Annotated in this window: 32 protein-coding genes and 3 pseudogenes (1 of these 35 running past the window's edge); 20 read left to right on the top strand and 15 right to left on the bottom strand. The window is 66.7% G+C overall.

Features of this window, described 5'->3' with window-relative positions:
- On the top strand, positions 1–894 hold the final stretch of the coding sequence (locus IE311_RS31495) for a ricin-type beta-trefoil lectin domain protein (RefSeq protein ID WP_189835267.1). 3351 nt of this gene lie to the left of the window's left edge; only the last 894 of its 4245 coding nucleotides appear in the window; its start codon lies beyond the left edge, outside the window; the stop codon is at positions 892–894.
- 93 nt (positions 895–987) lie between these two features.
- Here the strand turns inward: IE311_RS31495 and IE311_RS31490 are convergent, their stop codons facing one another.
- The gene (locus tag IE311_RS31490; protein ID WP_189835266.1) at positions 988–1254 is read right to left on the bottom strand and encodes a hypothetical protein; all 267 of its coding nucleotides are present in this window, start codon (positions 1252–1254) and stop codon (positions 988–990) included.
- A 195-nt stretch (positions 1255–1449) separates the two neighbouring features.
- On the opposite strand from IE311_RS31490, the gene IE311_RS37255 reads away from it, so the two are divergent.
- On the top strand, positions 1450–1893 hold the full coding sequence (locus IE311_RS37255) for a hypothetical protein (RefSeq protein ID WP_308439844.1): 444 nt from the start codon (positions 1450–1452) through the stop codon (positions 1891–1893).
- A gap of 1269 nt (positions 1894–3162) precedes the next feature.
- On the opposite strand, the gene IE311_RS31480 is transcribed toward IE311_RS37255, so the two are convergent.
- Positions 3163–3546 carry an effector-associated constant component EACC1 gene (locus IE311_RS31480; protein ID WP_189835265.1) on the bottom strand — a complete coding sequence of 128 codons (384 nt, stop codon included), beginning with the start codon at positions 3544–3546 and terminating at the stop codon, positions 3163–3165.
- A gap of 2 nt (positions 3547–3548) precedes the next feature.
- Positions 3549–5201 (bottom strand): caspase family protein, encoded by a 1653-nt coding sequence (locus tag IE311_RS31475; RefSeq protein WP_189835264.1) that lies wholly within the window; start codon positions 5199–5201, stop codon positions 3549–3551.
- A 360-nt stretch (positions 5202–5561) separates the two neighbouring features.
- On the opposite strand from IE311_RS31475, the gene IE311_RS31470 reads away from it, so the two are divergent.
- The 3 genes from IE311_RS31470 to IE311_RS31460 all read left to right on the top strand — a co-directional run bounded on the left by IE311_RS31470 (position 5562) and on the right by IE311_RS31460 (position 6859).
- Entirely contained in the window at positions 5562–5948 is a 387-nt protein-coding gene (locus tag IE311_RS31470) for a hypothetical protein (protein WP_189835263.1), read from the top strand.
- Positions 5945–6388 (top strand): hypothetical protein, encoded by a 444-nt coding sequence (locus tag IE311_RS31465; RefSeq protein WP_189835262.1) that lies wholly within the window; start codon positions 5945–5947, stop codon positions 6386–6388. The genes IE311_RS31470 and IE311_RS31465 overlap by 4 nt, the downstream gene beginning before the upstream one ends.
- Positions 6389–6670: 282 nt before the next feature.
- Entirely contained in the window at positions 6671–6859 is a 189-nt protein-coding gene (locus tag IE311_RS31460; RefSeq protein WP_189835261.1) for a hypothetical protein, read from the top strand.
- A gap of 171 nt (positions 6860–7030) precedes the next feature.
- Here the strand turns inward: IE311_RS31460 and IE311_RS31455 are convergent, their stop codons facing one another.
- A complete protein-coding gene (locus IE311_RS31455) occupies positions 7031–7801 on the bottom strand; it encodes a transposase (protein ID WP_189835260.1) in 771 nt (256 codons plus the stop codon).
- Positions 7802–7984: 183 nt separating this feature from the next.
- On the opposite strand from IE311_RS31455, the gene IE311_RS31450 reads away from it, so the two are divergent.
- Together IE311_RS31450 and IE311_RS31445 are read left to right on the top strand one after the other, a co-directional pair.
- A complete protein-coding gene (locus IE311_RS31450; protein ID WP_189835259.1) occupies positions 7985–9457 on the top strand; it encodes an NF041680 family putative transposase in 1473 nt (490 codons plus the stop codon).
- Positions 9458–9562: 105 nt separating this feature from the next.
- Entirely contained in the window at positions 9563–9949 is a 387-nt protein-coding gene (locus tag IE311_RS31445; protein ID WP_189835258.1) for a hypothetical protein, read from the top strand.
- Between the two features lie 514 nt (positions 9950–10463).
- Here IE311_RS31445 and IE311_RS36960 read toward each other — a convergent pair.
- Positions 10464–10619: pseudogene (locus IE311_RS36960) on the bottom strand (IS5/IS1182 family transposase); the annotation flags it as partial.
- Between the two features lie 190 nt (positions 10620–10809).
- Here IE311_RS36960 and IE311_RS31440 point away from each other — a divergent pair.
- On the top strand, positions 10810–14457 hold the full coding sequence (locus IE311_RS31440) for a tetratricopeptide repeat protein (protein WP_189835257.1): 3648 nt from the start codon (positions 10810–10812) through the stop codon (positions 14455–14457).
- Between the two features lie 771 nt (positions 14458–15228).
- Here IE311_RS31440 and IE311_RS31435 read toward each other — a convergent pair.
- Positions 15229–16068, bottom strand: coding sequence for a hypothetical protein (locus IE311_RS31435; RefSeq protein WP_189835256.1), 840 nt, complete (start codon positions 16066–16068; stop codon positions 15229–15231).
- Entirely contained in the window at positions 16065–20699 is a 4635-nt protein-coding gene (locus IE311_RS31430) for an AAA domain-containing protein (RefSeq protein ID WP_229902284.1), read from the bottom strand. Before IE311_RS31430 ends, IE311_RS31435 begins: the two co-directional genes overlap by 4 nt.
- A gap of 540 nt (positions 20700–21239) precedes the next feature.
- Here IE311_RS31430 and IE311_RS31425 point away from each other — a divergent pair.
- A complete protein-coding gene (locus tag IE311_RS31425; RefSeq protein ID WP_189835255.1) occupies positions 21240–22370 on the top strand; it encodes a hypothetical protein in 1131 nt (376 codons plus the stop codon).
- A 195-nt stretch (positions 22371–22565) separates the two neighbouring features.
- Positions 22566–23382: pseudogene (locus tag IE311_RS31420) on the top strand (IS5 family transposase).
- Positions 23383–23403: 21 nt separating this feature from the next.
- On the opposite strand, the gene IE311_RS31415 reads toward IE311_RS31420, so the two are convergent.
- The 4 genes from IE311_RS31415 to IE311_RS31400 all read right to left on the bottom strand — a co-directional run bounded on the left by IE311_RS31415 (position 23404) and on the right by IE311_RS31400 (position 34567).
- On the bottom strand, positions 23404–23727 hold the full coding sequence (locus tag IE311_RS31415; RefSeq protein WP_189835254.1) for a hypothetical protein: 324 nt from the start codon (positions 23725–23727) through the stop codon (positions 23404–23406).
- A gap of 8 nt (positions 23728–23735) precedes the next feature.
- A protein-coding gene (locus tag IE311_RS31410; protein WP_189835281.1) for an IS5 family transposase occupies positions 23736–24562 on the bottom strand; the annotation gives its coding sequence in 2 pieces (ribosomal slippage) (positions 23736–24223 and positions 24223–24562; 828 coding nt in all).
- Between the two features lie 365 nt (positions 24563–24927).
- The gene (locus tag IE311_RS31405; protein WP_189835253.1) at positions 24928–25767 is read right to left on the bottom strand and encodes a tetratricopeptide repeat protein; all 840 of its coding nucleotides are present in this window, start codon (positions 25765–25767) and stop codon (positions 24928–24930) included.
- A gap of 250 nt (positions 25768–26017) precedes the next feature.
- Positions 26018–34567 (bottom strand): ricin-type beta-trefoil lectin domain protein, encoded by an 8550-nt coding sequence (locus tag IE311_RS31400; protein WP_189835252.1) that lies wholly within the window; start codon positions 34565–34567, stop codon positions 26018–26020.
- Between the two features lie 444 nt (positions 34568–35011).
- Here IE311_RS31400 and IE311_RS37145 point away from each other — a divergent pair, with 444 nt between their 5' ends.
- From IE311_RS37145 to IE311_RS31370, 6 genes and pseudogenes are all read left to right on the top strand, one after another.
- A complete protein-coding gene (locus IE311_RS37145; protein WP_189835251.1) occupies positions 35012–39346 on the top strand; it encodes a LamG domain-containing protein in 4335 nt (1444 codons plus the stop codon).
- Between the two features lie 213 nt (positions 39347–39559).
- The gene (locus IE311_RS31390; RefSeq protein WP_189835250.1) at positions 39560–39796 is read left to right on the top strand and encodes a hypothetical protein; all 237 of its coding nucleotides are present in this window, start codon (positions 39560–39562) and stop codon (positions 39794–39796) included.
- A gap of 136 nt (positions 39797–39932) precedes the next feature.
- On the top strand, positions 39933–40784 hold the full coding sequence (locus IE311_RS31385; protein ID WP_189835280.1) for an IS5 family transposase: 852 nt from the start codon (positions 39933–39935) through the stop codon (positions 40782–40784).
- 79 nt (positions 40785–40863) lie between these two features.
- A pseudogene (locus IE311_RS31380) lies at positions 40864–41031 on the top strand (pirin family protein); the annotation flags it as partial.
- Positions 41032–41370: 339 nt separating this feature from the next.
- On the top strand, positions 41371–42606 hold the full coding sequence (locus IE311_RS31375; RefSeq protein WP_189835249.1) for a hypothetical protein: 1236 nt from the start codon (positions 41371–41373) through the stop codon (positions 42604–42606).
- A 198-nt stretch (positions 42607–42804) separates the two neighbouring features.
- Positions 42805–46350, top strand: coding sequence for a hypothetical protein (locus tag IE311_RS31370; protein ID WP_189835248.1), 3546 nt, complete (start codon positions 42805–42807; stop codon positions 46348–46350).
- 1121 nt (positions 46351–47471) lie between these two features.
- Here the strand turns inward: IE311_RS31370 and IE311_RS31365 are convergent.
- From IE311_RS31365 to IE311_RS31355, 3 genes are all read right to left on the bottom strand, one after another.
- The gene (locus tag IE311_RS31365; RefSeq protein ID WP_189835247.1) at positions 47472–49394 is read right to left on the bottom strand and encodes an ATP-binding SpoIIE family protein phosphatase; all 1923 of its coding nucleotides are present in this window, start codon (positions 49392–49394) and stop codon (positions 47472–47474) included.
- Between the two features lie 511 nt (positions 49395–49905).
- A complete protein-coding gene (locus tag IE311_RS31360; protein ID WP_189835246.1) occupies positions 49906–51492 on the bottom strand; it encodes a sodium:solute symporter family transporter in 1587 nt (528 codons plus the stop codon).
- A complete protein-coding gene (locus tag IE311_RS31355; protein ID WP_189835245.1) occupies positions 51489–51656 on the bottom strand; it encodes a hypothetical protein in 168 nt (55 codons plus the stop codon). The genes IE311_RS31360 and IE311_RS31355 overlap by 4 nt, the downstream gene beginning before the upstream one ends.
- A gap of 577 nt (positions 51657–52233) precedes the next feature.
- On the opposite strand from IE311_RS31355, the gene IE311_RS31350 reads away from it, so the two are divergent.
- Positions 52234–53934, top strand: a complete 1701-nt coding sequence (locus tag IE311_RS31350) for a class I adenylate-forming enzyme family protein (RefSeq protein ID WP_189835244.1) — start codon at positions 52234–52236, stop codon at positions 53932–53934.
- A 416-nt stretch (positions 53935–54350) separates the two neighbouring features.
- Entirely contained in the window at positions 54351–55181 is an 831-nt protein-coding gene (locus IE311_RS31345; protein ID WP_189835243.1) for an esterase/lipase family protein, read from the top strand.
- A gap of 571 nt (positions 55182–55752) precedes the next feature.
- Here the strand turns inward: IE311_RS31345 and IE311_RS31340 are convergent.
- Positions 55753–55908 (bottom strand): hypothetical protein, encoded by a 156-nt coding sequence (locus tag IE311_RS31340; protein WP_189835242.1) that lies wholly within the window; start codon positions 55906–55908, stop codon positions 55753–55755.
- A gap of 106 nt (positions 55909–56014) precedes the next feature.
- Between IE311_RS31340 and IE311_RS31335 the strand changes: the two genes are divergently transcribed.
- Positions 56015–56521 (top strand): MarR family winged helix-turn-helix transcriptional regulator, encoded by a 507-nt coding sequence (locus IE311_RS31335; protein WP_189835241.1) that lies wholly within the window; start codon positions 56015–56017, stop codon positions 56519–56521.
- Entirely contained in the window at positions 56518–57507 is a 990-nt protein-coding gene (locus IE311_RS31330) for a zinc-binding dehydrogenase (protein ID WP_229902283.1), read from the top strand. The genes IE311_RS31335 and IE311_RS31330 overlap by 4 nt, the downstream gene beginning before the upstream one ends.
- Positions 57508–57671 lie beyond the last annotated feature (164 nt).

The raw sequence follows: 57671 nt of genomic DNA, 5'->3' as shown, positions 1-57671 counted from the left end.
ACCAAGTCGGTGGTGACCGGCCCGGCGAAGCCCGTCGACACCCGGCAGTCCTTCACCATCAGCACGTGGGTCCGGATGCAGACCGTCGGAGGCGTGGTCGTCAGTCAGGACAACGTCCGCGCCAGCGCGTTCATGATCTGGGCGGACGCGGCCAGCTGGCGGTTCGGTCTCGGCCGTGCCGACGACGACACCTGGCCCTACGACTACACGACGACGGTCAATCCGGCCAGCACCTTCAGGCCGGGTGTGTGGACCCAGCTCACCGCGACGTACAACGCCACGACGGGGGCGATGAGCCTCTACGTGAACGGCACGCTCGCCGGCAGCGGCCACCACTCCGCGGCGAGCAGCCCGGCACCGAGCGGCACACTGGTCCTGGGCCGGTACAAGTCCCAGGGCCAGCCGAACAGCTGGCTCACGGGCGCGGTCGCCGGACTGGCCGTTTACCAGAACCACACGCCCCAGGCGACCGCACAGGACCTGCCGATCCGCTACGCGGCCTCCCCCGACTGGTGCCAGGACGCGCCGGAGGGCATCGTGTCGAACGGCACCAGGCCCCAGCTGTGGACCTGCAACGGCACGGACGCGCAGAAGTTCAGCGTCAACGCCAACGGCACTCTGACCCAGAAGGGCCAGTGCGTGGCGGCGAGCGGAAACGGCACGGCCGAGGGCACGGACCTGCTCTTCTGGCAGTGCCTCGGCGAGGGTGGCCAGCAGTGGCAGCCCCGCGCCGACGGCAGCATCTACAACCCGCAGTCCGGCCGGTGTCTGGACCTGTACCAGGCCAACCGTACGTGGGGTACGCAGTTCAAGCTGTGGAGCTGCAACGGCTCCGTCGCGCAGCGCTGGAGCATCCCGACGCTGCTGACCCCGGCGCTGCCGGTCGTTCCGTAGAGCTCACCCGGAGCACTGCACGTCCGTCTCAGTACCTGCACCGCACCGAGGGCCCGCGGCCGAGCCGCGGGCCCTCGGCGCGTGGGCGGTGGATCACTGCGCTGCCCGACGGCTTGTCGTGCACGGGGGCGCGCCCCAGCGCGAGACGCTCAGCGGGGAGTAGAGGAGGAAGAAGGCCGCGCCCCAGAGGGCGGCGGTGGTGCGCCAGATCACACCGGCGTCACGCGCCGCGTTCGTGTTCTCCGCCGCCGCGGCCCTGTCCTCGGCGCTGGTGGTCCAGCCCGCGTCGGCCACCGACGGCGCCACCAGCGTGTGGGGACCCACTGGCGCGCAGGACAGCTCGACGTTCAAGGTCTCCACCAGCTCGGTGCTGTGCCCGGCGGGGATGTCCGTGCAGTCCGCCCGGCTGCATCACCGGAGGCTTCCTTGTGATTTGCACCTGTGTAGCACTTCCTGTCCCCGACTGAAAGGAAGAAATGGCTCGTCCCCCTGCGCTGAAACTCGCTGAGGTCCTGGCGGAGATCCGCATGAGTCCGTCGGCGTTTTACCGTCTGCGTGCCCGCAACCAGCTCCTCGAATGATCAAGCTGCCGAACGGCGAACTCCGCTGCCGCGGGAGAGGCCGAAGCGTCGCAAGCCGTTCGAGGTCCGATGGACGGTCAACGGTCGTGAGCGGTCGGAGTCCTTCATTACCAAGGGGCTGGCCGAGAGCCGTCGCGCGAAGCTCATGACGGCTGCGCGCGACGGTGAGGCGTTCGACGAGCAGACTGGTCTGCCGGCCTCCGAGATCCGCGCCATGAGGCAGCGGACCACCTGGTACGACCTGGCTCATGCCTACATCGATGAGCGATGGGACCGAACGCCTGGCAACACCCGTCGTACCCTCGCTGATGCACTCGCCACCATCACGCCCGCGCTGGTGAGGCGCGAAGCGCGCTACTCGGAGCCGAGGGTTCTGCGGCGCGCGCTGTATTCATGGGCATTCCCGTCAGTGAGCTGATGGAACCAGACGTCGTGCGCAGGGCGTTGGACGCGCTCGGCCGGAAGATCGACGGAGAGTCCGCCGCGGCGAAGACCGCCCTGCGGAAGCGATCGGCCTTCAGCGAGGTCCTCGGAACTGCCGTCGACGAGGGATACTTCGCGGAGATTCCGCTCGCAAGGGTCAAGTGGCAGGCTCCTGGAGTGAGCGAGGAAGTGGACCCGGCCTGCGTGCCGAACCCGACCCAGGGTTTCGCAACGCGTCCGGCGGCTACGTCGATGCAGCGGCCTACGGCAAGACGTGGGAGCGGCCCGTATGAAGGTCCTGGCTCCCCATGAGAAGCCGACGTTCCTCGCCAAGAGGCCCTATGATCTCCGGCACGCCGGGATCTCGTTCTGGCTGCACTCCGGCGTGGATCCCGCCGAACGCGCGCGCCGGGCCGGCCGGAGCATCCAAGTGCTCCAACCGGCTCATCGAGGAGTCGATGCAGGAGTGGAGCCGGCGCAGCGAGGACAGCAGCCCCAGGGGCTGAGCCGCAATCTGGCCCGTGTATGGCCCGGAACTGCTGGTCAGGACTGGGATACGGGTGGGATGAACTGGAAGAAGAGGGGTATTTCGATGCCTCCCCCACGGGAAGGCTCGAGCGCTCCAAGAAGGCGCCTGACCCGGGGAAAACCCCAGGTCAGGAGCCTTCCTTCGTGCCGCTAGAAGAAGCCGAGCTTCTTCGGCGAGTAGCTGACCAGCAGATTCTTCGTCTGCTGGTGGTACGCGCCTCGCGCGGCCGCTGACCAGCGGAAACGGCCACGACTCGGCCAAGCTGCAGGCGGCTGGTCCGCGTATGGCCCGGATCTTGGTCAGCCTCGTCCCGACGCTGTGTCCGATAGGTCGCGCGACCTGCCCCTGGTGGATCGTTTCGGTCGTTGTGACGGGGTGATCTCTCGGATGAGGAATGGGCTGGGCTGGAACTGCATCTGGCGCGGGGCGGGGTGGGCGGTGGTAGCCCCCTTGCGGCCAGCTATCCGCCCGGCCCGCAGTCTCGCGGCGCCGGGCGGCTGTGCTTTGAACGGTCGGCGGCCGTGAGTATCGGTGAGAGAGTGGGGCCGGTCTCACGCACGCGTGGGGACGCGGGACCGGCCGTGGGCGCCCGTCCTCCAGGGGGTCCGTGACGACTGTACGGCGGCGCGGAGTGGGGTGTGCAGGTCCGGGGCCGCTGTCAGAGGTCTATTGGCCGCCAGGATGAGGTACGTCAGCTCACCGAGGATCCCTCAGCCGCCCGGCGAGCGTGAGGCATCAAGAGCCGTCCCCTGACGATGCCGTGTCCTGGGGATAGGCCGCTTTCAGGACGTCAGCGAGGCGCCGGATTTCTGCCGGGTCCTCCGTTCCCGACACGGCGATCTTTGCCGTACCCAACTTGATTTCGACCGCCGCTGATGCCTCGCCACGCGATTTGAACCAGGTGGAGATGACTTGGACGAATCCAGGAAGTGCCAGCGTCCCGGAGATCGCGAGGGTCAGTACATCGAGACCGTCCCCGAGAGTGCCGGCCGCCGGTTCGGTGTTCCTCAGCTGGAACCTTCCCATCGTGCGCGTGCTGGGATCGCGTACGAGGAACCTCTTGAGGTCCTCAAGCTGTCGCCCTCCGTCGGCCTGACGGATCTCGATGGTTTCAGTCATTATTACCCCCATCTATTGGCCATGATTTCTACTTTGTCACCGTCGCCGCCGATCTGGCGTCCGGGTGTGGGAATTCCGCGAGCCTTTGCGACGCGCTCAATATAGCGGAACAGCGTATCGGCGTTGATCACTGGCGGGCCTTGAGGAATGCCGTTGCGCAGCGCGTCGACGAGGTGTCCGGTGAAGGTGGTGAAACGCTCGCCGGCGGGTGCGAGCGCTGGTGTAGTGGCGTTCGCCGACGTCAAGACGTAGGTGCCGTCTATGGCGGCTGCGCTAGCGAGGTCTTCGGGTTGCCCGAGGATGTCCAGTGCGGCGCCGCTGTAGCAGCTGTCGAGGATCACGATTCTTTTGCCGATCTGGCTGTCGGCGATTTGATTCCGTAGCTCGTTGAAATTGAGTGCGGACCATGAACGTGCCTTTGAGGATCGGACAAGACCAAGCAGAAGCCTCCCGCGGGCGTCGGTCCAGCCGTGCCCGGCGAAGTAGACGAGCAGGGCGCCGCCTGTCGGGTCGGCGGCCTCGGACGCCAGATCGATGGCTTCGTGCACTTCTGAATCGGATTCCGGGTTCTTCACTGCGAAGACGTTTTCGCTGGGGATCCCCATGCTGCTGATCATGATCTCTTGAAGGGAATCAATGTTGTTTGCGATGGACGGCACAGGGGGCAATTTCTGGTAGTCGGAAACGCCGATCAATACCGCTGCACCCTTCTGCCAGCAGGGAAGAGCCAGATGCGTTGAATCACCTCTAGCTTGAGTGCCCTTCGTGACGTTCTGCGTAAGCGGCACGTATAGGGTGCCGCCGTTGCGTCGCAGCATTTCGAGTTGCTCTTGTGCCCGCCAGATCTGCATTTCTCCGGCGGCTTCTGCTGTGTTGTCGGGTGCGTCTGAGCCTGCGGGGCCAAGGAGGCTGGCGCTGACTGGTTCGTGCTCATACGACATGTATGCGAGGGTGTTTGATGGATGCGCGTACAGATTGCTGTCAGCGACTCCTCTGCCGATGTATCTACCGCTGGTCAGGTTGGCGTACTGGGCCGCGTTGGTTTCGACGATTTTGCAGGTGAGGTCGAGGTAGTCGTGGATGGTGTCTGCGTCGCGGTACTGGAGGACGCTGCGGGTGATCTCGCGTTTCCACTCGCCGGCGGAGGTGGTGCTGCCGTTGCCGGTGTTGATGGCGGGTTCGTAGGACAGCAGGTCGGGCAGGGCGGTGACGAATGGTGGGCGCAAGTCCAGTTGTGAGGCGAGCTTCTTGGAGCTGAGGTATGCCTTGCCGGGGTCGCTGGGGGTGACGGGCTTGTTGTCCCAGAGGTCGATCATGTGCTTGAGGACGCGGATGAAGGGCTTGCCTGCCCATCCCGCCATGTCGGGTATGGCGTAGCAGGCGGCGAGGGTGAGCCGGATGGTGTCGTTCTCGTCTATGGGGCGGTGGTCGGCGACGGCGGTGGTGTAGCCGTAGCCGGCGCCGAAGGGAGTGTGGTTGCCGATGCGAGGGAGGGCGCGCAGGAGGGCCTCAGCGTCGGTTCTGCGTTTGGTGTCGAAGTAGTGCTGCACGTAGCCCCAGAGGGGCCACTGGCCCTTCTCGTGCCAGGAGCTTCCCAAAAGCATGAGAAGGAGCCGCTGATCGCTGGTGATTTCCGCGTCGCGCAGTGCGTTCAAGGGGACCTCTTCTAGGGTGCCGTGCGGGTGGCTTCCCGGCCCGTATCCGGGGTGCGGGCACTCTATCGATACGCCCCAAGTCCGGTGATCGAACTTTACGGAACAGGCAAGTCGTCCTCAGCCCACCACGCACCGCAGGATGCGGGACCCCGCCCCGCGCTCCCGCATTTTCCCTTCGACCCCAGCCCGAGGCGGCAGGAGGGTCGAGGTAGCTTGCCTGTTCCGTAAAGTTAAAGATCTCGATCACGAAGCTCTTCGCGCCTGGCCGCGCTGCGCAGCGGGGGAGTGGTGGGAGTCGTCCGGATGCGCTGCGCCAGCCGCAGCCGGACAGTGGAGACATCCGCACCATCGGGAGCCGCCATGTACAAGGGCTTGCAGCCTCCCAGTACCGACCTCGACGACGTCAGCGACGACACCGAGCTCAGCCAGTACGGCGACGTCATCTACTTCAAGGACGCTCCACACGCCGGATCCGGCGTGTGGTGGGGCCTGAGCCTCTGGACTGACCACCTCAGCGTCGACGAACTCGCCCGCCGCGTACGCAGAAGGCGAGCGAACGGAGCTGACCGGGCTCGCTACACCACCGCCGGCGCTCTACGCGAGGCCCAGTTCTGCATCTACCACAGCCGGGACGAGGGCCACGTCACCGTCATGCGCAAAGCCGCCGCCGTACCCTGGACGCAGGAAGACCGCGACGCGTTCAACGCCGCCTTTACTGAACCCGAACCGGCAGGAGGCACCCCGTGAACTACATCGCCCGGTGGCTCCTCAAGCCGCACACAACTATCACCACCCTCGACGCCTGGGACGCCGGCCCCGCCGCCGCCCTGCTCAAACACGACGATGACCGGACCGAACTCCTCTGGAAGGTCTGGGACCTGCCCGAAAACGAGGTCTGGCTCCGCACCCCCCTCCCCGACCACCTCGCCCGCGACCTCAAGAAGAACCCCGACCTCCTCATCCCCGAAGTGCTGAACCAGACGCCAAGCGCCGAGGGCATCATCGAGGTCTACTCCACACACTCCCGGGCCGTCATCATCACCCTCCCATACGCGTCCGGCAGAACCGCCTCACCTGAGGTCGAGATCGCCACGCATGTTGCGGAGTACGCCACCCAGTACCCCGCCATCGCTCTCCACATGGCCCAGCTCGCCGCCGCATCACCGCTGTTCCGACGCACCTTCTGACGGTGACGCAGGTCACGCGTCGATCGAGGTTGTACCGGGAACACCTCGGCCCCAACCGGTCGTTGGGGCGTGTGGTTCCCGCTGGTGTTCGAAGGGGACCGGTCTCCTGAAGTCTGAGGCACCGGTACAGGTTCGTATTCGGGCGATGACACAGCAGCCAAGCCGTACTGAGCGTGAAGGCCAGCAGCGCCCAGATAGACCACCTGTCATCAACGGCAGGGTGGTCAGGCTGGGCTGCCACCGTGGCATCGGTCTGACCCCCTGTTTGTGGGGAGGAACCCGGTGCAGATCAACAAGCTCCTGGCCGTCATCGTCGTCGTCCTACTCGCTGTCATCGTCGCGTTCGTCGCGGAGCGCATGGTGTCGCGGTATGGCGCCCCGAAGCGCGTCGCCCTGCCGACCAGCGGCGCGGCTTTCCTGGGTGCGGCGGGACTGGGGATGGTCATCCTCGGCTACCTGACGCCCAGCTGAGCGGGCTGGGTGCGGTGCGACAGCTGGGTCCCACCGCACCCAGGCCACCAGGACGAACGTCTACGTCCGGCCGTGTGAGCACTGCCCCGACCCCCGCGCCGTCCTTGACGCCTAAAGGGTGTTGCAGAAGGTCGGCTTCGAGCAGGCCTGAATAGCGCTTGGCCTGCTGGTTCACCGGGTCATGGCGAGGTTGTGCATGGCGGCGACGGCCTGGACGGCGTGGTGGAGGCCGTCGCCTCGTTGGCGGCAGTCGCGCAGGATCTTCCAGTTCTTCATCCGGGCGAAGGTGTGCTCGACGCGGGCTCGCACCCTTCGGTGCTCGGCGTTGTCCTCCTCCTGCCCGCGCAGGAGGGGACGGCCGGCTCTCTTGCGGTGCGGGACGATCAGGCCGGTGCCGAGGTAGGCGCCGTCCGCGATGACCGTCGTGCCCGCCGCCAGGGCGGGCAGGTCCGACTCGCGCCAGACATGTGCGTCGGCCTTGTTGCCTGGCGCCGGCCGGGCCGCCGCGATGACCAGGCGTGTGTCGGCATCGATGATGACCTGCACGTTCGCCGAGAACCGGTAGTTGCGGGACGAGGCGCCGACCTTCCGGTCGCGGACCGGGATCAAAGTGCCGTCCACGATCCACAACCGTTCGGTGTCCGCCACCGGCCGCGGAGCCCGCTCGAGCGCCAGCAGCGGGCGCAGCCGCTGGATGACCCGGCACACCGTGGCCGGCGAGATGCCGAACAGCGGCGCCAGCTGCCGCATGGTGAGGTTCGTGCGGTAGTACACGGCCACCAGCAGCACCCGGTCCGGCAGCGGCAGACACCACGGACGGGCACCACCGGGCCCGTTCCCGCCCCGTTCGCGCACCGCCTTCACCAGCTTCGCGAACCGATCCATCCGCAAGCCCGTGAACGTCTCCACCCACACCGGCTCAGCCTGCAACACCCCACCCATACAGGCAAAATGCCCAGAACTGAGCCTTCTGCAACACCCTTTAGCTTGATCTTTAACATGCGCCGTCGAACGGTGCGTCGTACTTGATCACCCGGTCCGGTATCCGCCGTACATGGAGGCGGCCTTCGTCTGAACATGTGCTCCGACCAAGGAACACACACGTCCAGCACGAAGGCCGTGAGGATGAGTCTGCTGCATCACGATGCCCTGCGAGAGCCGCTGGCGGAACTGTCACGCTTCCGGGGCGAGTTCTACTCCTGCCTGACCGCTCGTTCGGACGCTCTGTTCGAGCTGGCGGACGCGGTTCTGTGTGGGGACGGGCCGGTGAGGTCGCTGGTCGAGCTATCGCTGATGGGCGAACACCGCCGTGGTCACGGCAGTCTCTACGCCGCCCTCGCCCAGGGCCGCATCGATGCCGACCGGATGCGACAAGCCCTGGCCTCGGTGACGTTGCCACGAGCCGCCGACGGCCGGCTGGTCCTGGCCGTCGACGTCACGTGCTGGCTACGGCCGGACGCCCACACCTCACCGCAGCGGATCCTGTGTCACACCTATGGCCGCGGCAAGGACCAGCACATCCCCGTTCCCGGCTGGCCCTACTCGATCATCTGCGCTCTGGAGCCCGGCCGCAGCTCGTGGACCGCACCGCTGGACGCGGTGCGTCTGGCACCGGGGGACGACACCGCCAATGTCACCGCCCAGCAGTTGCGCGACCTGGTCGAGCGGCTGATCACCGCAGGTCAGTGGCAGGCGGGCGACCCTGATGTCCTCGTCATCGCGGATGCCGGATATGACGCGCCCCGCCTCGCCTTCCTGCTGCGGGACCTGCCGGTGCAGGTGCTGGCCCGGATGCGCTCGGACCGTGTCCTGCGCCGGCCGGCCCCGACGCGGCACCCTCACACCAGGGGTCGTCCGCCCCGGCACGGCGGCGAATTCGTCTTCGGGCACCCCGACACCTGGGGCAACCCGGACACCGAAACCGTCACCGCGACCCGCCTTTACGGCACCGCCCTGGCCCGGGCCTGGGACCGCCTCCACCCCAAGCTCACCCACCGCTCGTCCTGGGCCGCGGCCGACGGCACCCTCCCCATCGTCGAGGGCACCGTGATCCGTCTGGACATCGAGCATCTGCCCAGCGGAGCCACCCCGAAGCCGGCCTGGCTGTGGTGGTCGGGCACCGACGCCACCGAAGCCGACACCGACCGGCTTTGGCAGGCGTATCTGCGGCGCTTCGACATCGAGCACACCTTCCGCCTGTTCAAGCAGACCCTCGGCTGGACCCGCCCGAAGATCCGCACCCCCGAGGCAGCTGACCGCTGGACCTGGCTGATCCTCGCCACCTACACCCAACTCCGTCTCGCCCGGCCGCTGGCAGCCGACCGCCGCCGCCCATGGGAGAGGCCCGTCTCCTCAGACAGGCTGACCCCGGCACGTGTCCGCCGCGACTTTCGGCACATCCGCCCGACAGCCGCCTGCCCAGCCAGAGCACCGAAACCCTCCCGCCCCGGCCCAGGCAGGCCACCAGGCCGCAAGAACATCCGACCCACCCCACGACACGACGTCCACACCCCTCGCAAGACGGGCACCACCACGTCCCGGAACAAGAAGTCGACCACCCCACGGCCCCGCCGCACAGACCAAAGGGCAAGTCAGTAATCCGGACGTTGAGGCACACACCGCACTCGTTGCATCTAGCCCCTCTAGACGAATGAATCTAGCGGGGATAGACTTTCCGTCATATCCCAACGGAAGGCGTCGAGTATGGATCTGCCTAAGATTGTGGCCCACCGGACCGAGGGCGGGTGGATGCTCGAAGCAGAGGGCCTCGCCCCCGCCTACGTTCGCCGCCTGAGCGAAGCGGCAGATTGCGGATATGCGCTGATGAAAGCCGCCAACGTGCCCGGGGCCGATAACGGCATCCAGCTCACGGTCGACCTTGGCGACGAGCTCAACCAGCGTGTCAAGGCTGCAACCCAGGCGACGGTTGACGCCTACAAGGCGCAACTTCAGGCAGCAAGAGAACTCCGGCGAACGGCGTCAGCCCTCAAGAGCCAGGGCATGACCGGCCGGGACATCGCTCACGTCCTACATATCTCGCCTCAACGCGTCTCTCAACTACTCGCTCAGTCCGTCACCGTCGAAGGTTAAAGATCAAGTTAGGCCGGGTTGTGGCCCTGCTGGCTCGCCTCTCGGACAAGCAACGTGATCGGATGCTGCATGCTCTGGACGGTCCGTCCCGGCGGGAGCCTTCGGTGAGTGCCCCACGGTTCGTGCCCCTGCTGACCAGAGCGGGTTCGTCCTCGGTTGTCGTCCGTACATGCATCGTGGATACCTGAGATGTACCCCAAAGAAGTCTCACCGGTTCGCTGGCGGGCTTCTTCTTCGTCCTTCGTCGGCTCGCTCGGGTGCAGCTGGATCAGAGTCTTGCCGCGGTGCGAGGCTCGGGGTGAGGTTGGGGGACGAAGGCGGTCCTTCATGTCATGCCAGCGCGGATACGAGCGTAGAGGTAGTGGTCGAGCGGGTGGGGGCGTCTTGAGGGTGAGATCGGGGAAAGGGGTGCTGGAACTTCCCAGCGATGAAGGCATGGGCGGCGGCGTACCACCGGTCGACTATGGCGGCCTGCTGCTCGATTGCGTAGGAGGACCACGGCTTGGCCGCGTCGCCCGCACCGCAGGTGAGCCAGGGCGAGCAGGGCCTGTCTCGAGGCGGGGAGAAGACGCCAGCGCGTCCCGATCCCCTGCTGTCTGGCCTTCAGCCGCCCGGTCAGGAGCCGCAGGATGCGATGGGGCACATCGACCGAGGATGGGTGTACGAGCACGCGAAGCTCCGGGCGGGCACGGGTGATCTTGGTCGAGATCCGTCTATCAGGAGCTTCGCCATTGCGCAGGCATGTCCAGCTCGCGGTCAACACCGCCAGTTTGGCAAAGGTTCAATGTCAGACCTCGGTTATAGGGTCCGTACGGTGAGGTGCCTGGGCGTGTGACCCTGCGCTGTGTCGGGGAGGACACATGGCTCTGTTGACTTCGGCGCTGCTAGCGAAGGCAGCCATGCCGTGGGCTGGCAAGCTCGCGCTGAGCGGGTTCACGAAGGTTTTTCGCAGGCCCAAGGTGGCGCGTGCCGCGGCCAAGCGGGCGACTGAGGCCGGGATTCCAGTGAGGGCGAAGTCGCTGCGAGTCTGGCTGGCGCGTAAGGACACTGGCGAACAGCTGCGTACATGTACTGAGGCATCACTCGACCAGGCGGCTGGACGCCTCGCTTACATGATGCCTGGCGGTAGCGCTGAGGAACGCCGTCGTAATGCGCTGCAGGTGCTGTGGATGGTGATGGAGGAGTCGGTGCGTGCTGCCGATCCCTCGCAGGCGGCCCTTCTCGTCGGTACCTGGGGGCTGCAGACCACGAAGGAGGAGGGACAGAAGACCCGGGACCAGATCCAGGAACTCCGTCAGGATGTGCGAGGCCGCGACGGTCTTGAGCAGGCCGTGAGTACGCTCAGTTCCTGGGCAGCCGAGGAAGCCCGCCACCTCGCCTCGTCGTGGCCAGGAGTGATCAAGTGCATGGGCATTTTGCACACCCTGGGGCGGCAGCGCGGAGATGTCCTGCGGCAGTGGGCGGATACCCATCCGGCCTGGCTTGAGGACGCCCCAGCCGGCGCCTACGCCTGGCTAGGACATCTTGCGGCCGACTATGACGTTGCTGGTGCGGCCCGGCATTTCTTCGATATGTGTTTGCGAGAAGGGGGGCATCCCCGGGACTACTACACGGTGCTGGCGGCGCTCCACCCGGAGGACGGGACGGAGGAGGATGCACGCGCCTACCTTGCTACACACGGGGAGGGGAGCTCGTCCCCTCTCCTGGCAGCGTTCCGTGGTTTTCTCGACGGCGCGTGGGAGCAGGGCTTGGTAGACCTCAGACGGTGGGAATCACACGATGCGCGATCAGCGGCCATCAAGACCCACTTTGAGGCCAAGGCGCTGCTCAACCTCCAGCGATTGGAGGAGGCACTGGCAGTACTTCGAGGGGCCGACGAGTCCGCCAGCGGTATCGGATTGACCCTGGCCGCCACGCTCTTGGAGCACGCCCGCAGCAGCCGGACCACGAATAGGCTCGGTGCCGGCCAGGAGGCCCTGGCCGTGGCCCTCCGCGCTAGGAACAACCGTCGGAGCTGGTCGGGCGACAGCACCGAAGCAGCTGTGCTGGCCGTACAGGCGGCGGTGGTGAGCGAGGACTTGGCCCTGGCGTGGAAGCTTGCCCGGCCGGTGCCGGAAGGGGAAGCCGAACCGCATGAGGCCGAAGACCCCCGCATGGGCATGCAGACCGCCCTGGTTGCCGCGATGACGGGACGGTGGCGGGAGGCCGAGGAACTGGTGCAGTGCATGCCACATGGGTTCGCGCGTGCGCATGCCTCGGCGGTTCTCGCGGAATCGAGGGAGGGACGCGGCACGAACACCGCGGAGGTTCAGCGGTTGTGGCAGGAGGCATGGGAAGTCGCTGGCACGGAGAGCGAACAGTTCACGGCTGCGGCTGGCCTGGCCTCCAGCGGTGCGGACCTACCCGACCTAAGCCACCTCGAACCCCTCTTCGGCGAGCGCGTTGGGGAACTCGAACTTCTCGCCCGGGCCCTGCACGCTGAGGGGAGCGATCCGCTCAGCCTGCTGCGTGCCAACGTCACCAGGAGCCCGGCCATCGTGGTCGCACTTGCCGAGCGCTACCACCGTGCCGGCGATATCGCTCTGGCTGCCGAGACTCTCAGAGACGGTTCCGCCGAGTGGAACGACGCGCGGCTGATGGCCATGGCTGCGGGCCTGTTCCTGGAAGCCAAGGACCACCGGCAGGCTGGTGAGTGCGCACAGGAAGCACTGCGGATGGCCGGACCGCGCTGGGCCGGGCAGGGACGCATGTACGCGCTCCTCGTTGAGGCCGAAGCCGCCGACGGGCGCTACGACCGCGCTACGGATGCGGCCCTGCGCCTTCTCGAACTCGACCCCTTGGACATCGACGCCCGCTGGGCCCTGGTCAAGTGCTACGCGCTCCGCGGCCTGCTTGACCTGGCGTGGCAGGCTCTCACCACCGGCGGGCAGGGGCAGCCCCTCGACCCGCGCAGCTCGGACGAGACAGCCCTGTGGGTCATGCTCGGGGCACGCTCCAGCGTCGACCCGCACTTCACCGGGCGGGCCCTCACACTGACGCAGCGCTGGCGCGATGACAGTGACCTAGTCGGAAAGGTCCTGGCCAACCTGCATTGGCGTGCCGTCCAGCCTGCGCTGTCCCTCTCCGAACATGACGGAGAGCAGCTCCGCACCGCCACCGCCGCGTACCTGGAGCGCTTCCCCGAAAGCACTGTCTTTCGGGCCGTCCAGATCGGACCTGAGGACGATCCCCTCAAGAACATTGCCGACGAACTACGTCGTTCCCATGAGAACACTAAGGAGCTCCACCGCAGGACCGCCGCCGGCGAACTGCCCGCTGGCATGCTCGTCCTGTCCTCCGGTCGCAGCTACGCCGAGATCCTGCTGCGCCCCTCCGCCGAACGTCCGCACGTCTACGCGGCTGACGCCGTCACCCACCCGGCGGAGGCCGCAGCCGTGCAGGCCGCTCGCTCAGGACGAGTGGCCGTGGACACCAGCGCCGCTGTCACCCTCGCCCTCCTGGAACCGGGCGTCGCCGAACGACTCATGGGTCACCCCCGATCACTCGTGACGACCGACCAGCTCTTCACCGACGCACTGCACGCGCAGGAATCACTCGCTCTACGTTCCGACATGGTGCTCACCTGGGACGAAGGCGATGCCCGTCCTGCCGTCCGTACCACCTCTGCCGAACAGCTCACGCAGATGCGGACCACCTCGGCGCGTCTCGTCGAGGTGGTGCGGGCAATGCCTCGCGTGCCTCGGCCTGAACTACGCAGCCTGCGGCAGCTGCCTGTCCACAGGACCAACACACAGTGGCTGACGGCTCTCGATTACGCCAAAGAGCACGGTCTCGTCGTGTGGTGCGACGACCGGGTCCTACGGGCCGTCGCGCGGTCCGAAGGCGTGGGGACCTTCGGCACCCTCGCGCTCCTCGACGCCCGTGTCGACGCTGGCTTGACCACGCCAGAGGAAGCTGTGCTGACTAAGGCGGAGCTGCTGCGGAACCACTACGTCGACATCCCCTTCTCCGCCGGCCTCTACGACGCTGCCGCGCTGGCCGACGGCTGGCAGGCCGGAGCCGTCGCCATGGCCCTCTCCCGTCCCTCGGCCTGGACCGACGCAAAGGCAACCGCCGCTTTCGCCCTCGACGCCGCCTCCCGCGCCATTGGCACTCTGCCGCACGAGGCCACAGGATGGATCAGTGCCGCGTATGGCGGTCTTCACCGAGCCACGCTCCTCAGCCACCGGCCGCGTAACCTCCAGGCGTTCTCGCTGCAGGTCCTCATGCAGCCCTGGATCTCATCAGCAACCCTTCCCTTCGCATGGGCAGGGCTGCGCGCTGGCGCGGAAACTGTAGGCGACAGCGGTACTTCTCTGGAAAAGGCACTTTCCCTTTACTACTGTGCCCTCGCCGAAGAGTTGACCCCCCTAGTTGCCGCCGGCACCTTGACCGCCATGTTCGTCCATACCGATGAAGCGGACCGAGCCATGGCAGCCCGCGTAGTGCTGACCTCCCCCGAGCACTGATCGGTTTCCACGCGGCCATTGATCGGGCCAGAAGCCGATCGCTCATCCGTGGCGCCGACTGAGGCCGGCGCCGACTCCTGCCGAGGAGTCCGAGCGTGATCTCGACCTGGCGGGTGATCGGTGACGTCGGGCGAGGACGAGCTAGGCAGGGTCGTGACCCTGCTGGCTCGCCTCTCGGCCGAGCAACGTGATCGGATGCTGCATGCTCTGGATGGTCCGTCCCGGCGGGAGCCTTCGGTGTGCGCGCCGCGGTTCGTGCCCTTGCCGACCAGAGCGGGTTCGTCTGCGGTTGTCGTCCGAACACGCATCGTGGAGGGCTGAGCCTGCAGATGAAGCAGGCTGGATATCGGGTGAGGCGCTGGCGGTTACCTCACCCTAATCACGCCTCAGCACTGTGGCCCTGGTCGCCTGCTCGCCCACTCCCTCACTTGCTTGATCGTCTCGTCCGGCGTAGGCATCGCCGAGTACACCACAAACTCCGCGTAGTGGCGACGGCCTGGACTATGTCACTCATGTGATCGCGGCGGCCGAGGGGGACGGGTCAGCGCCCGCCGGTTCTTGAGGTGGGCGATGCCGTGCCTGACCCAGATGCGTCGGGAAGAGTACGCCGTGTGCTGTCGCTCCTGGGGGAGAGTGACTGCAGTGGTGATGGTCATGCGGTTAGGCCGCATCAGCGGACGTGAATGCGGGAGCTGCTGGGTGCGCCAGACGGCAGTCCCGTGCTCAGGCTCGTCTGACGAGCCTGAGCACGAGACGGCGCGGTCCGGACGATCAGACTGCCTTCGGCTGGGAGTCGGCGAGGTCGTTCAGCACCGCGTTGACCACGGGCCAGCACATGTCCAGGGTGTCGCGGTCCGGGGCGTGAGCTTCCCGGATCTCAGCGCGCGGATGCACGAAGTTGCGGTACTTGCGCAGCTCGTGGCAGAAGCGTTCGACGTCGGCCCCGATCCAGCCGGCGTCGTGACAGGTCTTGATCAGGGAATCCAGGCTCACCCTGTCGGGGGAGGTGCGGCCGAGCAGGGAAGCGTCACGCTCGTGAACGACGTGGACAAGGACGCCTTCGAGGAGGCTGCCGAGCATGATGATGGCGGCCACGTGGGCGCCGTTGGCGTAGCAGGTGTGGGCCTCGTCCAGACGGTGTTGGAGGAGGCCGGCCATGTTCTTGTCCGTGATGAGGTCGGTCATGGTAGCTCGGAGTTCGACTGGGCCCTGGCTGCCCGGATGGGCGAGAGAGGGGTCGCAGGCGACGAGGCGGGGTCGGCCGCCGGGGTTCTCCAGGCGTACGCCCTCATGGATGAGGAAGGCGTTGACGGCGGAGATGACGGCGGGGAGTTGTTCGGGCTCGTCGAGGTACTCGCGTGGGTCAGCGAGCCGGAGCAGGACCCTCTCCAGCTCGGTGGGGTCCTCGCGGCGCCCGATGAGCTGTGCGAGGGCCCACTCCATGCGGTACTCGCCGTCGTACTCCGGCACGCGCTGCCAGCCGGCGTGTTCCAGGAACCGGGCGATCTCGTAGCCCTTGCGGTAGTAGAGGTGTTCGTCGCCGCAGATGACGCGGGCCAGTTCCTCCAGAGTGTTGGCGTCCAGGATGCCGAGAGGGGAGTGCGGGGTCATGCCGAACCTTCCGTGATGCCTTCGAGTTCCTCGTCCTCGGCCGTTTGCAGGACAGCGAGGGGATCTGCTGCGTCGGTGGTGTCCGCGGCTTCCGCCGTGTCCTCGGTCAGGTCCTCGTCGGAGGAGAGGTCGAGCGGGGTCCACTGCACAGCGGAGGGCGCGGTGGATGGTGTGAGGGAGCGGGCGTCGTCGAAGATGGCCGGATGGATGCCCAGCCGGTTCAGCTCCGCCCACAGCCCGGTCAGCGACTCGTCGGGGTCGAAGCGGAACTCGCTCTCTCGGATACGCCAGAACGTCCAGCCCACCCGCTGGAGTTCACGGTCGCGTCGTTGGTCGCGCCGGATCTGCTCGGGCGTGGAGTGGAATCGGTCGCCGTCGCATTCCACCGCCAAACGGCTGCGGGCACCCACCACCACGAGATCGATGCGCCTGTTCCCAGCGGGGAACTGCGGGATGACGTGGTAGCCGCGTGACTTCAGGCGCAGGTAGACCTGCTGCTCGAAGAGGGACTCGAACGGATCCTGTGGGATGTCCGCCGAGACATCGCCGATCTGGTCGGCGGTCGCCAGAACGGCGGGCGGGTTCTCCATGTAAGCGAGGAGATTGAACCGGAGGTCTTCGTTCTTCAGGCGGTCCGGCGGAGTCGAGTAAAACAGCCGCATCTGGTCCTGAGCCCGGGAAGCGGCGACGTTGTACGCCTGCCGTTCGCTGCGTGCACCGCCCGCGATGCGTGGCGGGTTCGTCGCCACCATCGACAGCAGGATGACGTGTCGCTCGTCTCCCTGGAACGAGGCGGGATTGCCCACCCGAATCTGGTGGCGTTCGCGTACCGGCGCCGGAATCCTCTCGTTGATCAGCTGTTCCAGGAGCTTGACCTGCCCCACCGGGCCTTGCAGGGCGATGACGCCCATGGTCTTGTCCTGGTAGGCGGGATCCTCGACCAGCCGGGCCAGACAGTCGGCAACGGCCTCGGCTTCCTTGGGGTTGCGTAGGCGGCTGTCGCGGCCCTGGGTGACGGCTCCGTCGACGAAGTGCGTCGCGAGCGGGTCGAGGCGCTCGCCGCCGAACTGTCGAAGTGGTTGCAGCTTGTCGTTGTAGAAGGTCCGGGAGGACCAGCCGATGATCTCGGGCATGCAGCGGAAGTGTTCTTCCAGCCGGATCACCTTCGGGAAGAACGTGGACAGCAGCTGGTAGAGATTGGTGGCAGGGGTGTAGAGCTGGCGCAGCATGGGCGGCATATCCGGCAGGTGCGTGAGGAGCCGGTCCTGGATCGCCTGGAGTCGGCCCATGCCGCTGACCGGGGGCGCGCACTGCTTGTCGTCACCGACGACAATCACGCGGGGAGCGAGCCACAGCAGGAACAGCGCGTCCATGCCGGCCTGGCTGGCTTCATCGACGATGACGACGTCGAAGACGTCGCGCTTGGGCGACACCATCTCCGCCACCTGAGAGATGGGCATCACCCATGCGGGCACCGCTCCCTGCGCCGTCCGCATGGCGTCGTGCGCTGCGGCACGGTAGCGGCCCGCGTTGCGCCCCTTGCCCTTGCCGTACGAAGCCATGTGATTGCGGTATGCCTGCAGCGCCGAACGCTGCTCCTGCGTCATGCGCTCCAGGCAGTGCAACCTGCCCCATGCGGCCGCAAGATCGCCGGTTAGGGCCTCCAGACGGCGCTCGCACTCACCCAACTCGCCTTCCAGCTGACGTTCCCTACCCGGCGTGCGTAGGCGCTTCACGAACGCGGAGGCCGTCGCCCAGGCCCATGCCTCGGCCAGGGAGCCCAGTCGCTTTTCCCAGGTCGGGTTGTCGGAATCCTCCGTCAGCTGGTCCGCGAGCAGCGGGTGTGCCCGGCGCAGACTGTCCAGGAGCACAGCGCATCGTCGCTGGCGGTGCTCGCGCCGATGCGCCTCCCGCAACGCGTCAAGTTCCTTGGCATAGCGCTCGGTGTCCTGTTCCTGGATGGCGTGTGCTGCGGCCAGTGCCTCGGGGGCGGGACGCGAACCCTCCGACGGTGTACGCAACTGCGCTTCCCACGTGGCCAGTCGGATCAGTGCCTCGTCCGCGGCCCGCCGATCCGACAACGCTGCCAGTGCGTCGGCGAAGTCCTGCCAGGCCATGCGTGAGGTGAGATCGATGTGCAGGCCGTGGCGGACGAGGACGTCGTCGATGCGCTCGCGGGCGGCACCGAAGGCGTCGACCTGCCTCAGGCGCGTGTACGCCTCCGTCAAGGACGCCAGTCGGAGTTCCAGAGGACCGTCGGAGAGGGGGGCGTCTACCTGCGCCCACCGGTGCGCGATCGCGTCCACGATGGAGAGGGCCTGCAAGTGTGCAAGGACGGCGTCGAGTTCGCTCGTCGTACCGGGCGAATGACCGTCGACAGAGCAGACGTCGAGGAGGTCCTGGGCATCCTTCTGCGCCTTCGAGGCCAGGAGGCTGCCGCGCTTGCGTAGCCTGCCACCCCCAGCGATATGGGCTCGGGCAGCGCCGGCGGTGCTGAACGCGTCGGCCTGCTGCCCCGTGAGCGCCTGGGGCAGGACCACGCGCCGTGTCACAACGGCTTCCAGCTGCTGTGACACCTCGGTGAGCTGGTCGTTGAGAGCGTCCACCTGACGCCACATGGCGAAGTTTTCGCGTGACAGACGGTCGGACAGGGCTTTCGTCGTCCACTTGCCGGTGTCCCACTGCTTGGCGCTTGACGGCAGGCCGAGGTGGTGCAGGGCCGTACGGCAATCGCTCGCGAGCGAGGCCAGTTCGTCGGTGACGGAGGTGTCGAGTTGCGCGAGACTGTCGCGGATGCCGACCGCCTCGAGGGACAGGCCACCGTCGGTGATACGTCCCGCCTCAATAGCCTGACTCAGATCCTCGGGAGAAGGGAGGGTGTCAGGATCCGGCAAAGTACCCCCGGCCCGGGGTTCCGCGGCGCCCTCGCGCAGCAGGCTCAGCAGTTCGGCTGCCTGAGCGGGTGACAGCGGAGGGAAGTAGGGCGCCGGATCGCCCTCCGGAACCAGGCCGATCCAGGAGTGGTGCTCGGCGTTGTCGCGGACGCGCTGCACGATGACGGCGAGAACACCCCCGTACCCTGGAGCGATCTCCGGGTGCCGGTACACCTCTGCCTCCCGCAGTGAGATCACCTCCTCGGTGAGCGTGGCAATCCGTTCACGTACCTCCTCGCGCTGCCCCGCAAGCTGGCGGATCTCGTCCCGCAGCTGCTCCGGATCGCTGGCAGCGACCTGGTCAGTCAGGGCGTTGATCGTCCGCTCCAGTTCGTCCGCCCCGTCCTGGCGGGCGGAGCTGAGCAGGAGGACGCACAAGTCGCGTACAGCAGGAGGAAGTTTGTCCCGCAGGACGGTCAGGGCCTGGTCCCGGGCGCTGGTCACCAGGACCCTCTGCCCCTGGGCCAGCAATGCCGAGACAAGGTTGGCGATGGTGTGCGTCTTGCCGGTGCCTGGCGGACCCTGCACGACCACGCCGGTGTCGTGTTCCAGGCGCCGCAGCACACTGCGCTGGCGTTCATTGGTCTTGCCCGGGAAGAGCGGGTCGTCCCCGAACAGGGGCGGGATCTCTCGCCCGTCCCAGTTCGCACGAGCCTCCGCGTCCAGGGGCAGCACCAGCTGTGCCAGTGCCAACGGCGCGTGCGCCTCGGAAGCCACGCTGTCGGCGATCCGCTCATAGAAATTCAGCAGGGCGTTTCGGTCCCGGGGACGCAACACCAACGCCGGGGCATACGTGAGGCGAGCCCCCGGCTCCGGCTCGCGAGGAGGCTGCCACTCGGCGCTGAACGTCACAGGACGCTGCAGTACACGTTCCTGCCACTGTGCCAGGTGCTCCAAGGCTTCCGAGCCGAGGAGATGCAGCGACTGGGCCGCGATCTCCTCGGCGAGCGCGGCCGACCGCTCGGGGATCCAGCCGTCGTCGGTGTCGAGAAACGCCTGGTCCTCCAGCCGTACCGCTCCTTCGGCCGTCAGCCGGACAGTGAGCCGGGCGGTTTTGCGGTCTACCGAAGTCTCCACCCGGTGGGTGAGGATGTGACGATGAACGGCGTCGCCGCGTGGGTCACTCCAAGTCAACAGACCTGTGACTAAGACAAGTTCGAGCTGGTCGTCCTGCTGGGTCAGTTTCTGGTGCCAGTGGTAGACCTGCTCGTACAGCTCCCGCAGGGCCCGCTCGGCGCGCTCCCGCTCGGCCCAGCGTCGCCACCGCGCCAGCCACGGTCCGTAGGCCCGTAACACCTCGGCTGCGTCTTCGCGGCGGACACTGTGGTCGTCGGCCTCCTCCAGCCATTGGCGACCGTCCTCGGCACGCACCAACTCCTTCCCCGGTCCCTCGCCCGCGAGCGGCGGATCCTCACCGTCCGCATCCCGGCACAGTTCAGGGGACACCCACCCGTCCAGCACCTCCGGCAGCGGCGGCGGGGCAGCCTGGGGCACGTGGTCGAGGGTGAGCAGGATGCCGTCGGGCCGGTCAACGGGGCGCCGTACAGAGGCCGGCAGACTGGCGAGCCACAAACGCTCCCGCGAACGCCGGTCGTCCCGTAGACGCTGGTGGCTGCTTTGGACGACCTCTCGCAAGAAGCCGATCAGCCCAGTGGTGTGCCCGATGACATCAGGGCTGTTCGCGGCGTACCGTGGCACCTTTACCTGTCTCCCCTCAGCTGGTGACGAACGTTCCAGAATCGGGTGACTGAGGAGGCACGACAACATGGTCCGGGAGAATGGCGTGATCCACACGCTGTATAGGCTTGATTGACGCACTGTAATTGGACGGCGAGGGGCTCACTTCTGAGGGGACCGCGCAGAGCGTGGGGCCGTTGCGTAGCGATTCAGGTCCTTGCACCGCCCTCCCTTTGGGGTCCTTCTCGCGTTGTCGTCCGGGCACGCGTTGTGGAGAGCTGAGCTTGCAGGGGGAGTCGCGCAGTGCCCGGCGGAACTGCGCGGCCAATGTCGGTGGCAACGTCTAGAGTCCGGCGCATGTCTGCTTCGTCAACTGAGCTCAAGGCTGAGGAGCCCCTGGCTCCGGTGTACCCCTTTAATGCGCCAGGGGAGCCGATCACCCTCTATGACGGACCCATGGGACCGGCCGGGGCTGAGGCGCCCGGGGTTGTCCAGTACGACTGCTCCCCGAAGCCCGGGATCTCTTGGCGGTTGCGTACCGAGGACTATGACCCCACCTCTATGGACAGGACTGAGCTGAGTCTGCTCGACCTCGGCATCGAACTACCGGTGTCCGCCAGAGACGCTGTGAGCGGTTGGTCCAACGGCACTTCCTACGGAGACCCCACCACCCCGCTCGGCCGTGTCGTTGCCCACTGGTTCAATCTGCCCCGATGGCGTGGATCAGCCCACCTTGAGGCGCATGTCACTGAGGGAACGCCGCGATTGGTGTCGGCCGGGCGCAGTGTGTACGAGGCGGACGGATGGAGGATCACGCTCGACGTCCGCCCCGACCACGAGGCCGTCTTCTCTGACGTGCGCCAGGCCGACGTCTACGTCATGACCCATGTGATGGAGATCCGCCGGCTGGACGGAACCACGTTCACGTCCGCCGAGGTCACCCCGGTTCTCAGCGCCCTGCACGTCGGACTGTCCTTCGCGCTCGGCCGGTGGGTCGCCCCCGCCCTGCCCGTCGGCCTGAACGACCAGGAGCATACGGTGTGGGGCCAGTGGGGCCCGATGCTCTGCGACCCGGCACGCCGCATCAGCTCCGGCTGGTGGTACCTCGAAGACCAGGAATCCTTGGCAGATCTGCTGACCTGCCTCCTGCCCACCTTCCGCGATCCCCACACAGGACCGGCACTGCGCCTGCAGATGCAGTACGCGATCACTGCCATTGCCGATCGAGGATTCGTCGAGCAGCGGATCATGAGTGGAGCTGCCGGACTGGAGCATGTGATGTGGCAGGAACTCGTGCTCAGCGGTCGGCTCACGGAAGCCGAGTACGCATCCCGCGCACGGCCGGCTCATGACAAGCTGCGTACGCTCCTGACAGAGGCCGGGGTCGATCTGCGGGTGCGCGCAGACCGTCTGCCGGCAGCCGCTGCCTATGTGGCCAGACAGCAGGTAGACGGCACTCGGCCGGCGGACGGCGCCGACGTCGTTACCCGAGTCCGTAACCGTCTCGTGCATCCCAAGGAGACACAAGAGCCCGTCTACGGGGTCAAAGGACTGGTCACCGACACCTGGCTCCTGACCCGCCACTACCTCACGCTGCTGGTGCTCCGCTCCATCGGTTACGGAGGTTCCTATCAGGACCTCTCCAGGACCAACGGATGGGTCGGTGAGACCGAGCCCGTCCCGTGGATTTGAGATTTGCATCCGGCTTTCTCGACGGCCGTGACCACTCTGCGGTGCACCTGGGACGTTGCGGTCCGCTACAACCACCAGGTGAGCGGGCCAGACGCGGCACCTGCGAAAGTGCGACGGCAATCGGCTGGTCCGCCTCCATGGAGGAAGCGGCCTTAAGACCGTGTCCTATGTGGTGAGGCGATCGTTGGGGTCATCATGGGGCGGGGTACGTGGAGTTGGATTGTTCCGGACGGGCTGTGGGAGATTGCGAAGCCGCTGATCCCGCCCTCTCGGGTGCGGCCGCAGGGCGGCGGGACGCAGGACACACCTGATGAGACGCTGTTCGCCGCGATCATCTACGTGCTGGTCAGCGGGTGCGCCTGGCGGGCTCTGCCCCCGTGTTTCGGGGTCTCGAAGTCAACCGCTCATCGCCGGTTCCTGATCTGGTCGCGGGCCGGCGTGTGGGGCCGGCTGCACGAGGAGATCCTGCATTGCCTCGACGATGCCGGCCTGCTCGACCTGTCCCGAGCGGTCCTCGACTCCGCCCACGTCAGGGCGAAAGAAGGGGCGAACTCACCGGACCGAGCCCCGTGGACCGGGGCAAAGCGGGCTCCAAGATGCACGTCCTGTCGGACGCGAACGGGCTGCCCCTCCTTGTCGGCGTCTCGGCCGCCAACACCCACGACAGTCAGGCGCTAAAGCCTATGGTGTTGGGTCACCAAACGAGACACGACCCCCCTCGAGGCCGTCATTTCAAACCCCAGCCACTGCACGCCGACAAGGCCACGACATACCTGAACTGCGGAAATGGCTCCGCGGGAAACGTATCGGCGTCCGCATCGCACGCAAGGGCATCGAGTCCAGCGAACGACTCGGGCGCCGCAGGTGGGTGATCGAGCGGACCATGTCCTGGCTCTCCGGCTACCGCCGGCTCAACCACCGCTACGAACGCCATCCCCGCAACTACCTGGCCTTCCTCGGCCTCGCCGCAGCTATCTGCTGCTACAAACGACTCCTCAAACTCACCACATAGGACACAGTCTTAGAAGTCGTCTCATTTGGCGGCTACGTGTGGGGAACCCGCGACAAGTTGAGCCATCTCGTTCAGGTGGTGCCAGTACTCAGGGGCGTCTGCTTCGCCGAGTATAGGTATGACCCGGTCTAGGCGGGCGATGCAGCGCAGCAGAATGCTTCGACCCCGCGCTTCGAGCTCGCCGCCGTTCTTGATCCACGTGAAAACGCAGCCTGCGGTGTCCGAGTCCAGCATCACCAGGTCGAAGCCGGCCCGGTCCGCTCCAGCCAGTCTGGGAGGAAACGGCCATTCCATAAACTCTTGGTACAGGCGCGATACGGCCTCAAGCGCAGTCTCTTCACTCACGCGGGCCATCATGACGCAGCGTTCACGCCCCATGGAGTCGTCTTGAGCCTGCGGCAGCAGATGAGGGTGCAGGCGATGCTGGTGAAGGCGAGGAAGTGGTCGGCTTTGCGTTCGTAGCGTCGGTGCAGGCGTCGGCAGCCGGCGAGCCAGGCCATGGTGCGTTCGACGGTCCAGCGATGACGGCCCAGCCGCTGCGAGGACTCGACACCCTTGCGGGCGATGCGGTGGGTGATACCGTGCTCGCGTAACCATCGTCGCAGGTGAGAGTAGTCGTAGCCCTTGTCGCCGTGAAGCTTGCCCGGCTTGCGCCGCCGGGGCCCGCGGCGGGACCGGATCGGCGGTATGCCCTTCACCAGCGGGATCAGGGCCTGGCTGTCGTGCAGGTTCGCCGCCGAGATCCCGACGGATATGGGCAGACCGGTCCGCTCGGTGATCAAGTGGATCTTCGACCCGTACTTGCCCCGGTCAACAGGATTCGGACCTGTCAGGTCCCCCTTTTCAAGGCCCGCATGTTCACCGAGTCGATCGCGCAGCGGGACCAGTCCAGCTCGCCTCGGGCCCCGAGTTCGTCGAGGACCAGGCGGTAGAGCTTGGCCCACACCCTGGCCTTCGTCCACTCGGCGAAACGCCGGTGGGCCGTCGCTCCTGACGGTCCGAACGACGCGGACGGCACCTGCTGCCACGTGCAGCCCGACGTGGCCACGAACACGATCGCCGCCAGCACCTCCCGGTCGCCATGCCGACGCCGGCCACCACCCTGAGGTCGCGAAGGAGCCTCCGGCACCACCCGCTGGAACAGCTCCCACAACTCGTCCGGCACCAGCCGCTCAACAATCCCCACCACGGCCCGCAGCCTAGATCAGCCAAATGAGATGACCTCTTAGACCACAGTGTCTTTACGTGAGGTAGGGCACCTCCCTTGCTGCGGCACGCCCGATCGGTCAGCACCTCATGCTCTGAGACCTGGCCGTACGACGACGATCAACCCGGGAGAGAGCGGATCCAGTCTTCACAGCTCCGATGGAGCTTCCCATCTTCAGTATGTCCGTCCTCTCGTAAGAGAGGCGTGTCGGGCCAGCTCCACGCAAGGTACTCACCGCCGGTGAGCGAGCAGCTCTGCAGCATGCTGGAATCCAGCAGTTCCTGAGCGGTGGCGAGGAGCCGACGCAGGAACACGCCGCACATCCGGGTCAGTCGGCCCTACTTGTAACGCCTCAGCAGTGATTGAGCCTCGGATTCACGCCGAGCCAACCTGCCTGCTTCGATGATTTGTGTGCGGGTCATAGAGGGGGCCATGGCGATTGCCTCATGGATTCCATCACCATTACCCCGGTCGAGCATTGAAAGGAACCATCGGACTGCCTGGACGGGATCTGGGTCGGTACCTGCCCCATCTCGAAAGCGAACCCCTGCCGCAAACATGGCTGCCGCATGGCCGGATTCTGCTGCCTTTACGTACCAATTGAGTGCTTCGGTTTGATTTCCGCGTTCCGCCAACTGGTCGGCAAGTACAGCACACGCCTCTGGGATACCCAATTCGGCAGATTTTTTCAGCCAGTGTGAGAATTCTCGAAAATTGCGTCGCACTCCAATTCCGTTGTAATAGTTCACTGAGAGATTGAATGCGGCGTATCCGTCACCGGATTCAGCTGAACTGCGGAAGAGATTACTGGCTCTCTCCGGGTCGCTGGGCATTCCGATTCCATTCATCAGCATGAATCCAAGCTCACGCTTCGCTGAGGCCGACCCGAGATTGGCGACTTCGCCGAACAGATCTGCAGCTCGTTGCGGATCTCGACCCTGGTCTAGCAGTACGGCAGCGACCAGCTCTTTCGCCTCCATATCCCCTAGGCTGGCAGCCGCCTCCAGTTTGGGAAGAAGCTCGCGGATTTCCTTTTTTGCCTCAGGTGTCCCGCGACGCTTGGCGTGGAAATACCAATTTCCAGCACCAATCAAGTCGCCCTGTTCGAGTGCCTCTTCAGCAAGCCTCAGCAGCTCTGGTGTGGGGATCCCCGCCGGATAGGTTCGCCAATGTGCCATTTCGTCCACCTTTTGCGACCAGTCGATTGCTGGTCGACTCTATCGCGTGGGCTAAGTGCGGTCCCGCAACTCTGAAGGTTGCTTGCCGGTGTCCGGTTGGGTCATGTTGGCCAGGTCACCGTCGTGACCGTGAGTCGGGGGGTCGGAGTCGGGCCAGGTGATCCGGCGGTGGTGACCGGCTGGTCCCTGCACCGAGTTACGGGACAATGCTTAGCTGCGCGCGGAGGTGAAAATGCACTCGTGTCTGAGGTCAATGATCACCCCATGGTGGGTAATTAAATGAATCCCATCTCCCATTCGGGCTGAAAACGTGAATTACGTTTGGATCTGACACGTAAAGCGGCACCCCAAGCTGTGATGCTCTCTCTTGGAACCAAGGGATGCAGTCGTCGCACATTGCTCGACTTACTGAAATGGGAACACCGGGGTTAAGGGTAGAGGCTTGCTTTTCTGCGTGAGACAGGAAGTATGCTCCGGCGCCTCCGGAGTTATCCATAAATGGATGAGGTGTTCGGGGGATAGGTAGTGCATCGTGCACTGCCGTGGGCATGGCCCTATCGTACCCATCGGGGACGTCGGTCGCGTAACCGCTGGCAACTGTCAAGGATCCAGCTTTGCTGGCGGTTTTTGATGTCAAGTCTACGGATGAGGGAAAAATGACCGTGCTGGGGTGCGGAGCTGCCTTGAGAGCCGCTGATGTGGGGCACTCATTGTGCACAAGGACCGGAGTTGTTCCCGCAAGAACGTAGAAAGTGTGGAGCTGGTCTACGGTCAGGTTGTACCTGGTTGCTGTGCCTGCCGAGTGGTGGACGGTGACGACGAGGATCCTGCGGCCGTCGGTTGAGGTGAGTGCGTGGCCGGGGGTGAGGCCCGCGGCGGGGGTCCAGCTGTGGCTGGTCTCGTCCCAGAAGGGGTGTTCCGCCGTGGTGTGGATGGTCTTCTTAGAGCCGTCGGTGAGCTGGACGGTGAGGTCGATGAGGTCGCTGTCGTCGTGGGCCCAGGTGGCTACGACGGTGCGGGGGCCTTCGTCCTGACCGGTTTCGGGGTTGGCTGCTTCGACGTGGTCGCCGGCGGTGATTTCGGCAATGGGTTTGGCTGTGCCGTCCTGCATGAGGACGGGTGTTTCGGGTGAGAAGCTGCATGTGGTGCCGGAGTTGCCGGTGCTGGGCTCGTCGGCGTGGGCTGCGGCGCTTGCTGAGGATTGCGCTGCGTCCTGGACGTTGGTTTTCTTCGGGGCCGCTGCGTTGCCGCCTACTGCGTCGTGGGCGGCTTCCTTGGCTGCGCCGCCGACGGTGGCTGCGCCCTTGGGGCCGGTGACGTGGGATTCGGCTGATGCTTTGGCGCCGCCTTGCCTGAAGAGGCTTGTGGTGGCACCTGCTCTTCTGAATCGGGCTTTGTAGGGGCTGGTGATTTCGGGGCCGGGTCCGCAGTCGCCCATGATGGCGCCGCAGCTTGCCACGAATGCGGTGCCTGCGGTTTCGGCGCATGCCGGGGTGAGGTATCCGAGGCTGCCGTCGGTGCAGGCGACTACCGCGCCGGCCAGGACGATGACGACGACGGTGACGACGACGACCTCGGCAACGTCTTCGACGACATCTCCTGTATCGTCCCAGCCCCATCCGGAGTCGCCGTCGCCGGAGCCACCGCCGGAGCCGCCGTCGCCGCCGCCGTCACCAGAGGAGGTGGTGGTAGTAGGGGCGGGGGCGATGGGAGAGGATGCTGTGTTCTGGCCGTAGCCGCCGCACAGGTCCTTGGGGCAGTTGCCGCTGGGGTCGCTGGTGCTGGCGGGGTTGTCGGCGGCGTAGGTGTAGCCGCCCATCTGGTTGGGGTCGCCGGCCTGGAAGATCGGGTCGGGGCTGAGGAATCGACCGGTTGTGGCGTCGTAGTTTCGTGCTCCGAGCAGGTTCAGGCCGGTGATGCTGTCGAGGGGTTGGCCCAGGAAGCCGCGGTTTTCGTCGGGGGAGACCCATGAGGTGGGCTTGGGGCCTCGAGGGTTGCCGTAGGGGTCGTAGGAGCGGCGGGTGGCGAGGAGGGTCACCGCGTCGACGGAGGTCGTGGATGTGCCTTGCGCGTTGGGGACCTGGTAGCTGACGGAGCCGGTGCTGGTGCGGGTGATGGTGGTGCCGTCGGGGCCGGCGTAGTGGCGCAGGGCGGTCCAGGTCTTCGCCGTGACGTTCAGGGTGATCTGTTCGGCGCCGCCGAACAGGTACAGAATGCGGGTCTTGTCCGCGCCACCGACTGCGCTGGTCTGGATGAGCAGGTTGCCGTCGGCGTCGTACAGGTACTTGCTGGCGTTGCTGGTGGTTCCTGAGGGGGTGGTGACCGAGGCGGTGTGGCCTTCGGTGTCATAGGTCAGAGTCTGAGTCTGGCCGGCCGGGAGGGAGCCTGTCGGTGTGGTGGTCCATATTTGGCCTGTGCTGCCGCAGGTGGCGATGGTCAGCTGGGTGCCCTTGGTGGCATTGGCCGCTGGGTCGGTCAGGCAGACGGCGCTGTTGGCTGCGTTGACCAGCGTTCCAGTGGAGGTCGCCTTCCACTTCTGGGTGGCGTCCGTACTGCAGGTGTCGATGACGACCAAGGCGCCCGTGGTCGTGGCGTTGGAGGCGGTGTCCAGGCACATTCCGAGGACCTTGACGGTGCCGTCGGTGCCGATCGTCCATTTCTGGGCGGTGCTGGTGGAGGTGCAGGTGTTGATCTGGACCTTGGTGCCCGGCGTGACGGCGCCGCCGGCGTTCTCCACGCAGAGCTTGCCGCCGCCCGTGAGGGCGAAGCCGGTGGTCAACGGGCCGGTCGTGGTGACCTTGCGGGTCATGGTGTTGCCGGCGTTTTTGTTGCCGTATGCCGGGTCGCTGTAGGTGTTGGTCCAGGTGGCTGTGCCGTTGGCGGGGTTGCTGTTGGTGGTTGTGCCGGCCTGGTTGGGCAGGTTCGCCGTGGTCGTCCCGTCGGTGCCGGGGTAGGCGATGGCCTGGGTGGTGTCGGCGAGTGCGTTACCGGTGGGGTCGTGGTTGACCTGGCCGGTGCGGTCTCCGAGCTGGTTGAAGGTGTAGGTCTGCCAGTAGGCGGCGGGGCCACCGACCGTGGTGGTCTTGATCTGGCCGCTGCTCGTGGTCTGGACCCGGCCGGTGGTGCAGCCGCCGACGGCTCCTACGGGTGCTGCGGAGGGCGAGGTGATGCCTGCGGTGTCCGTCCATGCCTGGGTCAGGCGCTGGAAAGAGTCGTAGGTGAAGCACTGGGTGTCGTGGGTGGTGTTGTTCTGCAGGTCGTCGATCGCGGTGATCTCGCCGACCGGGTTGTACCGGTAGTTGACGACGTCGAGGGCGGTGGCGGATGTCTGCGCCATGCTGGAGGTCTGGGTGACCCGGCCGGTGGTGGCGTCGAACTGGGCAAAGGTGGCCAGCTGCTTTCCGGCAGGACCGTAGTTGGTCTGCTGGATGCGGCCGAAGGGGTCGTGGACGGTGGTGGAGAGGTAAGCGGGTGTGTTCGCCGAGTTGATGTATCCGCCGAAGGTGTCCAGGTTCCCCTGTTGGGTGTATCCGTAGTCGACGTCTTCCCTCGGCAGGTTGCCGTCGGCCTGGTAGTGCGTGGTGGACAGCTGTCCGACGGTGGGGGTGTAGTCCACCGTGGTCTTGTAGGTGACCGTTCCGCTGGCCGGTGCGGCGCTCTGACCTGCGGCGGCGAAGCCTTCGGCGGCAGGGATGGTCAGGGTGCTGCCTAGGGGCTGGTAGGCCGTGTTGTATCCGGTGACGACCTTGGTGTACGCCTTGCCCGCTGTACCGCCGACGTAGCGGGTCGAGGAGGTCGGGTACCCCTTGACGAGGGTGTCGTACGTCCAGCTGGCCTGCTGCTTGGCGGAGTCAGGGGTGGCAGACCACGCACCGGCATAGGTCCCCGTGCGGCGGTTGCTCCAGTCGTAGGTGAAGGACAGCACCTGGCCGCGCGGGTCAGTGGTCTGCAGGAGATTGCCGGCGAGGTCGTACTTGTCGAAGGTCGCGGTTCCGGTGTTGGGGTCGGTCTGCGCAACCTTCTGCCCGAGGAAGTTGTACGCGTAGGACCACGTATTGCCTGCGTTGTCCTTGACCGTAGCGAGCTGGCCACTAGGGGTGTACGTGTACTGGGTCGTCGCGTTCGCTGCCGGAACCGCGCCGGAGGTGCCCTGCTTCCACAGGACCGTGCTGTTGTCGGCTGCCAGCACGACCGCGGTGGAATCGGCCCTCACCTGGAACGTGGAATTCGTCGAGGCCGCCAGGCCCGTGGTCCACTTCGCGACGCCGGCGGTGGTGTAGACGACCAGGTTGCCGTCCGTACCGAACTTGGCGTACGCGCCGGCGTTGCCGGCGGTTGCGCTGGACCAGATCGTCTTTCCGGTCGCGAGCGCGCTGAGGACCAGGTTGCCGTCCGGCTGCATGCTCAGACGCACACTGTCGGAGGACAGGGAGGTCCCGGAAGGAATCACGTCTCCGGCGCGCAAGGTCACGGTGGCGTCCGTGTTCTTGACCACGGTGCGCACTGTCTGGCCCAGCGCGTTCACATAGGCCGCGGTGCTCCGCCCGCCGGCCGGGGCAGTGACATGCGTCTGATCCGCGCCCGGATAGCTGGTGGAGGTGTGCCATTGCTCGATCGCCTGGTGCCACAGGGTCGAGGTGATGGTCCGTCCCTGGCCGTCGTAGGCCGTGGTGGTCTCTGACGGGATCTGGTTCTCGTTCGCGGCGAAGAGGGTGCCGGAGGGCTGGCCGCTCGGCTCGTAGTAGGGGGCGTAGGAGGTGACGGGCCAGCCGTGCGAGTCATAGAAGGTGTCGGCGATGATCCGGCCGGTGTCGCTGTCGCCTTGAGAGTTGCTCTGTGTCTGGCGCGGCTGGAGCATGCCGTCATAGATGGCGACGCTCACCGCGTAGGAGCCGTCCTCGCGCAGCGTCTTCGTCGTTACCGAGGTGGGAGCGCCCGGTTGCGTGACCGTTCCGCCGGGAGCCGCGACGGCGCCGGGGTTGATGGAGTAGCTGAAGATCCGGTCGGCGCTCTGGCCCGCGCCCTTGTCACGGCCCGGAAGCCACACCGCCGTGCGCCGGCCCAGCGCATCGTAGGTGACCTCGGTCTTTCGGCCGTTGGCGTCGACCGACTGTGTTTCCAGGCCGCGCAGCGGGCTGTGCGTGGAGGTGACGACCCAGCCTTGGCTGTTGGTGGTGGCGACCGTTGTGGGGGTGGTGTTGTTTCCGGCCGGGCTCCATGCGGGCGTGAAATCGGTGTGGGTGTTCTGTCCTGTCGCATCCAGGGCATCGGTGACGCGGCCCACGCCGTCGTACTTCATGGCAGCGGTGGTCTGCCAGTTCTCGGTGGTCCCTGTGAAGCCGGTGGCGATCTGGGCTCCGGTGGTCGTCCCTGTCGCCGAGACTTCGCCGAAGGCGCCGAGTCCGGAGAGAGTGCCGTCGCCCTTGTAGTAGACCTTCTGATCGGACAGCAGCGTGGTGGGGCTGACCGCGGTGCCGCAGGGGCCAAGAACGGTGGTCACCTGCGAGGGGTAGGACTCCATCCGGGGGTTGAAGGCCGGCGGGCTCGCGTATGCCGTCGTGGTGCACTTCTCCTGGCTCGCATCGCTCACGTCACCGTGGACGTCGACGGTAGAGGTACGGCCTTTCGCGTCGTACGTCGTGTCGGTGCGCGTGTGACGCCAGCTTCCGTCGGCAAGACGCGCGTAGGCGTGCCCCTGTGCGCTCTGCAGTCGGTAGGAGGTCAGCGGGGGCAGGGCGGACAGCGCGGGCCGGGTCTGGCCCGGGTGATCGGCCTGATCCCAGCTGCTCCACGGCGTCTGAGGGGCGGATGCGGTGCTGGTGAAGCTGAAGGGAGAGTTGACACTGGTGGTCGCGATGCTGCCGCCGGCAGCGGTGTACACGTCCTTCTGCAATTCCGTGCCGGCCAGGTGGTCGGAGTCGGTGACGCTCTGTACCACCGTTCCGCCGACCTTGGCCTGGACCGTGATCGCGCGCCGTGTGCCGTCGGCCTTGTAGTCGCCGTCCATGCCCTGCAGGTAGGTGGAGACGGCCTGCGTGACCGGTTCGGGAGCGCGGCCGGTCTGCACGGTCACCGTGCGGAATCCTCGGAACTGGCCCCAGGTGCGGTGTTCGTCGTCGGTGGTGGGCGAGTCGTCGCGGTGCCAGGCAGCTCCGGCGTAGTTGTAGGTGGAAACGCGGGAGGACGAGCCTGCGGGTGCGGCTGTCCCGTCGGGCTTGTGGGACGCGGCGATGGTCAGGTCCGACGTCGTCACCGTGTGAACGGTGATCTTGTTGAACCAGTCCTCGAGGGGCTTCGAGGCTCCGGGCACGTTCCAGTACACCGGATAGCAGGAGTTGGTATTGGAGTCGGCCGTGGAGAAGGACAGTGTTCGGCCCGCACACGGGTCGAGGTTGTAGTCGACCGCGATCGACTGGCCGGTCTCGGTCTGGATGGAGGAAATCCGGGGGTGGTACAGCGGTGGCGCGGAGGGCATCACGTCGTTGACGCGGTTGTCGATCTCCGTGCCGGTGAACGCCACCTTGTTCAAGGTGATGTCGCTGTTGCCGTTGTCGTAGGTGTCCTTGGCCGTGTGCTGAATGGTCTGGAGCCACATGACAGCCTGGAGGAAGCCAGAGTGCTCCGGGTCCACGGAGGTACCCGTGACCGGGTCGGCGGTGCCGCCGGCGTCGGAGAAGACATGGCCGAGCTGATAGGAGTCGACCGGTATCAGTTTGTCGGTCGCGTTGTCTTTGACGTGGACGAGTGTGGTGATGCTGTCCAGGCGGGTGGTGGACCAGAAGGTCGGACCGGCGATGACGCAGACGTCCTTGGGGACTGTCGTCGCCCCTTCCGGGATGGTGGTGGTGTCCGTGGCGTCGCAGTGCAGATCCCACGGGGTGTCCGGCCAGTGCGGAGAGTTTTCGTCCGTGAGGTTGCCGGCGGAGCAGTCGGTGAACGTGGCCGTGGGCTGACAACGCTGCTTCGAGTGGAAGACGACCTGCGCGGAGGGAGTGCGATCGGCCAGTTCGTCGGCGAGCGTGTACCCGTAGGAGATCGAGGTGAGCGTGCCGCCCCGGACATAGGAGGTCAGGGTGCCGAACTCGCCCTCAGCTGCCTGGCCGCCTCCGAGGCTGTAGTAGTTGGACTCCGTGGAGTAGTCGTAGCGCTGGATCAGGCCGTTGGGCGAGACGACGAAGTCGAGATTCCAGCGCCACCCTTCGGGCTTGGCACAGCGAGACGCCTTGCCCTTCGTGCTGTCGAAGCAAGGATCCCCGGACTGGGGGTGGAAGACCGGCAGGCCCCACGCCGCGTGGGTAGCGCCATCGGTCGGGGTACCCGCCTGGGGGAGAGCAGCGGTGCCGACCCCGGCCGGTGCGTGGTTGGCACCGAAATATGCGGCGGAGCCGTCGTTGGTCAGAACGCGGAAGTAGACCCCGTCTTCAAGACCATTGGCGGCTCCGGACAACTCCTGGACGATCGTGCCGTCGTCACCGCGGAGCCGCCACTGCCGTACGAGTCCGGGCACAGCCGGATCCTTGGCATCCGGCACGAGCACACCGGAGTGCGGGCCGAAGGAGATCTGGGCGTTCGCACCGCTCCAGCAGTCGTCGCCGGAACCCTTGAGGATCTTGTCGCCGTTCGCGTCGCGGAAGCTGCCGCAGGGACGGTAGGTGCGCTCGACGAAGCCAGGATCGTAGTTCCAGCCGTCGCCGATCCATGAGGACTGGGAGTTGCGCGCCGAGGTCTCGCCGTCCACGGCCTGCGAGTCGTAGCCAAGTGCCACGGACGGAGCGTTGCCTCCCACACCGGCAGGCACAGAAACGGGGTACGAATAGGTGAAGGCCCCGGTTCCACTGGCCTGCCAGCTGCCCGAAGGGTTCAGGGACGTGGCCGCGTAGTCGCCTTGCGAACCGCCACTGCCGGACGTCACCGCAAGCGCCGTGCCCTCCGAGGCAAGCGTGGCCCCGGCCGCCGGCGACGCCCCGTCGCCACCTCCGACACCAGTCGAGCCCATGCGGACGGTGGCGGTCAGCTGATCTGCGGTGGCGCGGTTGGTGAATACGAGCGGGCTGCGCGTACGGCACTGAGTCAACTGTGGGGTGCTCAGCGCACAAGCCGGCATCTGGACAAGCTGGAGACGTGAACCGAAACCGCCGCCGTAAGCCTTGGCGAGTGTGCCGTAGTCGATGACGACCTGGACCTCGCCGCCGGCTGCCGACGGTCCAGAAGGCGCCAACGCGATCAGCATGCCGTTCGCGCCGGCCGCCCTCGCCCTTTCCTGCGAGGCCACTTCCACGGTCACCTCGCCAGCAGACTCAATCCCTCCGGCAGCACCGCTCGAGGATCTCTTCGTGGAGGCAGCCGGCGCCAGCCAGACGGGCAGCGAGCCTGCCCTGACGAAGCCCGTCCCGGGCCGGCGGACCGCCTCACCGGAGCGGACGCTGCTGCCGAGCCGCACGGTGGCAGACCCTGCCTTCGGCCAAGAAGGCTTAACCGGCCGGTAATTCTTCAGGGGGCGCTGCTGGCCGGAATGCCCCCGTACCGGGCCGCTCGACAACTCATGGCCACCTACGCCGACGGCCGCGGGCACCTGTTTGGGATTCCACAGCTCGCCCTTGAACGTGTGATGTCCCGCCTGGCCTCCGCGGCTCTCCCAGTCATCAGCGCGCTCGATTCCGGGTAGAGCGAGGCCGCGCCCCTGATCGACCGCCAGGGGTGCGATGAGTACCAACGCGCCGAGAAGCGACAAAGACAGAAGCGGGTTGCCGCCCCACAGCCATGATCTCCTGCGCGCACGGTCGCGACGCCGTCCAGCCACCTGATGCCCCCCACCCGCCCGGCAGCCTGATCAGGACGCCGCATCTCACGACCACGCGCTGTGCATGATCGTCGGGAGGCTATTGATGTTCACAGGATCTAATCAATACCGTGACTCGCCCACCAGTTCGACCTTGGTGAGGTGCACGCAACGACGCGCTGTGCCCCGCTTTGTAGGGGACGAACAGCGCGTCACACGCCCAAAACGTCATCCCTTCATGACGCGGTCCTGCATCTCGCATCGGCCGCCCATGGGGGAATCCATTCTTCCGATCACTCATTCTTGCGAGGAACTTGACCCATGCATTACCAACCTGTCCGTCATGCGAACAGGCGGATCCGCCGGAGACCGCTTCACAAACTGTTGTCATCCGCGATCATTGCCGCACTTGCCGCACCTGTACCCGCATGGGCCCAGGAACCCCTACCCGCGGCCGCGAACAGCATGCTCAGCGCCCAACAAGAGGCCATCACCAAGGGCCAAGAAGTACCCATCGACGCGCTCACCACAGAGACAACCCAGATCGTTGCCAACGCCGACGGCTCCTTCACCAGCACCACCACCCTCATGCCCGTCCGCGTCCGCAAGGACGGCAACTGGGTACCGGTCGACGCCACCCTGCACTCCAACGCAGACGGCAGCTGGTCGCCCACGGCCACCCCGCACGGCGTGTCCCTGTCCGGCGGAGGCACCGGGCCGGTAGTCCGTCTCCACCACGACGACGGCACCACACTCGCCCTGACCATGCCGTTCCCCCTGCCGACTCCGACCGTGTCCGGAGACACCGCGCTCTACCGCTCCGTCCTGCCCGGCGTCGACCTCTCCGTCTCCGTCACCGACCAAGGAGGCTTCAGCGACGTACTGATCGTCCACGACGCGGCCGCAGCCTCCGACCCGCGGATCAAGGAACTGAGCCTCGGCGTCACCACCCAGGGCCTCGCGGTTGGACCGACCGACTCAGGGGGCATGGAGGCCAAGACCGCCGGCGGGACCCTGAACTACATCTCGCCTCGTCCGATCCTGTGGGACTCCGCTCAGCCCGCTCAGGCACTGGCCGTCCCTACCATGGCCGCAGCACTGATGCGGCAGACCGAAGCGTCCCCCGACCAGAGACTCGCGACCGACTCCGATACTCCCTCCGCGGATCCCCCTGGTGCCTCCTCGGTAGACGGCCCAGGCACGGGAGCCCTGGTCGACCCGGTACCCATGACGGCCACGCCGTCCACCGTCACCCTGCGCCCCGACCCGGCCGTCCTCGCCGACCCGGACACCGTCTACCCGATCTACATCGACCCCTACACAAACCCGGTCTCCAGCAAATCCGGCCACTACACCGAGGTGTATTCCAGCTCCCAATGCGCCGACAGCCCCCAGTACGACAAACCGCAGTCCAACGGGGAAGGCGTCGGCTACCAGCGCTGGGGCGGTGCCTGCGGCACAGGACTGGAACGCTCCTACTACGCCATCAACACCAGCGGCCTCGCCCCTGAGATGGTCGTCTCTAAGGCGATCATCTCCATACCCTCGACCTATGCCGCCAGCTGGGACTGCACCAAGAACCAGCCCATCACGCTGCACACGACCGGCGCCATCAGCGCATCCACCGACTGGAACAGCAAGCCCGCCACCCTCGACGGCACCTACGCCGCCGTCAGCACCACCATCCCCAGCGCCGCCAACTCCGGCAGCAGCTGCAGCAACCACACCGCCAGCTTCACAGTGACCACTCAGGCACAGAAAATCGCCGACTCTGGCACGGACTGGTGGACTGTCGGCCTCTTCGGCGACGAGTCCCTCTCCAGCAGCAACGACAACTACCTGCGGCTGTCCACAGTGATCACGCTGATCACGACCTTCGACATCCCGCCAAACAAGCCGAGCAACCTGTACACGACCCCCTCCGCTGCAGGTGCTTCCGGCCCCTGCGTCACCAGCACGGTTGGCTGGATCGGCGCCACGACTTATTCGGCAGCAGGAAGCAACCTCCAACTGCACGCCACGATGACGACGAACCTCGTCGGTGAACTGGCCAACGCCAACTACGCGGTGTGGGACCGCACCGTCCTCACCAACGGAAACTTCGCCGTCGTCTCATCACCCACCAGCCCCTACCTCGCTTCCGGCACCGACGCAGACGTCCCCATAGGCGTCACCCTTAAGGACGGCCACGAGTACGGCTGGGACGTCTACGCCAAGACCAACTCGGCAGCTCACCTCACCTCACCCGTCTCCTCCCATTGCTGGTTCCGCACGGACTTCAGCCCCCCACGAACCCCGGATGTTGCCGCCAACGCCTCATTCCCACCCGTCGGCAACGGACCCGGAAACCCACTCGTCTACGCCGGGCCCGGCCGCACCACCCAGTTCAGTGTCTCCGCAGCAGATCAGGCACCTGCCGCGACCTGCACCCCCGGACCCTGCCTCAGCAGCGGCATCGACCACTTCACCTGGCGGCTCGACAGCCAGCCGACCCCCCAGACAGGCACAGACGTGCCAGTCAGCAGCACCGACGGATCGGGAACCTCAACAGCCAAGATCACCATCCCCCTCACCGCCTGGGGAGTGCACACCCTCTACGTAGCCGCCGTCGACAACGCGGGCAACCTCTCCCAAGCCCCCACCAGCTACACCTACACCGTCCCCTGGAACCCCGACACCAAGATCGCACCCGGCGACGTAGGCGGCGATGGCATACCCGACCTCCTCGCCACCACCCGCACCGGCGACCTCGTACTGCTGCCCGGCAACACCGATTCCGCTCAAGCAGTCACCCCCGCCAAGACCGAACCGCTCACCGACCCCACCACCCCGGCCGGCGGGCCCGCAACTGTCTCCACCCCCGCCAAGTCCCCAGACGGCACAGGGTGGAACAACTACCTCATCGCCCACCGCGGCAACCTCCACGGCGCCGACGTCGACGATCTGTTCGCCTTCAACAAGCAAACCCACCAGCTCTACACCGTCAGAAACGACCTCGACCCGGCTGCCGACAGCGGCTGGCCCAGCACGCCGTACTCCACTTACGGCGGCTTCATGGGTAAGCGATCCAGCGTCATATCCAAGGAACCCTGCGAAAGTGCCGAGTGGGTCGAGGACAGCACACGCTGCCGAACCGCCGGCTACAACGCCAGCACCTGGAACATCGAGCAACTCGTCACCCCGGGCAATCTGTACGGCAACACCACCAACTTCCCGGCAGTGATCACTGTCGAGGACAAGCAGCTGTGGATCTACCAAACCGACGGCGGGGGACACTTCAAAAACCCCCTGCTACTCGGTGACGGCGACTGGTCCGGCTACACGCTGCTCGGACCAGGTACGGTCGGCGGCGTCCTCACCACAGGCACCGACGGCAAGGGCGCCATTACCGGCGGATCCCCCGTCCTGTGGGCCCGCGATGACACCAGCGGCACCATGCACACCTTCCCGATCGCCATCGACCCCAACACCCTCATCCCCACCCTCCTCCACGCACCGGTACGCACCACCTTCACCTCTGTCATCACCGTGCCGGGGGGAGGTAAACTCTGCCTTGACGCCTACGGCGGCGGCTCGACAAACGGAACCAAGGTCCAGATATTCGGCTGCCACGGCCTCGGCTCGCAGCAGTGGACACTGATGTCAGACGGCACGATCCACGCACGGGGCGGCGGATGCCTCGACGTCTACGACGGCGGCTCGGCAAACGGCACCAAGGTTCAGATCTGGACCTGCCACGGGCTCGGCTCCCAGCAGTGGACCGTCGGCGCCTCCGGCAGCCTGGTCAACCCGAACTCCGGCAAATGTCTGGACGACCCGGCCGGCAGCACCACCGCAGGAACACAAATCCAGATCTACACCTGCAACGGATCAGCGACCCAGAACTGGACCACCGCAGCTGTAACCGGATGGCAAGCCCACCCGGCAACCCCCCTCGCCCCCGTCCTTCCACAGGCCAAATACCCCGCGGTCATGTCCCCGGGCGACCTCAACAGCACAGCCGGCGGCCCCGACGGCCACCCTGAGCTCTACGCCGTCGACACCTCCGGCCAGCTTGTGGAATACACCGGCGCTGTACCTCAAGGCACGGTCGCCGCATTCACCGCACCCACCTCACTCGGCGCGGTGGCTAACACCGCCACCCACGGATGGCGCCTCCAGGAAGGCGCCGGTACCACTGCAGCCGATGACCCCGGCAACCTGCCTGCCACTCTTGCAGGCGCATACACATGGACAAATGACGCCACACGCGGAAAGGCGCTCCAGCTCACCGGTACCACCGGCTATGCGGCCACCACCGGCCCCGCGGTGAACACTTCAGGCAGCTTCACCATCTCAGCCTGGGTCAAACTCGGATCACTGACCAGCAACTCCACCTTCGTATCCCAGTCAGGCTCAGCAGGGGCCGTGAGCGGATTCCAGCTCTACTACTCCTCTGGCGCCAAGGCATGGGCTTTCGGACGCCACACCGACGGCACCGCAACGGCGTCCTTCTCCGCCGCCTACGCGCTCGGGACACCGGTCGTGGGTGGTCGCTGGACCCACCTGGTGGGCGTATACGACGCCACGACGAACCAGATGTCGGTGTACGTCGACGGTCACCTCGCAGGGACACACGCATACGCGGGCGCCGAGTGGAACGCAGACAGTGCAGTGCAGATCGGCCGCAAAGTCTACAACGGCGTCTACGGCGAATACGCCAACGGTGCAGTAGGCGACATACGCGTCTACCCGACCGCACTGCCCCCGGCGAACGCCGCAGCCACAGCCGAGCTGCCAGGAATCAACCAGATGGCCTGACAGGAGGCAGGGGGCGGCACGCGACTGTGCTGCCACCCCCTGCCTTCAGCAGCAGTCCCCTCCAACGGGAGGGGCCACTGAGCCCGTCACCCGGTCACACGCTGCCAAGAAAGAGGCGAAAAGGATCACAGCGGACCGCTGCTGCGAAGTGGGCCAGCATCCCTTCCTCCCTCAGCTTCCCACGGCGCCGCATGATCCGTAGAGTGCCGCCCCATGCCCCCGAAACTCACGCTGGCGCTGCGGTTCTACGCCCCCCTGGTCCTCGGCACCGTCGTGCTCGCTGTGCTCCACAAGGCCAAGACGGGGGAGTGGACATTCCCCGTCTACTTTGCGGTTCCCATGTTCGCGCTGGGCACTGCCGGCTTCTTGTACAACTCCAACCCCGAGCGCGCCGCTCGACTCCAGGAGCGCAGGGCGGCAGAGCGCAGCGGCACGAAACCCCGCGGCTGAACTACCAGCCTGAATACCTCTGGGAGTTCACCGAGGACAGGATGTGGGGTCAGGCTCTCAGAGGGCATCTGATCTAGGTAGTTGGTGTTTTGGGATATTCTTGTGACTGCATGTCGTAGTGCTCGTTGTCCGGCACGTGACACCTCGACGTGCGTATCGCAGTGACGTCTCCGATGCCCGCTGGGCTCTGATTGAGCCCGTCTTTGTCGCCTGGCGGGCCGCCCGGTCAGGGCCCGGAACGGCAGCGCGGGTGCATGACCTGAGAGAGATCGTGAACGCGATCCTCTACGTCAACCGCACCGGGATCCCGTGGGAGTACCTGCCGCACGACTTCCCGCCGTTCAAGACCGTCTACGACTACTACGCCAAGTGGGAAGCGGACGGAACCACCGAGCAGGTCCACGATCTGCTGCGGGACAGGACCCGCCGGGCGAACGCCCGAACGGCGGAACCGTCCGCGGCCGTAGTGGACGCGCAGAGCGTGAAGACCTCGGGCAATGTCGCCGAGACCAGCCAGGGCATCGACGCCGGAAAGAAGATCAAAGGACGCAAACGCCACCTGATCACCGACACCCTCGGCCTGGTCCTCACCGTCCTGGTCACCGCCGCCTCCGTCCATGACTCCGCCGGCGGCAAGCAAGCACTGTCCGAGCTGGCCGCGGCCCATCCGGGTGTGACCAAGGTGTGGGCCGACGGCGGCTATCAGACCAGCGTCATCCAGCACGGCGCCGGCCTTGGGATCGATGTGGAGGTGGTGCAGCGGCCGAAAGAGAAGGGCTTCCAGCCGCTGCCCAAGCGGTGGGTGATCGAGCGGACCTTCGGCTGGCTGATGCAGCACCGCCGCCTCGCACGCGACTACGAGGCCCTGCCTCAAAGATCCCGAACGATGATCCACTGGGCGATGGCTAACAAAATGAGCCGCGAACTCACCGGAGAATCCACACCAACCTGGCGAATTGAAAAGGACATTCCACTTACACCAGCTTGAAAGCTGATCAGATGCCCTCTTAGCGTCGTCGCGGAGCCCTTGTGGAGCAGCCGGTGCTGGGTCCGTCGGGTAGAGGACCGTGTTGTGGTGGAACTTCGTCGGCCGCACGGACGAGGAGATCCGCGAGGCGAGAGAGGCCTGGATGACAGGCGACCGCTTCGGCGAGGTGAAGGGGTACGACGGGGGCCGACTGGACGCGCCGGAGGTCCCGGCGACCCAGCTGAAGGCGCGGGGGCGGATGCGCTGACCTGGGGTTTTCTCCTCGCGGCCGATGTTCGCAGCAGGCTCGTTCGGCCGTGCCTCCGACTTTCGGCGTGCCACCGGGAGGGATGGTTTCGCACCTTCTCTCGGTGGCGCAGCCAGCGCGGCGCGCTTCTATGGTGTGCTCGTGTGGGAGCAGGTCTGGTCAGCTGAATGCTGACCTTTTGCTGACTCTACTGACGGGTCATCAGGTGTGTTGCCGGGGGCAGTGGCTTCCTCACCTGGTGGTCGCGCAGCGATCTTGCATGCCCAGCCTGCACCCCGAGACAGCGCCGATCATCGGACCGCCGTGTCCTCAGCGCCACTGCTTGTGCATCATGAGCGGATGGAGAGCCCAGGCGAGTTGCCCATCGTGATGATCACAGCCGATCGTGGTTCGGACGCCCTCCTATTGGTCAGGTCCGACGGCAAAGAGGCGCGGCTGCCGCTGCCTGGCCCCTTGTTCGAACCGACAAGTCTGCTGTCTCGGATCTCCTACCCGCCGACCTTCGAAGGCTTGGTTGTGGAGACTCTCGAGGGCGACAGCATCGTGTTCGAGCTCCCCCGGCCTGACCGAGCCGACCAGTTGGCCGGACGGCTCGTCGTCTATCTGGATCAGAACAAATGGCGCCTCGTGAGCGACGCGATGAGAGGGCAGCGGAGCGGGACGGCGGATGATCGAGTCGCGGCTCTTCAGCTTGCACAGTGGTCAGCGGAGCGCAAGATCATCCTTCCTGCTTCGTCGGGGCACTACTACGAGACGACCAAGTGGTCGAACGCGGAGGGGCGCTACCGTCTAGGTCTGTCCATTCTTCAGGCCAGCAGGGGATGGCAGTTGCGGGATCCGCTGCAGGTGTGGAGGGATGAACTCCGTCTGATGTTCCGTGCGCAGATCGGGCAGTCTGAGGTGACGGCGCCGGTCGTGACGTTGGAACCGAACTCGCTTCATTCCACCGCGAGAGGCTTCGTTCCTGCCTTGGCGCCGGCGGATTTTCCACCGAGGGCAGCGTTCCAGCACGAGGCGCTTGTTTCTGCCGTGAGTTTGATCGACACCATGCTGGACTCGGAAGGTGGGGAGCGGGGTCCTGAGCTTGGCTGGACGGAGGCTAACCAGAAATTCAGTGACTGGCTGGACACCCAAAGCGGCGATGCTCAGCAGAAGCGCAAGGCGATCGACGCCTGGCTCCTCAGCGACCTGCGGAACAAGGTGGCCGAGGAATCCTTTGCCGCAGGAATGACGCCGGAGCAGCTGAAGGAATGGGGCACCGGCTCTCAGCCCGTCCAGAAGATGAGCTCTCTTCCGGCTCTGGGTCTCTTCCGGGAGATGCTCCATGAACGTCACCTCAACCGTGGCACCAGATGGATGCCAAATGACGTGATCGACATGGTCTATCTCTCGTGCGCGGCCGGCTACGCCGACTTCGTCGTCTGTGAGCGGCAGATGCGTGAGCCACTGGCGCGGGGGGCGAGACGGCTCGGGCGAAGCACTCAGGTCTTTCGGAGCCTGGCCGAAGCGGTATCTGCTGTGGAAACGGCGCTTGGAACCCGTCCAGGAGCTGGCGATGCCAGGTCGTCGGCGTAAGGCGTCCTGCCTGCGTCCGCGACCAGAGCCGGTGTGCCTTGCAAGTGGCGTTGCAGCCGTCAGACCGCGTGGAAAGGTCTCGCCTCGGCGTGTGCTTGCCTGGGCCGTTGCCGTGCATGCCTGGAGCGATCTTCCTTCAGGCATGGGGCCACCGCCGGATGGGGTGTACGGACGCCAGTGCGCGTAGCATGAATAATCATGGATCTCATTGCACGCGTGCGCCGGGCGATGGATGAACAAGCCATCCATCCAACGGAGTTCGAGCGTTGCGCCTGCGCGCTCCTGCAATCACAGTATCCGGGCCTGTCCGCGGTCGAGGGTGGGCATGACTTCGGTCGCGACGCCGACATCTACTTCCCATGGGGACCCCAAGACGCGGACGCCCGTGGGCGCCTGCTCGTGACTACGGGTGATCCTGTGGCGAACCTGCGCACGGGCCTTCGTCGTATGAGTGAAGAGGGCGTGCAAGCCGATCTGATTGTGATGGCCTGCTCACAGCCTGTCGACGCTACCAGGCGCGCCTCCTTGGACCGGTTGTGTGCAGATCGTGGCCTCCCCGCGCCGCACATCTATGCCCGGGACTGGTTCGCTTCGCGCTTGTCCAAGGAGCCGATGTGGAGGTTCCACCTCCTCGGCGTCAGAGGAGAGCTAGAGGCCCTGCTTGACCGGCCGCTGGAGCTGCCGGAAGACGGCGCTGAGCACACCGATCTCCTTGGCCGAGAGGCGGATCTGGCCAAGCTCGACGAGGCCGTCACCAGCGGCCGGGATGTCGTGTTGGCCGGCGTGCCCGGTGTGGGGAAAACCCGGCTCACCGTTGAGCTCACAGACAAGGTCGCCTACCTGGAGCAGGCGCAAGCAGATCGCATCCTGGCCGAGCTACTGACTTCTTGCCCTGCCGCCGTGGTCGTGGACGATGCCCACACTCGTATCAACGAGATGCGTGTGCTGCGGCGGGCGCGCCACAGTGCGGAACATGCTTTCGCCATCGTCGCGACCACCTGGCCCGACAGAGCAGACGAGGTGACGGCGGCCCTGCCCGGCGCTGTCCGCCTTGACATCGACCTGTTGGAGCGATCCGACATGAACGCCCTGGTCACCTCTCTGGGCGTCACTGGGCACCGGGCCCGGGCGGCAGTTCTCGACCAGGCGGCTGGACGACCGGGGTGGGCCGTCACCTTGTGCCAGCTGTTCACAACGGGTGAGGGAGGCCAGGTAGCCAACGGCGCAGCACACCTGGCCAGGGTAGAGCGCCATCTCCGCCGTATCACCGAGACCGAGACAGCCGTCGACGTTCTGGCCTGTGTAGCGGCCCTGGGAGGGGCTTCAAGCGAGACGCTATACGCGCTTGCGCCGCTCGTCGGCGAGCCGCCGGCCAGAATGTCCGGCCTGATGGAGCGCCTTGCGCGCCACGGCCTCGTGGAGACGGTGCACGACGTCTGGCGGCTGCAACCAGCCCTGCGCGCGCCACTGATTGCCCGGTGGTTCTTCACACGTCCGGCAAACAGGCCGTGGTCCACTCTCTGCGACGCCTTCCCCACCAGGAGCCGCGACCTCGTCTCCGCCGCCATATCCGCAGCCCGCGTCTCAGTCTCCTCGGACGCTCGGACGGCAGTCGAGAACTGGGTGCGAGCCTTGCCCGCAACGACCGAATGGGACACCGGCACCCTCTCGTTGGTGCCCGAATACGCCCGTCTGGACCGAGAGGCTGCACAGTTCGCGGTCACCCAGGCTCGTGCGATCCTCGCCGCCCCGCGTGACGAGCCAATGAACGCCACCATCACGGACCGACAAGCTGACGCAGCTGCTCGGCAGCTCGCACAGTCGGCGACGCAGTATCTTCTGCCTGAAGCCATAACCGCTCTGCTCGACCTTGCCGTGGGCGACGAGCGCCCGCGACACTCCACCCCGCAGCACCCACTGCGTGTGCTCGACGACGTGGCCAAAACGATCGACCCGGACTTCGGAACCGTATTCGAGGTTCGAGGGCTGCTGTTGAGGCCCGTCCTTGAGTGGCTGCGTACTCACCGCTCTCCAGCTGACTGGGGTGTAGCCACCGAGGTGCTCGCAAGCATCTTCTCCGCCGAAACGTCTGGGACTTGGACTGACCCCGGTAGTCCCAACACGGTCACACTCGCCCGGGGCGTGGAAAGTGCCGAAAACCTGGCCCGTCTCATCTCCTTGTGGGACCAGGTGGCGCCCGTGATCGAGGAAACCGAACGACAGGACGGCCTGAACAGCGCCCCCGCCGCGGTTGTTCCTCTGCTGGACCTGGCCGGCTCATGGGTACGGCTCGGTGCAGGATTCGGTCCCCACAACAGCGAACCGAGCAGGGAACAGAAGAACCAGGGAGCGAAGGGAGGGGCTCGCATGCTGGCTACCCTGCATCATCTGCTCCAGGCCTCTCCCGGCCTCGCTCTCCGTGCTCGACGCATGCTCAACGCCGCATACGCGCGGACCGGCGACGAGGGAAGCAACCTTCCGGCACTGGACATCGATCCAGATGTGGAGTCCTTCATCGGCTGGAGTCGTCGGGACGCCACGGGCCACCAGGACGAAACCGCCCCAAGCAGCGTCCGCACAGTGGAATCTCTCGCCCAAAGGATTGCTGCCCTCGGCCCGACAGCCGGAGTCGCGCGATTCATCGCCTTGGCCGAGCAATCCGAGCTCGCGGGAGACCGCGGAGGCGGCACCTGGGTCGCCGACCAGATGGTGCCTCACCTCATCGACCCCGCCGCCTGGCACGCAGCGGCAACGGCAGCTGGCAGCCCGCCGATTCATCGAGCCGCACTGAGCCGATGGCTCACGACTTCCCCCGACACGTTGTCTGCTGAGGTCCTCACCTCTGCGCTGGATGATCCCCGCTTCAGAACCGGCGTCATCTCCACCGTCCTCGGACGAGGTACAGACGACACTGCTGCCCAGCTCGTGGTCGCGAAGATGCGCGCCGAAGACGCCTGGCTGCTTGACTCGATCTTCCTCCGCGACGAGCCGCACGAGGTACTGCACCGTCTGCTGCGCCACCCGGACGCTGTCGTCGCCGGCAGCACGGCGGTCATCTTCGCCGTCGGACAACCCTACGGCCCTTCGCTACCGGACGTATGGCGAGCTGCCTGGTGTGATGCCGTACGCCGCATCCGCCCCGAGGGTCTACCTCAGCACGACGAGTGGCGTGCCAGCCAACTCCTTGCCCACCTTGCCGAGCACGACCCCGATCTGCTGGAAGCGTGGTACACCGCGCGCCTCGACGAAATGGCCGAGCAGGGCTATTTCACCGCGCCCGAGCCCCACGGGTGTGAGCTGCACTTGGACCGCCTTCCACAAAGCCATCGCTATCGCCTTACCGTCCGCTGTGTTGACCTTCCACGCATCGGCCACAGCCCACTTGTCCAGCTTGTATGCGCCGACCGCAACCTGGCAGAGCAGCTCATCAGGGATGACGTAGTCACTCCCGACAAGCTTCTCGAAGCCCTCGTGGGCCAGCGGAACGAAATACTGGAAAGCCTCGGGCCACTTCTCCTCGACCACGGCGTACCCGCCGCACACATCGCGGCCGACGTCGCGTGGGTCGATTCATGGTGGGGAGAGGATTCGGCCAGACACCAACATCTCATCGACTACTTCACAGACCTCTCCATTCGCGTCCCGGCTCTCGCTGCCGTCGCCGAAGCGGGTCGTGCTCAGCAAGAGGAGCTGCTGCGAACGGCGGAAAGGAAAGAGCGCGCTGCACGAGTGCAGGGGCGCTGAGCGAGGCCGGCACAAGGGCTTGAGGACGCACGCTGGCGATCATCGAACGGCATACGCGCAGACCAGAGAGGCTGTGCAGCTCGTCGAGCCTGCCGGGGCGGGGTGTTGGTGAGCCATGGGCAGCGGTGGCTGCCCGGTTCCTCATGCTCAGGGAGTGAGGAGATCTTCTTGAAGTCCTCGCCCTCGGGGCGCTGACCTGCGCAGATAGACCTCCAAGGGGCGCTGGCCTGCGACTTTGCTCCTTTCCAGAGCTTTCACGATGACACCGCGTTACGCGGCCGATTCTCCCCAGACGCTCCCCAAGGCGGCTTGATTCTCCCCAGGTTCTCCTCAGCTGGCGCTGCTTCGGCAGGAGCACAGCCCCTGGTCAAGGCTGGTTCTCGGCTCGGAAAAGCGGCTACGCACAGTGTCAGGGGAGGAGCATGATTGTGTCGTGCGTGTCTGAACGGTCTGTCTCGGCGGGAGCCCTTGGTCAGTGTCCAACGGTTCGTGCCCTTGCCGTCCAGGGCGGGTTCGTCCTTGGTTGTTGTCCGAACGTGCGTCGTGGGTTCATGAGCATGCTCCCGGAGGTGCCTCGCTGGTTAGTCGGCGGGGCTCCTTTGTCGTCCTTCATCGGCTCGCTCGGGTGCAGATGAAGCACGGAGTTTCTTTGGCGCTGACGCTCTCGGGTGAGGTGGCTGCAGTGATGGTGGTCATGCGGTTGGGCCGCAGCGGAGGACGGGAGTGCGGGAGCTGCTGGGGCTCCCAGACGGCCGCCCCGTGCTCAGACTCGTCTGGGTCATGCCGAGCCTTCCGTGATGCAGTGGGGTTCCTCGCCTCGGCCGTTTTCAGAACAGCGAGGGAATTTGCGCCTGGCTCCTGAGGAGGAGCCTGTCGGTCGCAATTCCTTCACTGGTCAGCCTCGCGGTCCGGCAACGCCGCCGCGTACATCGCCTGGCTCCAGCTCACCCTCGCCAAGGAGGAAGTCGCGGTAGGCGAGGCGCCGAGGAGTGTCCCAGACCGTGGCTTCACCACCATTGTCGAGTAGGGCCATTCGAAACCGTGGACGTCAACGACTCGGTGCTCACAGAAGGGGGTCGCGGACGAAGGGGACCCGCGCACAGCGTCGCGTGTCAGAGGAGTCATGGCAGAGCTTGCTCTGTCCAGATCGTCTTGCCCCGCAGAGCGGGCCTGTAGCCCCATCGCTGGGTGATCTGTGAGGCGATGTAGAGTCCGCGCCCTCCCTCGTCCGTGTCGTCGGCGCGCCGGAGTTGGGGCGCCGTGCTGCTGTCGTCGGTGACCTCGCAGATGAGCGCTCGGTCACGGATCAGGCGCAGTCCGATCGGCCCTGTCGCGTAGCGGACCGCGTTGGTGACCAGTTCGCTGACGACGAGTTGGGTGGTGAACTCGAGTTCACCCAATCCCCAGGCATTCAGTCGAGCGGAGACGAGTTCGCGCGCGTCCGCGACGGCGGTCGGGTGGTTGCGCAGGGTCCAGGAGGCTACGTGCTCGGAGTCCAGCAGCCGGGTGCGGGCGAGCAGGAGGACCGCGTCGTGCTGCGTCAGCTGGGCGGTGAGAACCCCGAGGATGGCATCGCAGGCGGCCTGCAGGTCGCGTCCTTCGGCCCGGAGTTCGTCGCGGAGGCGATCCAGCCGCTCGCCTCTGGTGCTGTGGGGGCTGGCGTCGCGCAGTGCCGTGTTGTAAAGGACGAGGACACTGCCCTCGGGAAGGTTCTGTCGCACAGCGCTGTACCGGGCCAGGCCCCGGCCCAGGAGCGGCCCGTTGGGGATGTCGACGACTTCCATCGTGCCGTCGGGGTAGGCGATCACCGGCGGGGGGTGGCCAGCGCTCGACATGACGCACTGTCCCGATACCGGGTCATAGACTGCGATGAGGCAGCTGGCGCGCATGGGGCTGTCCTCGGGAATCTCCTGTGCGAAGCCGCGCATCTCGCCGCCGAGGCGAGTGACGAGGCCGTGGAGACGCTCGAGCAGCTCGTCGGGTGGCAGATCGAGATCCGAGAGGGCGCTGATGGCGGCGCGCAGCTCACCCATTGCGGCTGCCGCATGAAAGCTGCGCCCGGCGGTGTCTCCCGCCACGAGCGCGACGCGTGCGCCGGACAGGGGGATGACATCGAACCAGTCCCCGGCGGAGCCCGACGGCAGGTAGCTGTGCGCCGTCTCTACAGCCGATTGCATGGGCACTTCGGGCGGGCGCAGCCCCAGCTGCAAGATGCGGGTGGCGGATGTCTCTCTGGTGTGCAGTCGAGCGTTGTCCAGACACAGCGCGGCACGGTCAGCCAGTTGGACGGCGAGCGTGAGATCGTCCTTCTCGTACGTGGTGGTCCTGCGAAGACGGTAGAAGCAGGCGATTCCGAGCACGACGCCCCTGGCGGAGAGGGGAACGATCATCAGGGAGTGCACCCCGGCCGACATGAGCCGCTTCCGCAGCTCCGGCTCTCTGCCGGCCAGCTCGTGGTCGGCGTTCAGGCTGGTGATCAGTCGCGGGCGCAGGTCTGCGAGAGCCTGCTGGTACGACGGACTCAAGGAGACGTCGCTCATCTGTCCCACCATCGCCCCGTATCGCTCCTGGTCGTCGGCGTCGGCGCGTCCTACGCGCCTGAGTGGCGGGTTCCGCGCTGCTGCGCCAGGTTTGGGCGCGTCGCCGCGCAGCACCGAGTCGATGACGTCCACGGTGACGATGTCCGCGAGATCCGGTACGACCACGGCGGCGAGTTCGTGGCCGATGCTGAATACATCCCGGGTGGCTCCGAAACGGGCACCGGCCTCGTCGAGCAGGCGGAGGCGCGACTCGGCGCGGGTACGTTGGGTGACGTCGAGAGCCATCGCGGCCAGGCCCAGCACGGCACCCTTCTCGTTGTGCAGGCGGAACCAGGAGACGGACACCACGGCGTCGAAGCGTGAGTCCCGAGGGTCTCGGACCAGTAGCTCGATGTCACGCACCGGCAACCCTGTCTCCAGGACACGTCGCGCGGTCGACTCGACGGACTCCGGATTCTGGATGTGGAGGCGCCGCAGTACCTCGGCCAGCGGTTGTCCGGTCATCTCTCTCCGAGAGGGAATCGCCGGGCGAACCGTGTGCTGGGTTTGAACCGTACGACCCGGAGGTCCAGGTCCAGAACGTGCAGGCCGAAGGGGAGCTCAGGGAACAGGGTATCCAGCACTGCCTTGTCAAGCCCGTGGACCGCCGAGCTGTCCGCGTACTGAGAGCTCCCCATGACACCCTTTCCCTGATAGGGCCCGGCGGCCCCCGGAAGGACCTCCGATTGCAGTGCCGCAGGGGAGATCCGCTATCCGACGAACTCCGCGGCCGCTTCTGCGATCAGGTCGGTGACAACGGTGGGACGGGACGCCGGCGAGGCGCGGCCGGCGTCATGCTCGATGGTCCTGTGGAAGGTGTCGCGCTTGATCCACCGGTCACAGGAGGATCCGTTGACCACGACGAATGCGGGGCTTCTCGGCCATGAGAATCTCCTTGCCTGTCTGCATGGGCGGCTACACCCACGGTACGCAGTCAAGGGCTCCGCTCGCGCGCCATGTAGTCCATCCGTCGATGTCATCGGGGCGGGTCGTCGGAGGTGACGGCGGTGGCGAGGTTCTCGTACTGGGCAACCGTGGTGGCCCTGCGGTCGAGGATACTGCCGAGCCAGCCGAGCGCGAAGCCGGCGGGAATGGTGACAAGCCCGGGGTTCACCAGGGCGATCATATGGAAGTCCAGGTCCGGGAAGGCGGCCCTGGGCGAGCCGGAGATGAGAGGTGAGACGGCCAGCAAGGCGAGGGTGAGTGCGCCCGCGCCATAGACGCACCAGAGGAGACCTCGGCGAGTGAACCCGCGCCACAGGAAGGTGTACGCGAGCGCGGGCGTGAGAGCGGAGGCGGCGAGCGTCATGGCCAGGGTCGAGAGCACGAGCAGGTTCCAGCCCGCGGCCGGCAGAGACACCGCGACGGTGACAGCGCCCACGACCGCCGCCGCCCAGCGGGCGAGGCGGTCCTGGTGAGGGACGCCTTCTGTACCTGGCCGCGGGCGGCGAGGCAACAGGTCACGGGCCACCGACGTCGCGGCGGCGAGCATGACGTCGGCGACGGTGGTCAGCGCGGTGAGGAACACCACGCTGAACACGGCCGAGACGAGAAGGCCGCCAGGATTGAGCACCTGGGCGACTAGTAGCAGGGAAATACTGCCTGTGGGATCAACCTTGCTCAGCGCCGGGCTGCCGAGGATCGCGGCGGCGCCGAGGCCGATGATCAGGAGCAGGGCCGAGATCGCGATCAGCTGCCCGACGGCCCAGCGCATGGCTGTGCGCGTCGCCCGCCCGGCCGGCGCACCGAGGACCCGCATCGTGACGTGCGGCAGGCAACACACCGCCAGTGCCACGGTGATGAGCTGGCCGAAGCGGTTCGCCGCAGCCGTCGGCCCGTCGCCGTACTGGACACCCGGCCCCAGGAAGGCGTTCCCCAGACCGCTCCCCGCGGCAGCCGCGCCCAGCAGCCGTTCGGGATTCCAGCCGAAGCGGTCGAGCACCAGAACAGCCGCCGCCGCCATCACCATGAGCAGGACCAGCACCTTGACGAGCTGCACACGGCCGGTGCCGCGCACCCCGCCGCTGACGGCGAGGGACACGACGAGACAACCGATCACGAGGATGCACGCTGTCTTCGCCCCGCTGCTGGTCAGGCCGAGGACAAAGGCCGACAGCGACCCGATGGCGGAGAGCTGCAGCACCATGTAGGGGATGCAGACGCAGAGCGTCACCACCCCCAGGGCCAGACGGACCGACCGCTCGGGAAAGCGGTGAGCGAGCGCGTCGCCCACGGTGTACCCGCCGGCCCTGCGCAGGGGCTCCGCGAACAGCAGCGCCAGCAGCACGATGCCCATGACGACCCCGAGGGAGAGCATCATCCCGTCGTAGCCGGTCAGCGCGACGAGCCCGATAAGGGCCATGAGGGTCACGGCGGAGAGAGCGGCTCCGCTGATGACGAGGCCGCTGCGCCAGGCCGGCTCCTCGCGTGACCGTGAGGGGAACATCGCGGCGTCGTCGTCTCCGACCCCGCTGACGACCCACAAGCAGCCGCACAGGCCGAGAAACGCCGTGAGAACGGCGAAGAACGAGTCCGGGGCGTCGAAGGACGCCGCCGCTGTCACGACAGCCTCCGGTCGTGCCTGATGTCCAGGCGTTCCGACTCGCGCCTGTGTCCCGTCAGCACCCAGCCGACCAGCAGCACCTGGGGGCACAGCAGTACCAGCGCGAGCGAGAGGTGCCCGGCCACCGGCTCGGCCAGGGCCTCCGGCGCGGCGGATGCTGCCAATGCCAGCAGGACATAGCCACCGACCGCTCGGCCCGCCCACCGGCCCCCGACCGTGGTGATCGCCGCGAGAAGGTCTCCGGCGTCGGTGGCATCTCCGGCAGGGGCGCCGGATGGCTGGGGTGCTGGAGTGGGAGTAAACATCGGAGCGGGTCGCGGCCGGCCGGGATACGTCAACGTGACTCCAAGGGGGCAGAGGAGGAGGTGCGCGGGCACACCACGCGCACCAGCCGCCGCAGCATGCGCGGCGGGAGGGCGCCGCGTCCATCGAGAAGGGGGGCAGTCCCGCGGATCGTGTGCATTGTGTGCGCGGTCCCACAGGGGGTCCGCCGCCTTGTGAGCAGGCACATCCTTGTCGGCGTCGCCGGTGTGAGCATGCCGTTCCCTGCCGGGAAGTCCGTCTCGACCATGTCACCAGCACCTAGACACGATGGTTATCAGAGATTAACTTGACCGCCACTTGGTGAAGCCGTTGCCGATTCCATCCACCTCCCCCAACGGCTGTGCCCCTTGCACTCGCGTGCCGATTCCCAGGGGTCCACGGCCATCTCGACAGGCATCAGGAGCACAGGAGTTCCCCATGAGCAGAGCGTGGCCGAAGAGCATGCCCCAGTCCCTGGACTACCCCAACGCCGGAATCGACCAGCTCCTCGCCGGGGCCGCCCGGTCCTTCTCCGACCGGACCGCCGTCCGTGACGGTGAGGAGAAACTGACCTTCACGGAGCTGCACGATCAAGCATTGCGTGTGGCGAACGGACTGCGTGAGCTCGGAATCACTACGGGCGATGTCGTCGCCATGCATATGCCCAACTCGCTCTGGTACGTCGTCGCGTATTACGGCGCGATCTGCGCCGGAGCGACCGTCGCCCCGGTCAATCCCGCCCAGCCGACCCGCGCGCTCAGCGAGCAGCTCCAGGACGTCGATGCCAGGGCGGTCGTCACCCACCCGGCCTGCGCCGCCGCGCTCGTCGACGTCGACGCCCCCGGCGTACAGTTCACGGTGCACGTGCCCGGTACCGCCGCCGCGCCGGCACCGGCCTCCCCGCCGGCCTTCGGTCAGGGGGGTGTGCCCCTCGCGGAGCTGCTCGCCTCCGCACCGCTGACCGGTGGCGTGACGGACCCGGAGCAGGTCGCACACTTCCAGCTGACCGGCGGCACCACCGGCCGCTCCAAGGCTGTGCGGGTACTGCACCGCAACGCCGTGGCCGCCGTTCTCCAGGCGGCCTGTCTCCGCTCCGCGACACTGCCGGAGCAGGACGAGGAAGGCGGCGTGTCCCTTCGGCCGATGCCCGAGGCTCTCAACGCGTACGCCCTGCCGGTGGGTGACGGTGCCACCATCGCCGTCGCCCCACTCTTCCACGGAATGGGGCTGATCACCCAGAGCGTCAACCTCGTCCTGGGGCAGACCACCGTCATGGTTGCGGGTTTCAACCCGGATGCCTTCCTCGCTGACGTGGAGCGCTACGGCGTGACCGCGATCACGGGATCCCCCGCGATGTACTACGCCCTGCTCGCGAGTCCGGCCCTCGACAAGCACGACTACTCCCGGGTGCTGATGGCCGTCTCGGGAGCGGCGCCGATCGACACGAAGGCGCTGAGCCGCCTTGCCGAGGTCTTCCCGAACGCCCTGGTATGCGAGGGGTACGGACTCACCGAGGCGAGCATGGGGCTCGCCGGTGCCCCGCCGAACCCGACCGTCGCCACCCCGGTGGGCAGCGTCGGCATCGCCGTATTCGATACCCGCATCGAGATCCGTTCGCCGGACGCGAAGACCGTCCTGGCGGCGGGGGAGACGGGTGAGGTGTGGGCGAGTGGCCCCCAGGTCGCCGACGGGTATCACGGGCAGCCCGAGCTGACGGCGGAGCAGTTCGCCGACGGCTGGCTGCGCACCGGCGACATGGGGCGCCTCGACGAACACGGCCATCTGTTCCTCGTCGGACGCGCCAAGGACATGATCATCTACAAGGGCTACAACGTCTATCCGCAGCCTCTGGAGGAGATCCTCTGCAGCCATCCGGCCGTGGCCCAGGCCGCGGTCGTCGGTGCCCCCAGCGAGAGCGCGGGCGAGGTCCCGGCCGCCTTCGTCGTGCTGCGCTCCGGCGTCGAACCCGGCGACGGCTTCGGTGTCGAATTGATGGGGTACGTGGCGGAGCGCGTTGCGCCGTACCAGAAGGTCCGTGAACTGCGGGTGACCGACTCCCTACCGCTCACCCCCACCGGCAAGATCCTCAAGACCGCGCTGCGCGACCGCCTCACTGAAGGTGCCCCCGCCGGCGAATGAGGTAGGGGGTGGTGCGCCTGCGGCGCGGGGGATCCTCCCGGCCGCAGGCGTAGTCGGCCGCTGGTTCTATGCGCGTAACTTCCGTGGCCAGGTCGCGGGCGACGGGCTGCTGACCAGGCCGGACGGCGCGCGTTGTGTCCCGCGGCAGGAAGCTGAGCTTTCGATTGTGACCACCCATATGAATCGGGCCGGACCCGGTCAGGCGGTGTGTGAAGTGTTGTCCGACCGGGGCGACGCCTGGAATATGATCCTCCGATTCGCCGTCGGACACTCCCCTCGCACTGGATGGAAACCTCTTCAGGCATGTGCCAGGCGATCTTCCGGATGCGGTCCCCATATCCAGGAGTCACGTTGAACAGACCTCGAACACCCCGCGACACCGGAGGCTGAACGACCTCGCCGCGGTCCTGGTGGGCGTGTTCGCCCTCGCCCTCCCCGGCCCCGCCTCGCCGGCTGCCGCGGCCGCCGAACCCGGCCTGAACACTCCGGTCGCCACGCTCGACGCGGCCCTGCACTGCCCCAGCTCCTTCGCCCATCCCGACCGCGAGCCGGTGCTGCTGGTCCACGGCACCAGCTCCACCTCCGACGAGAGCTGGGGCTACGCCCCCGCCCTGCGCGACGCGGGCTACGACGTTTGCGGCGTCGACCTCACGAACAGATCGATGGGCGACATCCAGGAGTCCACCGAGTACGTTGTCCACGCCGTCGAAAGGATCAACGCGATCACCAGCCGCAAGGTCGACGTCATCGGTCACAGCCAGGGCAACATGCAGATCCGCTGGGCGCTCAAGTGGTGGCCGAGCCTGCGGGGCAGGGTCGAGGACGCAGTCTTCCTGGCAAACCCCGGCCACGGTATCGGCGCCGGCAACCTCTTCTGCGCCGCCCCCCTGTGCTCCCGCGTTGCACCAGTTCAGCGTGGGATCCATCGTGCCCGTCACGACCGCGTCCGTGAGCGGTGCCGGGAACACCTCGATGCAGAGCGCCTGCCCCGGCCGTGTCGTGACCCGATTCGGCTTCCTGTACGGCTCGGTCGCCTACCGGCTGGTCGTCGACACGCTCTCGTGCTCCGACGCGGCCGACCCCGCCCGGCTGCCGCTCGGCAAGTGCCTGGACGTCAACCTCCCCGGCGTCTCGCCCGCAGAGGCGACCGCGGCGACCGGAGTCGCCGCCGCGAACATGAACGCGGAGCTCCTGAACGCACCAAGGTCTGGTCCGAACCCTCCCTGCGGGCCTACGTCCTGTCCTGACCCCGCCCCCTCCGTCAACGGCCCGCGCCACCGAGCGGCGCGGGCCCCGCTCGTGCTGGCGCCGCCTCGTGCCGGCGCATCGTGTCCAGGCGACCCCCGCGTCGGCGCGCACTGCACTGATGCATGCCGGCGAGCTGCAAGAGGAGGCAGGCGGATGGCTCCCGAAGACGGTGACGGGGGGCAGCCGCCACGACGGTGGGCCCGGCCCGGCCCGTAGGCACAGGGGAAGCCCAACCGGCCCCGGATCTGACGCGTATTGGCTCCGGCGTTCCCCTATGGGCGGCGTGTGCCCGCAACGCTGACTGACACCGACCGGCGGCCTCACCGTCGAGCCGGTCGCCGACCAGCTCGCGACCCACCCCGGGGATCCTGCGGTGGAGCCTCGCCCAGGAGGGCACGTCGTTCGCCGAGCTTGTCGACGGCCTGGGACGCGAGGGGGCCGAACGCTGTCGACGCGACACGGACATTCTGCCCGGCCGCAGCGTGGAGAGCGCCCTCGCGCGTGCCTGCCAACGCTGGTTCGGCACTTCGACCCTCAGCGCACCGTCGTGCTCTGAGGGTCGTACAGGGGTCAGAGGTCCGCCTGCGCCGGGGCGGTCTTGTTGAACATGTATCGCGCGATGCGCCACCCGTCGGAGGTGCGGGCGAGGACGAACAGCTCTCGGTTCTTCTCCGGACTCCTCGTCCCGTCGGCGTGGACCGTCACGTGGCCGGCGGAGCGCGTCACGGCATGGGCGGTGTCGCCGTCGACTCTTGCCCCTCTTGCGGGACGGGGCGGCGATTGTCGAGCCGATGGTTGCAATAACAATCATTGCGAGGCGTATCATTCCCTCATGGTCGAAAAGAATCTCGACGCGACACGCGAGCAGGCATGGCGGGCTCTTCTCAAGGGGCACGCGCTGCTCGTGGCACGACTCGACGCCGACCTTCAGCACGAAGCCGGGATGTCACTCACCTCCTACGACGTGCTCGTGCAACTGTCGGAGGCCCCCGACCGTCGCCTGCCCATGGCCGAGCTCGCCCGGGCCGTCGTGTATAGCCGGAGCGGGCTCACCCGCCTGGTCGACGCCCTCGAGCGGCGCGGATGGGTCGTACGTGAGCGCAGTAGCACCGACCGCCGTTCGTGGTTCACGGTGATCACCGACGACGGTCTCGCCGCCCTGGAACGGGCGTGGCCCGTCCACATCGCGGGAGTACGTGAGCACTTCGCCGCGCACGCCGATCCCGACCAGGCCCGGGCCCTCGGCGCCGTCTTCGGCGCCGTCATCGCCGACCTCGCGCCCGACGTCGAGGAACTTCGCCACTTCCACCCGCAGCGATCCGAGGAGCCGAAGACATGACCAGAACCATGCGTGCCGTCGTTCTCGACCGGCCTGGGGGCGTCGAGCACCTCCAGGTGGTGGAGCGGCCCGTACCCGAACCCCCTTTGGGATGGGTGCTGATCAAGGTCGAAGCCTTCGGCCTGAACCGCTCGGAACTCCACACCCGCCTCGGCCTGGCCGAAGGCGTTACCTTCCCCCGCGTCCTCGGCATCGAGGCCGTCGGCACGATCGAGGCCGACCCCGGGGGCCTTCTCCCGAGGGGCACGCAGGTCGCGACCATGATGGGCGGTATGGGCCGCACCTTCGACGGTGGCTACGCGGAGTACACCGTCGTACCGGCTTCCCAGGTGATCCTCTTCCGCTCCGAACTGCCCTGGGAAGTCATCGGCGCCGTCCCGGAGACCCTCCAGACCGCCCACGGCTCCCTCAGCGTGGGCCTCGACCTGGACCCCGGACAGTCCCTGCTCATCCGGGGCGGAACGTCGGCACTCGGCCTCACCACGGCCACGCTCGCCCGCGAGCGCGGGGCGACGGTCCTGTCCACCACGCGTGACCCCGACCGCGTCCAGGTGCTCGCCGAGCACGGGGTGCACCATCCGCTCGTCGACGACAGCAGGATCGCCGCACAGGTCCGTGAGCTCTTCCCCAGGGGCGTCGACGCCGCGCTTGAGCTGGTAGGGACGCCCACCCTGCCCGACACCCTGAGGGCGACCGCAGTGCACGGAACGGTCTGTTTCACGGGAATGCTGTCCAACCAGTGGACCGTGCCCGACTTCTACCCGATCGACTACCTCCCGCGGGGCGTCCGCTTGACCGCCTACTCGGGGGAAGCGGGCGACCTGCCGGCCGACGTCCTCCAGCACCACCTCGACGACATCGCCGCCGGAGTCACCACCTCCGGCCCACTTCACGTCTACGCACTCGACGACATCCGGAAGGCTCACGACGATCTCGAGCACGGCCGGCACGTCGGAAAGCTTGTCGTCCGCTGTGGATCCGAGTGAAGATCGGCGATGGCGCCGGGACGAACCGACCCATCCATGTCGTGTCGGCGGTCAGAGTCGAGGGCAGCCCCGACATCTCGGTGCTGCGGCCTGACGAGGGTGCCGAGCGCTGAGCGCGCATCCTGCCCGAGCGGCTGCGGGCCCGTGCCGCCGGATGGCGGCAC

Source organism: Streptomyces zaomyceticus, assembly GCF_014656215.1.
GTDB lineage: Bacteria > Actinomycetota > Actinomycetes > Streptomycetales > Streptomycetaceae > Streptomyces > Streptomyces zaomyceticus.
Note: the sequence above shows the minus strand (reverse complement) of the source record. Positions and strands in the feature narration are given on the sequence as shown.

Coding starts and splice junctions, on each gene's coding strand:
- IE311_RS31480 (WP_189835265.1), bottom strand. CDS start 3,546: ATGACTGAAACCATCGAGATCCGTCAGGCCGACGGAGGGCGACAGCTT.
- IE311_RS31470 (WP_189835263.1), top strand. CDS start 5,562: ATGTACAAGGGCTTGCAGCCTCCCAGTACCGACCTCGACGACGTCAGC.
- IE311_RS31455 (WP_189835260.1), bottom strand. CDS start 7,801: ATGGGTGGGGTGTTGCAGGCTGAGCCGGTGTGGGTGGAGACGTTCACG.
- IE311_RS31450 (WP_189835259.1), top strand. CDS start 7,985: ATGAGTCTGCTGCATCACGATGCCCTGCGAGAGCCGCTGGCGGAACTG.
- IE311_RS31445 (WP_189835258.1), top strand. CDS start 9,563: ATGGATCTGCCTAAGATTGTGGCCCACCGGACCGAGGGCGGGTGGATG.
- IE311_RS31440 (WP_189835257.1), top strand. CDS start 10,810: ATGGCTCTGTTGACTTCGGCGCTGCTAGCGAAGGCAGCCATGCCGTGG.
- IE311_RS31435 (WP_189835256.1), bottom strand. CDS start 16,068: ATGACCCCGCACTCCCCTCTCGGCATCCTGGACGCCAACACTCTGGAG.
- IE311_RS31425 (WP_189835255.1), top strand. CDS start 21,240: ATGGACAGGACTGAGCTGAGTCTGCTCGACCTCGGCATCGAACTACCG.
- IE311_RS31405 (WP_189835253.1), bottom strand. CDS start 25,767: ATGGCACATTGGCGAACCTATCCGGCGGGGATCCCCACACCAGAGCTG.
- IE311_RS37145 (WP_189835251.1), top strand. CDS start 35,012: ATGCTCAGCGCCCAACAAGAGGCCATCACCAAGGGCCAAGAAGTACCC.
- IE311_RS31390 (WP_189835250.1), top strand. CDS start 39,560: ATGCCCCCGAAACTCACGCTGGCGCTGCGGTTCTACGCCCCCCTGGTC.
- IE311_RS31375 (WP_189835249.1), top strand. CDS start 41,371: ATGGAGAGCCCAGGCGAGTTGCCCATCGTGATGATCACAGCCGATCGT.
- IE311_RS31370 (WP_189835248.1), top strand. CDS start 42,805: ATGGATCTCATTGCACGCGTGCGCCGGGCGATGGATGAACAAGCCATC.
- IE311_RS31365 (WP_189835247.1), bottom strand. CDS start 49,394: ATGACCGGACAACCGCTGGCCGAGGTACTGCGGCGCCTCCACATCCAG.
- IE311_RS31350 (WP_189835244.1), top strand. CDS start 52,234: ATGAGCAGAGCGTGGCCGAAGAGCATGCCCCAGTCCCTGGACTACCCC.
- IE311_RS31335 (WP_189835241.1), top strand. CDS start 56,015: ATGGTCGAAAAGAATCTCGACGCGACACGCGAGCAGGCATGGCGGGCT.
- IE311_RS31330 (WP_229902283.1), top strand. CDS start 56,518: ATGACCAGAACCATGCGTGCCGTCGTTCTCGACCGGCCTGGGGGCGTC.